The following is a 57180-nucleotide window of genomic DNA, read 5'->3' as shown; positions in this document are numbered from 1 at the left end:
CGATGCAAACCCGTGAGCAACATATCCGCCGCGAAAAGGCCAACTCGAATATTTGTACCTCGCAGGTGCTGCTGGCCAATATCGCCAGCCTGTACGCGGTGTACCACGGCCCGCAGGGCCTGCAGCGCATTGCCGGGCGTATCCATCGCCTGACCGACATTCTGGCCGCCGGGTTGCAGCAGGTCGGTCTGACGCTGCGTCATAAAACCTGGTTCGATACCCTGACGGTGGAAGTAAAAGACAAGGCCGCAGTGCTGGAACGCGCGCTGAGCTTTGGCATCAACCTGCGCACAGATATCCACGGCGCGGTGGGTATCACGCTGGACGAAGCCACCTCGCGTGAAGACGTGCAGACGTTGTTCGCCCTGTTGGCGGGTGACGATCACGGGCTGGACATCGACGCGCTGGACGCGGCGGTGAGCAAAAACGGCCAGTCGATCCCGGCGGCGATGCTGCGCAAGGATCCGATCCTCTCTCATCCGGTATTCAACCGCTACCACAGCGAAACCGAGATGATGCGTTATATGCACCGTCTGGAGCGCAAAGATTTGGCGCTCAACCAGGCGATGATCCCACTCGGCTCCTGCACCATGAAACTGAATGCTGCGGCGGAAATGATCCCGATCACCTGGCCTGAATTCTCCGAACTGCATCCATTCTGCCCGCCAGAGCAGGCGGCAGGCTATCAGCAGATGATCGGCCAGTTGTCGCAGTGGCTGGTGCAACTGACCGGCTACGATGCGGTTTGCATGCAGCCGAACTCCGGCGCGCAGGGCGAGTACGCCGGCCTGCTGGCGATCCGCCGTTACCACGAAAGCCGTAACGAAGCGGGCCGCGATATCTGCCTGATCCCAAGTTCTGCGCACGGTACCAACCCGGCTTCCGCCCAGATGGCGGGTATGAGCGTGGTGGTGGTGGCCTGTGACAAGAACGGCAACATCGATTTGCACGATCTGCGCGTCAAGGCTGAACAGGCGGGCGAAGCGCTGTCCTGCATCATGGTGACCTATCCGTCGACCCATGGCGTGTACGAAGAAACCATCCGCGAAGTGTGCCAGATCGTCCATCAGTTCGGCGGCCAGGTGTACCTCGACGGCGCCAACATGAATGCTCAGGTCGGCATTACGACTCCAGGTTACATCGGCGCGGACGTCTCGCACCTTAACCTGCACAAAACCTTCTGCATTCCGCACGGCGGCGGCGGTCCGGGCATGGGCCCGATCGGCGTGAAAGCGCATCTGGCACCGTTCGTGCCGGGCCACAGCGTGGTACAGATCGACGGCGTAACCACTCAGCAAGGCGCGGTGTCCGCCGCGCCGTTCGGCAGCGCCTCAATTTTGCCAATCAGCTGGATGTACATCCGCATGATGGGCGCGGAAGGGTTAAAACTGGCGAGCCAGGTGGCGATCCTCAATGCCAACTACATTGCGACCCGTCTGAAAGATGCCTATCCGGTGCTGTATACCGGCCGCGACCATCGCGTGGCGCATGAATGCATTCTCGATATTCGTCCGCTGAAAGAAGAGACCGGCATCAGCGAAATGGACATCGCCAAACGCCTGATTGACTACGGTTTCCATGCGCCGACCATGTCGTTCCCGGTCGCGGGCACGCTGATGGTCGAACCCACCGAATCGGAAAGCAAGGTAGAGCTGGATCGCTTTATCGACGCGATGCTGGCCATCCGCAGCGAGATTGACCGGGTGGCGAAAGGTGAATGGCCGCTGGAAGACAACCCGCTGGTGAACGCGCCGCACATTCAGGCGGAGCTGGTCAGCGACTGGCAGCATGCCTACAGCCGCGAGCTGGCGGTGTTCCCTGTCGCCGGTGTGCGTGAGAACAAATACTGGCCGAGCGTGAAGCGTCTGGATGACGTGTACGGCGACCGTAACCTGTTTTGTTCCTGCGTGCCAATGAGCGAATACGAATAACACATTCGGCAAAGTTTGTGAGTAAGGGACACCGCATGATGCGGTGTCCCTTTTTTATTGTTGGGCCGCAGTGATTGCGCTTCACTGCTTAATGGGCAAACTCAATGGCATAAGGAATCGTTATGAAAGCGGCAATCGTAAAAACGTTAGGGCAGCCACCGGTTTTCGGGTCAGTTGGGGAGCCGCAGGTTCAGGCTGGCGAGGTGTTGATTGAGGTAACGTTGGCGGGCATTAAGCAGCTTGACCGCGCGATGGTGGCGGGAACCCATTACTCCAGCCCCAAAACCTTGCCGATTGTGCCCGGCACCGATGGCGTGGGCTACACCCCGGACGGCCAACGGGTTTATTTCGCCTCGTTCCGCCAGCCGCATGGCGCGCTGGCGGAAAGAACCGTCGCGTCATGGACCGTGCCGGTGCCGGAAGGCGTGGATGACGCTACCGCAGCGGCGCTGATTAACCCGGCTTTCGCCGCCTGGCTGCCGCTGCATTGGCGCGCCGAGGTGCAGCCGGGTGAAACTGTGCTGATTATCGGTGCCACGGGCACGTCGGGCAAGCTGGCGGTGGCCGCTGCGCGTCAGGCGGGAGCGGGGCGCATCGTGGCCGCCGGTCGGCGGCAGAGCGTGCTGGATGCGCTGGGCGTTGATGGCACGGTAGATCTCGGGCTGGAAGGCGCAGAGCTGATACGGGCTTTTGCCGACGCAGCCGGCCCGGCAGGTTATAACGTGATCATCGATTATATTTGGGGGGCGGCCACCGAAGCGCTGCTCGCCACTCTGAACAATCACGACCTTTCTTCCTATGCAGGAGGGCGTGGTATCCGGCTGGTTAACGTCGGCTCAATGGCCGGGCCGGATATCCGGCTGCCGGCGGCGGTGCTGCGCAGTAATCAACTGCAGATTATGGGCAGCGGCACCGGTAATTTCCCGCCGGTGGCGGAAATGCAAAGATATGCCCATGAGATCCTGGCCCTGGCGGCGGCAGGCAAAATTGCCGTCGAGACGCAGGAGCATGGCTTGTCCGAGATTGCCGCAGTCTGGGATCTGAACAAGAAAAGCGATGTTCGTTCGGTGATCCGCATTTCTCGTTAGGCGTTAGCCCTGGCGGCCAGTTTGGTCGCCAGGAAAAAACTGGCCAGCGCCGCCACCCCGATGGCCAGCCCGAGCCACAGTACCGCACCCGCCCCAAAATGGGCCAGCATAGCTCCACCGGTTAATGCGCCGCCGCCGATGCCAAGATTAAAGGTGGTGACATACAGTGCCGAGGCAGCCTCGGCATTGTGCGGCGCCAGTTCAATCACCCAGCTTTGCAGCCCGATAATCAACGCGGAGATCGCCGTTCCCCAAATCACCATATCAAGCCAGGCCAGCATGGGCAGCTCAGGGCTGAACAGCATGATGGCCTGACTGACGACGATGCCGGTGGCAGCCGCGATCGCCAGTTGCAGCGACCTTTTCCCCAGCAGCCCGGCCAGCAGCGTGCCTAGAATGCCGGAGGCGCCAAACACCAATAGCAGCAGGCTGTTATCGCTGACCGGCAGGCGTGCCAGCTCAGACAGCAGCGGCAGGATGTAGGTGTAGCCATTGAAATGGCTGCTGACGACCAGCAGGGTAGTGAAAGCCGCTGCATATAATGGCCAATTTCTTCGCGCAGTGCTCGTTGCCTCCGATTGCGGCGCCAGTTTCATTGCCGGCAGCCACAGATACCCCAAGACCAGCGTCAGCGATCCTAACAGGCCAAATAGGGCGAAGCCCGCCTGCCAACCAAGATGCTGGCCGACATACGCCGCCAGCGGGATCCCCCCGACAATGGCGGCGGAAATACCGGCAAACGCCCAGGCCGTGGCTCTGGCCGGCGGCATCTGCGGCGCAATTTTCACCGCATAAGATGCCAGCAGTGCCCAGAAAGCGCCGTGACCCAATGCAGCGAAGCTCCGCAATAGTGCCAGCGTCCAGTAGCCGTGAGCAAAGATAGCCAGCCCGTTGGACAGCGTAATGACGCCGGTCAAAGTAAGAAACAGAGTACGGCGATCGATGTGACGGGTCAGCAGGGTAAAAGGAATGGCGGTCAATACCACGATCCACGCATAGCCGGTGACCAAGGCGCCAACGCGGGTGTGCGAAATTTGCAGATCACCGGCGATCTGCGGCAACAACCCGATAGGCAGGTATTCCGTGGTTTGTGAAACAAAGGCACCCAACATCAAGACGAGTAATGCCCGCATAAATTCTCCTTTTGCTCTGGGGTCAAAGCGCTGTAATCAATGACGTCACAATAAGGAATGCGGGATTAAAGAAAAATAGTGTTTAATTCATTTCTAACATGACAAAAAAGTCATCATGGAGTGAATGTGGAGAGTTTAAACGCCATGGCGCTGTTCGTGCAGGTGGCGACCAGCGGTAGTTTTGTTGCGGCAGCTCGCCAGCGCGGCCTGTCGCCTTCAGCGGTCAGCAAGGGGATTGCCCGGCTTGAAGCCCGTTTGCAGGTAAGGCTCCTCAATCGCAGCACCCGCAGCGTGACCCTGACGGCGGAAGGGGCGCGTTTCTTTGAACGCAGTCAGGCTATCCTGACGCAGGTTCAGGAGGTGGAAGACGAACTGGCGCAAAGCAATATCCTGCCGCGCGGTCGGTTGCGCATCAGCCTGCCGGCAGAAAGTACGATGACGCCTTTGCTGGCGGGCTTCCTGAGCGATTACCCTGAAGTGTCGCTGGAGATGGAATTCACCGACCGCTTTGTCGATGTGGTTGGTGAAGGGTTTGACCTGGTGATCCGCGCCGGCCAGCCTGCCGATTCGCGGCTGATTGCCAGGCGGCTCACGCCGCTGCGTTCCTTGCTGGTCGCGGCCCCCGATTATCTGGAGCGTGCCGGCGTGCCACAGCATCCTGAGGATCTGATGCATCACGCCTGTTTGCATTACCGCTCGTCCAACAGTGGAAAACTGGAGATATGGCAGTTACGGGGATTCGATCCCGCTGACTTCCCACGCCTGCCGGTGACAATGGTATGCAATAACATTGAGGCCCGGGTGTGTTTCGCCCGCCAGGGATTGGGGTTGGCTTGGCTGCCGGACTATTTTGTGCGTGCCGATATTGCCGCCGGCGCGCTGGTCAGCGTGTTGGATGACTATGCCATTCGCGCCGAAGCCCTGTGGTTACTGTGGCCGGCCGGGCCCTATCTGCCGCCGAAAGTCCGCGCGCTGGTTGACTACCTCGGCCTGAAAACGAGGCAGGAGTAAAACATGTCAGATCCCTTTGTCGTTGCGGGAGAAGAATGGGGGACAGCCGTCGATTTATTCCTTTCCCTGTGGGGACGGGTAATGTTCCGGTAGATCGATCACAAATCCGATACCGCGATCGTCAAGCCCTTCGGTGATCCGCAGTTGCGCGCCGATTTTATCGGCCAGGTTTTTGGCGATCGCCAACCCCAGACCGCTGCCGATCTGTTGAGTGCCGGGTACGCGGTAAAAGCGTTCAAACAGGCGTTTGCAGTGTTCTTTATTCACGCCCGGCCCGTTGTCGCGCAGGCTAACATAGCAACCCATCGGCGACAGCGAACGGATGTTGGCTTCGATGCGACCGCCGGCCGGCGCGTATTTAATGGCGTTATCCAGCAGGTTGGTGAATATGGCGATCAGCGAGTGGCGGTCAGTCTCAATCACTACACTTTCACTGCCATCCAGTGAAAGTTCGACGTTTTTCTCCAGCGCATAAGGCACGTGTTGCGCGATGCACTTGCTGATTTCAGCGTAGATATCCACCGCTTCCATCTTCAGCGGAAAGTTTTCCGATTCCAGCTTGGCCAGGTCAATCAGCTGGCGTGACAGCGATGCTGCGCGATCCAGCCCCTGCTGCATGTCTTCAATAATTTCCTGCCGCTCGGTCTTGTCCGCCACCTGGGTCAGCAAGTGCAATTGCGCCAGCACGGCGGCGATAGGGGTGCGCAGTTCGTGCGCGGCATCGGCCATAAAGCGTTTTTCACGCTGATTGGCGGCATCGATACGTGTCATCAACTTATTGATTTCAAGTATTACCGGCCGGATTTCCTGGTATTGCTCGCGGACGTTAATCGGCGCTAAATTGCCGGGTTTGCGGTCGGAGATCATTCTGGCGATTTGCCGCAGGGGGCGCAGGCTGAAATAAGCGGTGATCAGCAGCGTAACAATAATGGCAGCCAGGACCACCAACAGGGGGATTGCGGTGCTTTCCGCCGGGTTGCCAAAAATGGTGGTGCGGTCCTCAAAGGATTCACCGATGATCACCCGAAACTGCCGTTTATCGCTCCAGCTACCGGAGATATGCCACTTCTCGTTGGCATAGCTAATGGTGCCGGACAGCACCGACGGGGGGAGGATCAGCGGTTTTTCCTGCGGTGGCGAAGCGTAGATCACTTGATTATTATGATCGTAAACCACAAATAACGGGTGGTAGTCTATTTCGTCCAGCATGCCGTTATTGATCGAGTCGATATACATTTTTTCGATATCTTTGATGATCTCAGGATAATTAGGATCGGTCGTTTGGGTCCTTTCGAGGATATTGGCGAGGCCTAGTGCGACGATACGCTGCTGGTTATCCAAATACTTTTCCATGTCGGGGAAATAGAGATACTTGGCCCAGCCAATCACGCCACCCCATAGCAATAATATCGCCAGTACCTGAAAAACAATGGTGCGCATAAAAAAGGATTTAAAACTGATCATCCCTGTGTCTCTTTCTTCAATAAATACCCGATGCCGCGTACGGTAATAATCCTTTCCTTGCCGATCTTGCGTCGCAGGTTATGCATATGCACCTCCAGGGAGTTACTTTCCACACTGTCGCCATTGCCGAACAGCCGCTGCTCCAGTGCGGCCTTGCGCACCACCGTGCCAGCGCAGCGCATCAGCTCATGCAGCAGTCGGTACTCTTTTTTTGATAGCAGCAACAGTTCTTCTTCCAGCGTCACCTGATGGTTCATCGGGTCCAGATACAGATTGCCGAGGCTCCAGGTCTGGGAGGCAAAACCGGCCATACGCCGGTTCACCGCCTTCACGCGTGAAATCAGTTCCGGCAGCGCAAAAGGTTTGGCCAGAAAGTCGTCTGCGCCGGAGTCCAGACTATTGACCAGGCTTTCTATGCGATCGCGGGCGGTCAGAATAATGATGGGAATATTTTGTCCGGTGGCGCGCCACTCGACCAGTCTCGTCAATCCGTCGCCGTCGGGCAGCGTCAGATCCAGCAGCATTAAATCGAAACTGCGCTGCGATAATTTATGTTGTGCATCATGGAGCAGCCGCACCCAGCACAGGTCGAACCCTGCCAGTTCCAATGCGCGGCACAGGGCTTTGCCCAATTGCAGATCGTCTTCCACAAGCAATATGTTCACTTGATATCCGGTTTATGTCACTGCGCTGGCGGCTATATAACTACAACCTTCGGAGGAAGACAACGCCGTGTGACTGTTCGCTCATCCCTTCTTAAGCAAACCTTAATCTGGCGTTAATTTCACGTTAAGGGAATGACACTGGGTTTCGGGTAGGCTCTTCTGCACAACAATCACCTCTGGATAAAAAATGCATGCCGACAACGCTTTACATTTAACCCTCCCCGGGGGCGTTATCCGCCTGTGCGTGATTTTATTTGTCGCTCTGGTTCTGCTGATTTTTCACGCTGGCGTCTGGGGCGAAAACAAACCAGCGCCACACCCGACGGGCATACAGCTTAGCTCGCATACGGTGATGTCGGATATTTTTAACAGTGTCAAACCCCGTATAAAAAAACAATTACGGCGCCTGGCGGCGCTATAAGATCCCCATTAAATAATAAGGTAGAGAAGGTGAATAAGACTCTGGGTTATTCCGCAGTGACATTATTGATGCTATTTCCCCTGCAAGGCTTTACGCAGGACGGCGGGGAAGCTTCATTGAAACTCAGCGGCGGCATGGCGGTGGCGCCGGTTTATGAGGGCGCTTCCAGCTATAGCGCCGAGCCGTTGTACGATATCGAGGCTGGCTACGATAAATCGGCCTGGGGTGATTTCAGTCTGGGCTTGCACGAGGGCGCGCGTTGGCAATTGCCGTTGTCAGGGCCGTTTGGCATTGCCTTATTGGCCGGTTATGACGCCGGGCGAGATGAAGAGGTGAAAACGCTGAGCGGCCGCAACAAGCGGCTAAAGGGCATGGGTGATCTCGAGGGGGCTTTTGAGGCGGGCATAGAGCTGAGCTATAAATTTGATGCTTTCCATGCCTATGTAAAAGGCATGCAGGCGACCAAGGCGCGCCGTTATGGGGATGAAGATCTGGGGCATACCGCCTACGTCGATCTGGGCGTGGCGGCGGTTTATCCACTGAGCGATGCGCTGACCCTGACGACCGACTTGAGCACCACCTGGGCCAACAGCGGCTATCAGCGCGGCTATTTCGGCGTAACGCAACGTCAGGCGCAGCAAACCTCTTTCGCCGCCTATCGGCCGGGGAGCGGCTTTAAGCAGGTGGCACTCAATAGCGCGCTGAATTACCAATGGACGCCAGAAATCGCCTTCCAGGCCGGTGTGGGTATCTATACTCTGTTGGGCGACGCGGCCAAAAGCCCGATCGTCGAGAAAAAAGTGGCTGGGGTTGCCTTCCTGAGCGCCAGTTACAGTTTCTGATTTCCCGACCCTAAAAAGGAACAGCATGTCGAAAGTTGCATTGGTCACCGGCGCCAGCCGGGGTATTGGGCGCGCCACGGCGCTGCTGCTGGCCCGTCAGGGGTACGCGGTGGGCGTTAACTATCTGAAAGATGAGACGGCGGCGCAGCAGGTTGTCGCTGAGATTGCGTCGCTGGGGGGGCGGGCGCTGGCATTGCGGGCGGATATCGCTGACGAAAGCCAGGTGGTGGCGATGTTTGCCACACTGGACGCGACCCTTGGCCCGCTCGACGCCCTGGTCAACAATGCCGGCATTCTGTTTCGGCAGGCCAGTATCGAGCAACTTACCGCCGAGCGCATCAACAAGGTATTGACCACCAACGTGACCGGCTATTTTCTCTGCTGCCGCGAGGCGGTGAAGCGGATGGCACAGCGCCATGGCGGGAAGGGCGGAGCCATCGTTAATGTGTCTTCCGCCGCCGCCCGTTTGGGGGCGCCGGGCGAATATGTCGACTATGCCGCATCCAAGGGGGCGGTCGACACGCTGACCACCGGGCTTTCGCTCGAGGTGGCGGCGCAGGGCATTCGGGTCAACTGCGTGCGGCCGGGGTTTATTTATACCGACATGCATGCCAGCGGCGGTGAACCGGGGCGTGTCGACCGGGTAAAAAGCGGGTTGCCGATGCAGCGCGGCGGCTCTCCGGAAGAGGTGGCAGAAGTCATCGCCTTTCTGCTGTCCGATGCCGCGTCTTACGTGACCGGCAGTTTTATCGAGGCTGCCGGCGGGCGATAAGAAAAAAAAGGGAAATAACCTCTGGCGCTATTTCCCTTTTGCCGTTGCCGATTATCCCACTAACTCTAACTCATGGGGTGCCGCTGTGGCGCCGCTGATTTCAACGTTGGGCGGGGTATAATGCGCCAATTTAAGTGTGTCGCTGATGGCCATGTTTCCCAACGAAAAGACGATATCATCACTATCGAAGGAATGGTTATTGTTGCTGTCGATAATGATGAAACTGTTCTTTTCGAGTTTCAGTACGCCAACCTCACTCAGTTGATTTTCACTGGCGCCGTGTGTTGCCACGGACAGTGCTTTACTGAACACATCGAACGCGGTAGCCGTGGGGGCTACATTCAACGAGGCAAACAACGCATTGGATTCGCTTAACGTGTATTCGCCGTAAGAGGTCATTGTGCGCTCACTCTTTGTTGAAAACACCCAAGGATTGGCGCTATCGCCCACGATGATTTTGTCATCTTTACCGAGGGTTGGATCGGTGGAAGGGTACCAGTTTTCAACGGCTTTTAGCGTAACCATGCTGTTAATGGTGCTGTCCTTGAATATGATCGTATCGCCACCGACCTGATGCTTCACGTCGCGCGTGATGGTGGTGTTTCCCCGTACGTTAAGCGTATCGCTTTCCAACGAGTCAGAGAGGTTGAGTTGATGCCCTGCCAGTTCACTGCGTATTGCCGCGTATTTCGCATAAGAATTTGAGAGTAAGTGATATAGAGCCCCGTCGCCGGTCCCCCCTTTCTCGGCAAGCAGGTTCAGCGATCCATGTTTGGTCATATTGGTATTGATCCGTTCCAAATCGGTACTGAAGTCGCTTTTGATAATCAGATTCAGTTTTTTATCCCCAGAAATACTTATCGTATCGATCGCATTTTTATCGCCGGTTAGCCGCAAGGTATTTTCAGACGAGCCGGATGACTCAACGCGAATGCCTTTATTAATTTCGGCATTGGGGTCTGAAGCGTGGGTGATAGCAAAACTTAACGTACCGGCATCAATCTTATCGATATTGTTTCCGTTGAATACTATGGTCATGACGGGGGTAGTACGGAAGTAGCGACCATCGTCGAGATACTCGAAATTAATCCGACTATTGGCCGTGGCGTCACCAAAAACGGTGAGCGTGCGGAAACTGTAATTCATTCCCCATTCGTCTACCGGCATATTAATTACGGTGACATTGTCGGCAAAACCCGTTAGCGCCAACCCTGCGCCGCCAGTCGCTTTTTGGTAGGCACTGCTGGGGGGCGGTGTTGGTTGCGTCAGATGATTAACGTTAGCGTATTGGGTATTGTGGATGCTGGTCACGGCTTTGATGACGCCAAAATCAAAAACGTTTTTCCCTTCGGTTGCGACCAGTTTTCCATCCAGATAGATGGAGCCGGTGCCTTTGTAGTTAGCCAGGTCTATTTTCTGGAAAAAAGTGAAATTATTAATGTTGCTTTCTATTTTACCCTTTACTTTTCCATCCGCTTCCGTTGTCAGGTAGATATTCTTGGTCAGGAAGTTGGCGGAAAGCAGGTTATCAGGAGGATTATCCTGATCGTCAGAAAGTGCGGCCGCGGCCTTGAAGTGGTTGCTGACAATATTAGCGGTGCCTGCAGTGGCGTTACCTTGCCAAATCAGCCAGTCGCTGCCTTCGTCCATTTGGAACTGAGCGTCGGCATTTATCATATCGGCATTAGAGGCGATGAAAATCCTGTCATCACCGTGGGAACCAATAAAGGAGATATGGGTATTTTCCATAATGATTGTTGTCGGGATATGGGTGTAATCTGCTTTTTTACTAAAATCCAACGTGGCTTTTTGATCGCCCGTTATCCTGAGCGTTTCAAGATTAGGTGCGAAGTAAATTGGGATGTTGGCCTCATGGGTGATTTGAATTTCGGCACTTTTTAGCGCGTAAAATTCAACATTGGATAGGCTGTGTTCCGGTTGATGGTTGATGGTTGCGACCAACTTCCCTGAATCATTTATTGTCAGCACGGCTTTTTTTGCATATCCCAACGCATTGGCAATATTTTCATAGCTCTTGGCAGAGTAGACCCAACCCCTGTCATTTTCTCCTTTCCCGACATTCAAAAAGGTATCAATAACCATGCTGGTTGCGATATAAGCATCTTTACCGCTCAGTTCCCAAATTTTTGATTTATCGAAAGAGCTGAGCGTGGTTTTAAAGAGTTGTTGATAGGCTTGTTCCCAGTAGACCGCCTCGGAAAATGCCGGCGTTTTGGCCAGGTCACGCAGCAGGTCCGCGGTGCTCATGCCGGCAGCCAGCTGTTTGCTGTACATGTCCAGAGCTGCGGCATCCATAGTATAACCGGCAACGCCATAGTAAAGTGCGGCCACGGTTTCCAGGTATTTATTCTCCGGTAGCTCACCTGGCTTATAAACATGGGTGGCTAACAGAAATTGTTGTTTTGCGGCGGAATGTTCGCTGGATGTGTCGTTTTGGATTTCATTGATCATGGTGACGACGACATCACCACGAGATGTTGAGTGATTTTGCAGTCCGGCGAGATATTTGTTGATATCACTTTCGTTGGCGGTCTTCTTAAATGTTTCCTCAAAGATTCTCTTTACGAAGTCGTGATCATTTAACGATGTCAAATAGCTCCGGGTATTTACAAATTCATCAGCTATTTTATTTATTTCATTCGGGTTTACATCCAGCTTCTTCCCCCAGAAATTAATGCCCTGCGCTACCATGGCAGAATGCAATACATAATAAATTGCCTGAACGTCGGCCGCGCCTGAATGCCCGGCAGTATTGCCGGCATAGGATGGGAACAGGCTCTGATTGATTGTGGTTTCCAGCGCTTGTTGCTGAGACTGCAGGGTTCTATCATTTCCGTCATAGTCTCGTAATGAACTCACTAACCCCGAAGCAAGTTGGCCCAGGCTTGCACCGCCATCAAGTTGCGCCTGCAGCACGGAAAGTTGCTCTGCAGCTGCATCAACGCCATAGGTGTTATGATAAATATATTGAATTTTATCTGCGTCATTAAGAGCGGCTAAGCGTTTTTGACCGTCTTCGGCATTGATGAAACGATCGGCCATACTGGTGATGGACAGCTCGCCGTTATGCAATTTTTTTGCGAAATATTCGAGGGTTGCTCTGTCGGCCTGCTTGCCTAAGATCCCAAAGTAGATTGCCGCGACATCACGTTGTAATGATATGAAAGTCATATTATTCCCCAGATAAAATAGAATTTTTACATCATTAGTAAAGTGTAAGAAATGGGAATAGCAAGGTGATAGGTATTCATTTTTATGGGGGAGTAATTAGCAATTGATTAATCGATGAGATTAACAGCATGGTAATTATTTTTTATTGAACTTTATCGATTTATTTTACTCGTGGAGCTTGAAGGTACTCGCAAAAATGAAGGCGATACCTTGATATATATGTTGGTAGTCAATACGTAACCGAGTTTATTGCAAACGAAAACTCGGTTGGCCGTTTGCAATGTCACCCTTGTTTTCTTCTACCTACGAATCTTGGCAGTGGGATCAGCCCTCGTGCAGCAGTGCGCTGCGAAACGACAGGATATGTGCCTCTGCGGCATTGGCCGCCGCGTCGCTGTCCTGGGCGGCCAGTGCGGCGATAATTGCCCGATGTTCCTCGATCACCTCCCGCATATGCCCTTCACGCGACAACGTGCTGGCCCAGAAACGCTGCGCTCTGGCGTGCAGTACGCTCAATATGTCCGCCAACATGTTATTGCCGGCGATCAGCGCCAGTTCCTGATGGAACGCGTGATCGAGCGTCATCATCCGTACCCGGTCGCGGCTCTGGCAGGCGGCTTCGATTTGTTGGTTGAGCGCGGTCAGCGCAGCGATCTGTGGCTCGGTAATCCTTTTGCTCGCCAGCCGCATACACAGCATTTCATTGGCGAGCCGCACTTCGATCAGCTCCAGCGCGTCATCCATCGACAACGGCGATACCATCACCCCTTTGCGCGGGATCACCTGCAGCAACCCTTCATTGGCCAAACGGTGAATCGCCTGATTGATCGGCGTTCTGCCCATCTCCAGTTCGCTCATGACCTGTGCGGTATTGAGGTATTCGCCTGGTTTATAGCTCAACGTTACCAGCGCCTGCTTGAAGCGCCGATAGGCCAGTTCATTCAGTGACAGCCCGGCTTCCTCTGCCGTCGGGAGTGCCTGGCTCTCTGCGTCAACGGTCATCACGTTCTGCTCCTGCAAAAGAAAGTTTTTAGACATAGTACACAAAAACATGGCACGGAAATCGCTTATTTGGTTACTAAAGATATAGTGAAATTTCACAGTATTTTAACCAAAGAGGTACAACGCCATGAGATTGACCTTCACTTTACCCGAATCCTGCGGCGCGGAGGCGCTGGATGCCGAGATTGATCATCTGGTGATCGCCGGCTGGACCGGCCGCGATCGCGAGGCGATTTTGCACCATATTCGGGAGTTGGCCGAACTGGGCGTGCCCCAACCCAGTGCAATTCCGCTGTTTTACCGGGTGGCGGCTAACCAGCTAAGCCAGAGCGAACGCATCGAAGTGATCGGCAATGCCACCTCCGGGGAAGCGGAACCGCTGATCTTTGCCTATCGCGGCGAGCTGTTCGTTTCGTTGGCGTCCGACCACACCGATCGTCAACTGGAAGCGCACAGTGTAGCGCTATCCAAACAGATCTGCGTTAAGCCGGTTGCGCGCACTGCCTGGCCGCTGCGAGAGGTGATTGCACATTGGGATTCGCTGATCCTGCGTTCGTGGATCAAGGAAGACGGGGAATTCCGGCTTTACCAGCAGGGGAGCCTTGCCAGCCTGCGCACCCCGGGTGACCTGCTGGAGCGCTATCTGGGCGGCCAGCAGTTGCCGGAAGGTGGGTTGACGGTGCCACAGCCGCACGATGGGCTGGCCATGACCTGCGGTACGGTGGCTGCGATTGGCGGCATCCGGCCGGCGACCGAATTCCGCATGGAACTGGTGGACGAGGTCCTGGGGCGCTCCATCACGCATGGCTATCACAGCATCGAACTGCCGGTGGTGGCGTAATGAAAAAACTGACGTTAGGGCAGGCCGCCGCCGGGCTGGCCTGCGGTGAATTGAGCAGTGTGCAGCTGACCGCCACCGCGCTGGCGCACATTGCCGATGAGCAGGGAGAGGGAGTGCGCGCCTTTACCCGCGTTTATGCGCAGTGGGCGCAACGGCAGGCACTGGCTGCCGATCGGCGGCGTGCGGAGGGGAAGCCTTTGTCAGCGCTGGATGGCGTGCCGGTGTCGGTCAAAGACCTGTTCGACGTGGCCGGTGAAGCCACAGCTGCCGGCTCACGAGTATTGGCCGCAGCACCAGCCGCCGCAAAACATGCCGCCGTGGTGGAACGCTTGTTGCAGGCGGGGGCGGTGGTCATCGGCAAAACCAACATGACCGAGTTCGCCTATTCCGGGCTTGGGATCAACCCTCACTACGGCACACCCGCCAACCCTTGGGATCGCGCGGCACGTCGAATTCCCGGCGGTTCGTCCTCCGGGGCTGCGGTCGCGGTGGCCGACGGCATGTGTTTGGGAGCGATTGGCAGTGACACCGGCGGATCGGTGCGGATCCCGGCGGCCTTCTGCGGCCTGACCGGTTTCAAGCCTACCGCCCGTCGCATCAGCGATGGCGGCCTGCTGCCGCTGTCACCGTCGCTGGATTCGATCGGCGTGATTGCTCACGACGTTGCCGGGTGCATCGCGCTGGATATGGCGATAGCCGAACGGCCTTTGCAACCGCAGTTAAAAAGCTTGAATCAGGCGCGTTTTGCGGTGCCGCAAACCCTGGTGCTGGACGGCCTGGATGAAGAGGTCGCTGCGGCGTTTCACCTCAGCCTGCAGCGGCTGGCGCAGGCCGGTGCGCAGATTGAACAGATTCCCTGCGCTGAATTCGCCGAACTGGCGGCAATCAACGCCGCCGGCGGTTTTACCGCGCTGGAGTCCTGGCGCTGGCACCAAGCGTTGATCGCCGAACATGCCGAAGAATATGACCCACGGGTGCTGTCGCGCATTCGCCGCGGTCAGCCGCTGGGGGAGGGGGATTTGCGGCAGTTGCAGCAGTTGCGGGCCGATTGGCAACGGCGGGTTGCCGCCGCCGCGCAAGCGTTTGACGCGCTGCTGATGCCTACCGTCCCGCTGGTCGCGCCGACCATTGCCGAGCTTGAAGCGGATGAAGCCGCCTATTTCCGTATCAATGGCGCCGCGCTGCGCAATCCTTCGGTGATCAACTTCCTCGACGGCTGCGCGCTGTCGTTACCTTGCCAGCGGCCTGGCGGCGCGCCGGTTGGCCTGATGCTGGCCGGGTTGCCGATGCATGACGAGGCGTTGCTGGGCTGGGCGCTGGCGATCGAACGCTGTCTCGCCGGTGCGTGATGTTCCGGTGGGGCGTGGCCCCGCCATACTTTGAGCTAACAGGAGAGTACCCATGACCGGTTCCCCGAACGGAATGCTGTTTGTCGCAACAGATGTCGCCGCGCAGGACGAGGCGGATTTCAATCAGTGGTATGACCGTGAGCATGTGGAAGAGCGGGTACGCGTTCCCGGTTTTTTGTCGGGCACGCGTTATCAGGCGTTGCAGGGCGGGCGTAAATACCTTGGGTTGTACAAAACCGAATCCTTGGCCAGTTTTACTTCCGCAGCCTACCGCGCGGCCTTTACCCAACAAACCCCCTGGTCGGTGGCAAGTCTCGATAAAATGCGTGATCCGATGCGTCGGGTGTGCGCGGTGGAGGCGGTAACCGGTCAGGGCTGCGGCAGTCATTTGGCCATCATCACCCTTGAACCGGCGGAGCCTGAGAGACTGAAAAACGCTATTACGCATCTGGGGAGCATGCTGGCGGAGCAACCCGGTTTTGTCCGCAGCAGCCTGCTTGCGCCCGACGTAGAACTCAGTTCGCCGTTGCCAAAAGAGTCGCGGGAAAACCGTCGCCTGCTGCCGATGTTGCTGATTGAAAGCAGCAGCGTCGCCGCCGGTCAGCGGCTAAATGAACTGGCCTGTCGCCAGTTAAAAACATCGTCTGAGGCGACCCAGCACTATGTCCTTGGCTGGCAACTGACCAAGCAGGAGCTGACATCATGAGCACATCAACCACTGAAACACCGATCGCGGATTCGACTGCCGCCGCTTCTGTTGCCCATCCGCCAAAAACCGGCAGGTTGGCGGCTGCCAGTTCGATTGGCACCGCATTGGAATGGTATGACTTCACCGTTTACAACATCATGGCGGCGCTGATTTTCAACCACGTATTTTTCCCGTCGTTCGATCCGCTGGTGGGCACCATTCTGGCGTTTTCCACCTATGCGGTCGGCTATATCTCGCGGCCGATCGGCGGCATCGTTTTTGGCCATCTCGGCGACGTATTGGGCCGGCGGTTTGTGCTGGTCACCACGCTGGTGATTATGGGGGTCACCACCGCACTGATGGGGCTGCTACCTGGCTACGCCACTTGGGGCATCTGGAGCCCACTGCTGCTGGTGACGCTGCGCTTTATTCAGGGCATCGCGCTGGGGGGCGAATGGGCGGGCGCGGTACTGCTGTCGATGGAGCACGGTAAACCGCATCAGCGGGGGCGTAATGCTTCGTTTGCTCAGGTTGGCCCTTCCTGCGGCACGCTGATCGGCACCGGTTTGATCACGCTGGTGACGGTGGCGATGTCGGCGGATGATTTCCAGCAGTGGGGCTGGCGGATCCCTTTCCTGCTCAGTCTGGTGCTGGTGGTATTTGGCTTGTGGTTGCGCAGCGGTGTGGGGGAAACGCCGGCATTCCTGAAACTGGAGGCGTCGAAGGATGTGACTCACGCCCCGATCCGCGAAGTATTTACTCAACACAGGCGTCCGTTGCTGATCGCCGGCGGCTCGCGCATCGGTTCCGACGTGCTGTATGCGCTGGTGGTGGTATTTACTCTGACCTACGTCACTACGGTGCTGAATCTGCCGCGTCCGCTGGCGCTGACCGCCACCATGCTGGGGGCGATTGGCAATGCCATTACCGTGCCGATGTTCGGTGCGCTGTCCGATCGCTTTGGCCGTCGGCCGGTGTATATCGGCGGGGCGCTGGCAGCGATGGTTTGGGCGTTCGTATTCTTTGTGTTGCTGGACAGCAGCCAGCCGGTACTGATCTGTCTGGCGGTGGTGATAGGTTTGCTGATCCATGCGGCGATGTACGGTCCGCAGGCGGCATTCATCACCGAACAGTTCCCGACCCGGGTACGTTATGCCGGGTCGTCGCTGGCCTACACGCTGGCCGGCATTCTCGGCGGCGGCTTTGCGCCGCTGATTATCGCTACGCTGTTCAAGTCCTACGATAGCACGCTGGCGATCTCGACCTATGTTGTGGCGGCGTTACTTATCACGCTGTGGGCGGTGATTGCCGCGAAGGAGACGGCGCACAAACCCTTGTGAAAGGAAGGCCGGGTGAGACGTTCACCCGGCTTGCTGCGACAGCGGGATTACTTCAGCCAGCCTTTGCGCTGTGCGTCCTGCAGGTGTTGCAGCAGGTGTTTCCACAGCTCCGGGTGGACTTCAGCGATCATCGCGTTGCGCGATAGCACCTGTTCTAGGCTGATGCCGTTCTCGACCCAGCTTTGGCCTTCGTTATGCAGGTTCATCAGCATCGGCATGGTGCGGTCCAGCACCAGCGCAAAACGCGCGTCGGCGCTTTCGCCATCTTCATACTCCTGCCATAAAGCGGTGAAATACTCGCGTTGTGTCGCCGGTAGCATGCCAAACAGCCTGCGTGCCGCCGCCACTTCCTGATCGTGGATTGCCGCGCGTGCCGCCAGATCGTAAACCAGTACGTCACCGGCATCGATTTCCACGATGTCATGCAGCAGCGCCATCTGGATCACCCGCTGGATATCCACGTCTTCACCGGCGTACTCGGCCAGGCTGAGAGCGGCAATGGCAAAGTGCCAACTGTGCTCGGCGGAGTTTTCCTGGCGTTGGGTGCCGAGAACCTTGGTGCGGCGTTGCACGCTTTTCAACTTGTCGATTTCCATCAGGAACTGGACGACCTGGGTCATGGAGCCGAAATCTAACGCGGGTACAGCGGATGACATGGTGTAAACCTCAAGGTAGATGGGTGAAGCCCGTCGATTGTAGACCAGCGGGCAGGGGATTTCGATGTTTGTGGCGTTACACGCGTTCACAGTTTTATTTTAGCGTACACGTGTACACTGGAATTGTTCTCAGCTAAGCTGGGTTGCGGTAATTTCGAACAATATTGGGCGTTTGAGGGTTTGTGATTTATGGGAAATACGGGCGTAGTGATGAAAGCCGAGGACGACAAAAATACCGCTACGGCGTATCCGTGGGCGGAAGAAATAGCCAATAGCATCAGCCACGGCATCGGGCTGGTTTTCGGCATTGTCGGGCTGGTGTTGCTGCTGGTACAGGCGGTGGATACCGGTGCGGATATGACGGCTATCGCCAGTTACACGCTTTATGGCGGCAGCATGATCCTGCTGTATCTTGCCTCCACCCTGTACCATGCCATTCCGCATCAGAAAGCCAAGCACTGGCTGAAAAAATTTGACCACTGTGCCATCTACCTCTTGATTGCCGGCACCTATACGCCGTTTCTGCTGGTCGGCCTGAACTCACCGCTGGCCAAAGGGTTGATGGCGGTTATCTGGGGGCTGGCGCTGCTGGGGGTATTGTTCAAACTGGCGTTCGCCCATCGCTTTGAGGCGTTGTCGTTGGTGACCTATCTGACTATGGGCTGGCTGTCATTGATCGTGATTTATCAACTGGCGACTCGCCTGGCGATCGGCGGCGTAACGCTGCTGGCGGTGGGCGGCGTGGTCTATACCCTGGGGGTGATTTTTTACGCTTCCAAACGGTTCCGCTTCGGCCATGCTATCTGGCATGGTTTCGTGCTCGGCGGCAGCCTGTGCCACTTTATGGCGATTTATCTGTACGTTTAAGTGTCGACCCCGCATGTGTTAATGCCATATTGAACAAGCGTTCCTTTTAGGTTAAAAAGGAGCGCTTGCTTCTTTCGGGTATCCAGCAAGCCCCTTCCCCATTCCTGAGCCCGCACTCTTGCACTTTCAGTCAGTGCACATATTACTTTTTCAGGAATCATCATCATGATCGTTCGGTTATCTAAAACGCTGCTGGTATGCGCTATGGCGCTGTTTGCTACCCTGGTTGCCTTTGGCAATATTACGGATTACGGCTCCAACCTCGCCTTTGTGCGCCATGTTTTTATGATGGACACTATTTTCCCCGATGCGACCATCGCTTACCGCTCGATACAAACTCCCTGGCTGCATCACGCAGGCTATATTGTCATTATTTTGCTGGAAAGCCTGACTGCGCTGCTGTGTTGGCTCGGTGGCCTGCGTTTGTTAAGGGGCTTGAAGTTGCCGTCGCAAGCGTTTAACGGCCGTAAAACGCTGGCGATAGCCGGCCTGACACTCGGGTTCCTGACGTGGCAAGTTGGATTTATGTCGATCGGCGGAGAGTGGTTCGGTATGTGGATGTCGAAACAGTGGAATGGCGTGCCTGATGCCTTTCGTTTCTTTGTAACCCTTCTTTTAGTCCTGATCTATCTGGTTCAGCGTGACGGAGAGTTGGACGAATAGCGGGAGTTGTAGGGCGCAACAAGTTGCGCCCAGGGATAATCCTTACACTTCCAGCGAATACGGCAAGGGTTTGATTGTCAACTGACTGGCGGCATCGTCACGTACCCGCAGCTTGCTGTCGGCATCCAAATCGTTATTCAACACCGCCTGCACCCAAAGCCGGCCATCAGCCAGCTTGCCGGCGGCCAGCACCGTACCGGTCCGGCGCCAGTTCTCGCCCAACTGCAGTTCGAGATCCTCGGCGGCCAGCGGCACCCGCCCGGCTTTGCCTTCCAGCCAGTACAGCGCACGCTTGTTGGCACCGCGGAACTTGGCACGAGCTACCATCTCCTGGCCGGTATAGCAGCCCTTACTGAAGCTGATGCCCTCCAACGCCTGCAGGTTGGTGGCCTGCGGAATCAACTGCCCGCTGTTGGCGGCGTCAATCACCGGGTAACCGGCTTCGATATCCAGCGTCAGCCATTGTTGGCTGTCGTTCAGCTCTGCCTGCTCGTTCAGTTTGCCCACTAATTGTTCGGCCACGGCGGCAGTGGTCACCAGCAGAAAACGCTCCGTCGGCAGGGAGAAATGCAGCAGGGTGGTTTCACCCTCTTGCACCACCTGATGCTCAGCATCCGGCAGGCTGTCGAATACGCCCGCCAACGCCGCACGCGCCTGGAAACCGGCTACGCCCAGCAGCACCGCTTCGCTATCTACGGCAATGGTGAGTTTGGAAAACACCGCGTATTTCTTGATTTCCGCCAGTTGGCTGTCCAGTACGCTGCGGCGTTCCAGATAGGCAAAGCCTTCACCGCGGTGGAACAGACGCAGATTGCTCCACATTTTGCCTTTGGCGTCGCAGTGGCCGCACAGCACGTGACGATCGTCCGCCAGCGCTTCGATGTCGGCGGTCACCTGGCCCTGGAGGTATTTCACCGTGTCCGGGCCGCTCAGCGTCACCAGCGCCCAATCTTCCAGAGAGATCAGGGTCAGGGGCAAATGGGAGGAGGCGGAAGGCTGACGGGGTGGAAATGGAATTTTATACGCCATAGTAAGATCCTGCTTAACGTTTAGCTTACCTGAAGGTGTGTTGGCCCCATGGTAAAAGAGGCGGCGGGCTTTGCAAACTGTTATTCACGCTTGCATCCCCGGCAGCGCTTTTTTTGACATTTAGCGCTTTATTCCACTTTACGCAGAGAACGTCCTTCCCGGCGAGTATGTCAAATTGTTACTCTATGGGCTTACGGCCAAAGGTAACCCTTGCAGACAGATCTTTGGCCGATGGAATTATATCGCGCAGGCGTTGCCATACAGTGTGTCGGTTGAACCCTGCGATGGCTTTTGCCACGCCGAAAAGAGGTTAGTCATAACAACATGGATATTAACAATAGAGCACGTATTCACTGGGCCTGCCGCCGTGGTATGCGCGAACTGGACATCTCAATCATGCCGTTCTTCGAGTATGAGTACGACCAGTTGAATGACACAGACAAAGCCCTGTTTATCCGCCTGCTTGAGAACGACGATCCCGATCTGTTCAACTGGCTGATGAATCATGGCGCTCCGCAAGACAGTGAACTGCAGAGAATGGTGACACTGATCCAGACGCGAAATAAAGACCGTGGCCCAGTGGCGATGTAATGTCCGCATTTCCTGGCGCACCCAGTTACTCTCGCTGCTGACCCATGGCGTTTTGATCCTGCTGATCCTGATTGCGCCCTGGCCGGAAGGCTACGGCCCGATCTGGCTGGTGTTGCTGACGCTGGTGGTGTTTGAATGCATCCGCAGCCAAAAGCGCATTGCGTCACGGCAGGGCGAATTGCGCCTGCTGGCGAATAAGCGTTTGAGCTGGCACGGACAGGAATGGTTGCTGGTAAAGCAACCCTGGATGCCGCGTTACGGCATTCTTCTGACGCTGCAGCCGACGCAGGGAAAAAAGCGCCGCCGACTGTGGCTGGCCTCCGACAGCATGGGCAAAGCCGAATGGCGGCATCTGCGCCAGCTGTTGCAGTACCCGTCGGCCGATGACGACGAGGAACCCTGATGAAGCCGACGCTTTGGCTGGTGGAAGATGAGCCCAGCATTGCCGATACGCTGATTTATACCCTGGAGAGCGAAGGCTTCCAGGTACGCTGGTTCGAACGCGGCGAACCGGCATTGCAGGCGTTGGCGCAAGGAGCGCCCGCGCTGGTTATCCTCGATGTCGGCTTGCCGGACATCAACGGTTTTGAGCTGTGCCGCCGTTTATTGTCGCAGTCGGCGGATTTGCCCATTTTGTTTCTCACCGCCCGCAGCGACGAAGTCGATCGTTTGATAGGGCTGGAGATCGGCGCCGACGATTACGTCGCCAAACCTTTTTCTCCCCGCGAAGTCAGCGCCCGCGTGCGCACCATTCTGCGTCGCCTGCAAAAACAGCAGCGCCTGCAGCAGCCAGCGTTGTACACCTTTGGCCCTTTTGGCCTGGATGAACCTGCGGCGACCATTTATTACCATCAGCGGCCGCTGCCGCTGACCCGCTACGAATTTCTGCTGTTGAAAACGCTGCTGCTGGCGCCCGGCCGGGTGTTTTCACGCCAGCAACTGATGGACAGCGTTTGGGCGCAAGCGGAAGAGAGCCTGGATCGCACCGTCGACACCCACATCAAAACGCTGCGCGCCAAGCTGCGTGCGATCGATCCCGGTGAACCGCCTATTCACACCCATCGCGGTATGGGGTACAGCGTGAGCCGCCAATCATGAGAATCGGCCTGCGCCTGCTGCTGGGGTATTTCCTGATTGTGGCGGTGGCGGGCTATTTCGTGCTGAGCATTTTCGTACAGGAAGTGAAACCCGGCGTGCGGCGTGCGACCGAAGGCACACTGGTCGATACCGCCAATCTGCTGGCGCAAATAGCGCGTCTGGACATGCAGCGCGACGACGTGGCGCACGGGCAGCTCGCACAGGCATTCACTCAGCTGAATCAACGGCCGATTGGCGCCAATATTGCCGGTATCCGCAAGGATCGCAGCGAATATCACGTATATCTCACCGATGCGCGCGGTACGGTTATCTTTGACTCCGCCGGCCAGGCGGTCGGGCAGAACTACTCACGCTGGAATGACGTTTATCTGACGTTGCGCGGCCAATATGGCGCGCGCAGTACGCGCAGCAATCCGCAGGATGAAAACAGCTCGGTGATGTACGTCGCCGCGCCAGTGCGCGAACAAGGCAATGTTATCGGCGTGCTCAGCGTAGGTAAACCGAACAGCACCATGGCGCCAGTGATCAAGCGCAGCGAGCGGCGGATCCTGTGGGCGGGCGCGTTGCTGCTTGGCATCGCATTGCTGATCGGGCTGGGCTTTGTCTGGTGGATCAACCGCTCGATTGGCCGGCTGGTACGCTATGCCGACGGCGTCTCGCAGGGCGAAAGCGTGCCGTTGCCAACAATGGGCAGCCACGAGCTGACGCAATTGGCGCAAGCGCTGGAAAGCATGAGGATGAAGCTGGAAGGCAAAGCTTATATCGAACAGTACGTGCATACCCTGACCCACGAACTGAAAAGCCCGCTGGCGGCGATCCGCGGTGCGGCCGAGCTGCTGCAGGAAATGCCGCCACCGGCGACTGCCCGGCGATTTTTGACCAATATCGAACAGCAAAGCGCCCGTATTCAGCAATTGGTGGATAAGCTGTTGGTGCAGGCACGCCTCGAGAGCCGGCCCGGTCTGGAATTGGCACCGCTGGCTATGGCGCCGCTGGTGCGCCAAACGGTGGCGGGCAAAGAGGCTCAGGCAGCGCAGCGTGGCGTTGTGTTGCAGGTGGATGCGCTGGAGGCGATCACGCTGACCGTCGATGGGCTGCTGATTAGCCAGGCACTGACCAATCTGCTCGACAACGCGCTGGATTTCACCCCGTCGGGCGGGGCCGTCAGCGTGTGCGGCGAACGCCGGGAGAGTCATTACCTCATCACCGTCAGCGACAACGGTAGCGGTATCCCGCACTACGCGCAGGACAAAGTGTTTGAGCGCTTCTATTCGCTGGCGCGGGCCGATAAACCCAAAAGCAGCGGGCTGGGCCTGAATTTTGTGCAGGAAGTGGCGCGATTGCACCGGGGCAGCATTCAGTTGCACAACCGCCAGCCGCACGGCGTGGTCGCCGTTTTCACTTTATCGCTCTGACTTCACCGTCCCTTCACATAACCACATCCTGTTTTCACCTGCCGGTTTTATCGTGGTGCCATTACCTACAAGGAGCGCGCAGCGATGATGAAATCGGTACTGTTTTGGAAAATAACCACTCTGCTGGGATTGATGATTTTAATGATTATCCCGGTGACGCAGTTGATGAACGTGATTGAGGAGCGCAGTGGCTATCGCCAGAGCGTGGTTGGGCAGGTGAGCGAAAGCACCAGCCGGGCGCAGCGCATTTTGGGGCCGTTGATTGTCATCCCTTATATCGAGCGAGAAGAGAAGAAGGATGACAAGGGGCAACCGACAGTGCAGAGGGTGCGGCATTATCGTTATCTGCTGCCGGAGAGTTTACAGGTCAGCGGCAAGCCGAACGTAGAGGTGCGCAAGTTGGGCATTTATCAGACCCAGGTGTATCAGGGGCCGTTAAAGTTTCAGGTGAAGTTCGGTCAGCCGGATTTGGCTGATTTGCAGCGCAGCAACGTGACCCTTGAGCAGCCCTACTTGCTGGTCGCCCTCAGCGACTCACGTGGCATCAAGAGCATTTCGCCGCTTGCCAGCGCCCAGCCGCCAATCACCTTTGAACCGGGCACGCGAGTGGATGCACTGCCGCAGGGCATTCATGCGCCGCTACAGCTTGCCGCGTTGCAAAAAGAGGGGCTGGATGCCGCTTTTACCCTGACGTTGGCGGGCACCAGCAGCTTGTCATTGGTGCCGCTTGGTCGCAGCAGCGAATTGACGCTGCAAAGCAACTGGCCGCACCCTAATTTCCTCGGTAACTTCCTGCCGGATGAACGCAAGGTGACTGAAAAAGGCTTTAGCGCCCGCTGGCGCAGCACCTGGTTCGCCAATAACATCAACAGCGCGTTTCACTATGACGATGGGATCATTGACGAAGACAAACTGCCGGCCTTCAGCACCAGCCTGATTGAGCCCGTGGATCACTACCAACTGACCGAGCGTGCGGTGAAATATGCGGTGCTGTTTATCGGGTTGACGTTTATGGCGTTCTTCCTGTTCGAAACCCTGACCGGCTTGCGGGTACACCCGATTCAGTATCTGCTGGTCGGTGCCGCACTGGTGTTGTTCTACCTGATACTGCTGGCGTTCTCCGAACATTTCGGCTTTGCGACTGCGTACCTGTTGGCCAGCGTGGCCTGCAGTGGCCTGATCGCCTTTTATCTCAGCGCAGTGCTACGCGGTAAGCGGCGCGGGGCGGTGTTCGCCGGCAGCCTGCTGATGCTTTATGGCGTGTTGTACCTGTTGTTGCAGTCTGAAGATAATGCGCTGGTGCTGGGGGCAGGGCTGTTGTTCGCTATTCTGGCGGGGATAATGCTGTTGACGCGTAAGCTGGACTGGTATCAGGTGGCCGACCCGGCGCGGTTGAGCGGCGAAACGCCGACCGGTGACGGCGAAAACCGCTTCCGGTTGTGGAAATAAGCAGAGGCGTTGGGCGCGGCAATCGCGCCCATTGGCATTACAGCAGCGGTTCCATCTCCAGCAGGATCTGTTCGCACCATTGTTGCAGGCGGTCTTCGCTCATGTCGTATTGGTTCACCTCATCCAGCGCCAGACCGACGAAGTGTTTGCCATCGGCACTCAGCGGTTTCGGGCTGGTGAATTCAAAGCCTTCAATGGGCCAGAAGCCGATAAACTGCACGCCGAGCGGGGCAATGTGATCGTGCAGCATACCGAGCGCATCGAGGAACCATTCGCCGTAGCCGAGCTGATCGCCCATGCCGTACATGGCGACAATTTTCCCTTTCAGATCCAGCGTCGCCAGTTGCGGCCAGACGGCTTCCCAGTCCTCCTGCAGTTCACCGAAATCCCAGGTAGGAATGCCGAGGATCAGGATGGAATACTCCTCCATCAACTGCGGGGACACGTCTTTCAGGTTGTGCAGGTCGACCAGGTCTTCGCCCAGAATCTCACGGATTTTTTCTGCCGCCATCTCGGTGTAGCAGGTGCTGGAGCCGTAAAACAGACCAATCTTCATTTTTAAACCGTTATGTTACCGTTCGTGGAATGGCATCGAGTGTACCAGATTTGCGCCGGCTTAAGGCATAATGGCGCAGGTGGAAAGCTAACAAAGAGAGGACCGCGTGCAACAGCAAGAGAGTGCGCTGATTGAGCAATTCCTGGATGCGCTGTGGCTCGAACGCAATCTGGCAGAAAATACGCTGGCCTCTTACCGGCTGGATCTGCAGGCGCTGAACGCCTGGCTGAACCATCAAAATACTTCGCTGTTACAGGCACAAGCGCTGGATCTGCAGGCGTTTCTCGCCGAACGGGTGGAGGGCGGATACAAAGCGACCAGTTCCGCGCGTTTGCTGAGTGCCATGCGCCGCCTGTTCCAGTATCTGTACCGCGAAAAGCTGCGGGAAGACGATCCGACCGCGCTGCTCGCCTCGCCGAAGTTGCCGCAGCGGCTGCCGAAAGATCTGAGCGAAGCGCAGGTCGATGCCTTGTTGCAGGCGCCATGCGTCGATCAGCCGCTGGAACTGCGAGACAAGGCGATGCTGGAAGTGCTGTACGCCACCGGCCTGCGAGTATCCGAACTGGTCGGGTTGACCCTCAGCGACGTCAGCCTGCGCCAGGGCGTGGTGCGGGTGATCGGTAAAGGCAACAAGGAACGGCTGGTGCCGCTGGGCGAGGAGGCGGTGTACTGGATCGAAAATTATCTGGAGCACGGTCGCCCGTGGATGGTCAACGGGCAGGCGCTGGATGTGCTGTTCCCAAGCAACCGCTGTCAGCAGATGACCCGACAGACGTTCTGGCATCGCATCAAACACTATGCGATCCTAGCGGGTATTGATAGCGAGAGGCTGTCACCGCACGTGTTGCGCCACGCGTTTGCCACCCATCTGCTGAACCATGGAGCCGATCTTCGTGTCGTACAGATGTTATTGGGGCACAGCGACCTCTCTACCACACAAATTTACACGCATGTAGCGACCGAACGACTTAAACAGCTACATCAACAGCATCACCCGCGTGCCTGATACGCCGGGTTCAAAAGGATTGAAAGAATGAAGAAAGGTTTAATGCTGCTCTCTCTGCTGGTGGCTTCAGTGACCGGTGCGGCCCATGCCGATGATGCGGCAATCAAAAAAGCGCTCGGTAGCCTGGGCATTCAGCAGGCGGACGTACAGCCCTCCCCGGTTAGCGGCCTGAAAACCGTGCTGACCGACAACGGCGCGTTGTATGTGACCGAAGACGGCAAACACATTCTGCAAGGCCCGTTGTACGACGTCAGCGGCAAAGAACCGGTTAACGTCACCAACCAACTGCTGAACACCAAACTCGAAGCGCTGAAAGATCAGATGATCGTCTACAAAGCGCCAAAAGAAAAACACGTGATTACGGTGTTTACCGACATCACCTGCGGCTATTGCCACAAGCTGCACCAGCAGATGAAAGAGTATAACGATCTGGGCATTACCGTCCGTTATTTGGCGTTCCCGCGCCAGGGCTTGAATTCCCAGGCCGAGAAAGACATGCAGTCAATCTGGTGTACCGCCGATAAAGCCAAGGCATTCGATTCCGCGTTGAAAGGCGATGCGGTTTCCCCGGCGACCTGTAAAACCGACATCAGCAAACACTATGCGCTCGGCGTGCAGTTCGGTATTCAGGGCACTCCGGCCATCATTCTGCAAAACGGTATGATGATCCCGGGTTATCAGGGGCCGAAAGAGATGGCCGCCATGCTGGATGCGCATCAGACCGCAACCAAAACCGGTGGTTAATCGCCGGTGAGCATCAAAACGCAACTACGCCGCCGAGCGGCGACGGACGACAGCCATCTGCCCGCCAGCCTGCATCCGCTGCTGCGCCGTTTATACGCGCTGCGCGGCGTTAAGGCCGAGAGGGAACTGGAGCGCAGCGTCAAAGGTTTGCTGCCCTGGCAGCAGTTGGATGGCATCGATACTGCGGTGGACATTCTGCAACAGGCGCTGGCCGCGAGTCGCCGTATCATGGTGGTGGGGGACTTTGACGCCGACGGTGCCACCAGTACCGCGTTGACGGTGCTGGCGCTGCGCAGCATGGGTGGCAGCGCAGTCGATTATCTGGTGCCGAACCGCTTTGAGGACGGCTACGGCCTGAGCCCGGAAGTGGTCGAGCAGGCGGCGGCGCGCGGTGCAGAGTTGATTCTGACCGTGGATAACGGCATCTCTTCTCATGCGGGCGTTGACGTGGCGCACGCCAAGGGCATGCAGGTCCTGGTTACCGACCACCATCTGCCGGGGGAAACCTTGCCGGCGGCGGAGGCGATCGTCAACCCGAACCTGCGCGGCTGCGAGTTCCCTTCAAAATCCCTGGCCGGTGTTGGCGTGGCTTTCTATCTGATGCTGGCGTTGCGTGCCCGGCTGCGTGACGGCGGCTGGTTTGAACAACGTGCGCTGGCGATGCCGAATCTGGCTGAACTGTTGGATCTGGTGGCTCTGGGTACGGTTGCCGATGTGGTGCCGCTCGACGCCAACAACCGCATTATGGTGTATCAGGGCCTGAATCGCATTCGCGCCGGCAAGTGTCGGCCGGGCATCAGGGCGTTGCTGGAAGTGGCCAACCGTGATGCGCGCCAACTGGCGGCTAACGATCTTGGCTTTGCTTTGGGGCCACGGCTCAATGCCGCCGGGCGGCTGGACGACATGTCGATTGGCGTGGCGCTGTTGCTGAGCGATGACATTGCGCAGGCGCGCATGCTGGCTAACGATCTCGATGCGCTTAACCTGACACGGCGTGAAATTGAGCAGGGTATGCAGGTTGAAGCCCTGCAGCTGTGCGAGCAGCTCGAACGCAGCAGCACCGCTTTGCCGTATGGGCTGGCGATGTATCATCCGGAATGGCATCAGGGCGTGGTGGGCATTCTGGCTTCGCGCATCAAAGAACGTTTCCACCGCCCGGTAATTGCATTTGCGCCGGCGGGCGAGGGCATTCTGAAAGGCTCCGGCCGTTCGGTGGCCGGTTTGCACATGCGCGACGCGCTGGAGCGGCTGGATACGCTGAATCCGGGCTTGATGATGAAGTTTGGCGGCCATGCGATGGCGGCCGGGTTGTCGCTGGAAGAAGCCAAATTCGACGAATTCCGCCAGCGTTTTGGCGATTTGGTGGGGGAATGGCTCGATCCGGCGATGCTGGAAGGGGTGATCTGGTCCGACGGTGAACTGGCGATGCAGGAGCTCTCGCTGGAAACGGCGGAGCTGCTGCGCGAGGGCGGGCCGTGGGGGCAGGCGTTCCCGGAGCCGACTTTCGACGGTAGATTCCGTATCCTGCAACAGCGGCTGGTGGGCGAGAAACACCTGAAGCTGATGGTGGAGCCGCTTGGCGGCGGCCCGTTGCTCGACGGTATTGCCTTCAACGTGGACACCACTCTGTGGCCCGACAGCAGCGTGCGTGAAGTGGAACTGGCTTATAAGCTCGACGTCAATGAGTTCCGTGGTAACCGCAACGTACAGTTATTGATCCAGCATCTCTGGCCGCGTTGATTTTTCCTGAACGGGCGCGGTGATGCCGCGCCCGATTCAGATACACATCCCTCCCCCCACAAAAACTGACCAACTCGCTATAAACTGACGCGCGGATCCGATAGAATTGCCGGTTCTAATGGCATTTCGCCATCGACGACATCAACGTAAAAGAACGCTAAAAACCATGTTTGAAATTAATCCGGTAAAAAACCGAATTCAGGACCTGTCCGAGCGGACTGCCGTTCTTAGGGGGTATCTTTGACTATGATGCCAAGAAAGAACGCCTAGAAGAAGTCAACGCCGAGCTGGAACAGCCTGATGTTTGGAACGAACCCGAGCGCGCACAGGCGCTGGGTAAAGAGCGCGCGGCGCTTGAAGCTATCGTGGAAACCATCGATCAGCTGGAACAGGGCGGCGAAGACGTCACCGGCCTGCTGGAACTGGCGGTTGAAGCCGACGATGAAGAAACCTTTAACGAAGCGGTAGCCGAACTCGATCAACTGTCTGCCAAGCTGGAACAATTAGAGTTCCGCCGTATGTTCTCCGGTGAATATGACAGCGCGGATTGCTACCTGGACATCCAGGCCGGCTCCGGCGGCACCGAAGCACAGGACTGGGCCAGCATGCTGTTGCGCATGTACTTGCGCTGGGCTGAATCCAAGGGCTTCAAAACAGAAGTGATCGAAGAGTCCGACGGCGACGTCGCGGGGCTGAAATCCGCCACCATCAAGATTATCGGCGACTACGCGTTCGGCTGGTTGCGTACTGAAACCGGCGTGCATCGCCTGGTGCGCAAGAGCCCGTTCGACTCCGGCGGCCGCCGTCATACCTCGTTTAGCTCGGTGTTTATCTACCCTGAAGTGGATGACGATATCGATATCGACATCAACCCGGCAGATCTGCGTATTGACGTTTACCGCGCCTCCGGTGCGGGCGGCCAGCACGTAAACAAAACCGAGTCGGCGGTACGTATTACCCACTTGCCGACCAACATTGTGGTGCAGTGCCAGAACGACCGTTCTCAGCATAAAAACAAGGATCAAGCGTTTAAACAGCTGCGAGCCAAGCTGTACGAGTTTGAGATGCAAAAGAAAAATGCTGATAAACAGCAGATGGAAGACAACAAGTCCGACATCGGCTGGGGCAGCCAAATCCGTTCTTACGTGCTGGATGATTCCCGCATTAAGGATTTGCGCACCAACGTTGAGACGCGTAACACGCAGGCCGTATTAGATGGCGACCTGGATAAATTCATTGAGGCAAGTTTGAAAGCCGGGTTATAAGGAACAGAAATGTCTGAGCAACAACCACAGGGCGCCGATCAGGCGTTGGAACTCAATAATGAGTTGCAGTCACGCCGTGAGAAATTGGCCGGGCTGCGCGAGAACGGCATTGCGTTCCCGAATGATTTCCGTCGCGACACCACGTCCGACAAGCTGCACGCTGCGTACGGCGAAAAAGATAACGAAGAGCTGGAAGCGCTGGGCGTAGAAGTTACCGTTGCCGGCCGCATGATGACCCGCCGTATCATGGGTAAAGCGTCATTCGTGACGCTGCAGGACGTCGGCGGCCGTATCCAGCTGTACGTCGCGCGCGACGATCTGGCGGAAGGCATTTATAACGAGCAGTTCAAGAAGTGGGACCTGGGCGATATCCTTGGCGCTCGCGGCAAGCTGTTCAAAACCAAGACCGGCGAACTGTCTATCCACTGTACCGAACTGCGCTTGCTGACCAAGGCCCTGCGCCCGTTGCCTGACAAGTTCCACGGCCTGGCCGATCAGGAAACCCGTTACCGCCAGCGTTATCTGGACCTGATCGCCAACGATGAATCGCGCAACACTTTCAAGGTGCGTTCTCAGGTGATGGCGGGGATCCGCAACTTCATGGTGGAACGCGGCTTCATGGAAGTCGAAACCCCAATGATGCAGGTGATCCCGGGCGGCGCTTCTGCGCGTCCATTCGTGACTCACCACAATGCGCTGGACATCGATATGTACCTGCGTATTGCCCCTGAGCTGTACCTGAAGCGTCTGGTGGTAGGCGGCTTTGAGCGGGTGTTCGAAATCAACCGTAACTTCCGTAACGAAGGCGTTTCTCCGCGCCATAACCCAGAGTTCACCATGATGGAACTCTATATGGCCTATGCGGATTACAAAGACCTCATCGAGCTGACCGAATCGCTGTTCCGCACCCTGACTCAGGATGTGCTGGGCAAAACTCAGGTGCAGTACGGTGACGAAGTGTTCGACTTCGGCAAGCCGTTTGAAAAACTGACCATGACCGAGGCGATCAAAAAATACCGTCCGGAAACCGATCTGGCCGATCTGGCCGATATGGGCAAAGCGGTGGCTATCGCCGAATCTATCGGTATCAAGATTGAGAAGAGCTGGGGCCTGGGTCGCGTTGTGACCGAGATCTTCGAAGAAGTGGCGGAAAGCCATCTGATTCAGCCGACCTTCATTACCGAATACCCGGCGGAAGTGTCCCCGCTGGCGCGTCGTAATGATGAGAACCCGGAAATCACCGACCGTTTCGAGTTCTTCATTGGTGGCCGTGAGATCGGTAACGGCTTCTCTGAGCTGAACGATGCGGAAGATCAGGCGCAGCGCTTTGCTGACCAGGTGAATGCGAAAGACGCAGGCGATGACGAAGCGATGTTCTACGACGAAGACTACGTCACCGCGCTGGAGCACGGCCTGCCGCCGACGGCTGGCTTGGGTATCGGTATCGATCGCATGGTCATGCTGTTCACCAACAGCCACACCATTCGCGATGTGATTTTGTTCCCGGCAATGCGCCCGCAGAAATAATCTTTTGCTGAATGAACATCAACCGGTGCAGGCAACTGCGCCGGTTTTTTTTCGCCTGTGGGGAGGAAATTACGGGCTGTTGCGGCTAACTGCTTAAAACATCGGCAGTTACGCGCTATCTCCGCTTGCCCGGCGTAGATAACCGGTTATAATGCCAGTCGCACATCGATGCGGGTGTAGTTCAATGGTAGAACGGCAGCTTCCCAAGCTGCATACGAGGGTTCGATTCCCTTCACCCGCTCCAATCTCAAGCCTTTTGAACGCCATCCCAATCAATAAAATCCTTATGTGACCTTCTATTCCTTCTGATTCAATTCAGTCGTCGCCAGCAATAGTGCAGTTCGTTTGACCATGACACAAATGATGATGATCTTTTCATATTTAAAAAGGTTAATTAGTGGGGAGATTAGGTGATTGGCTGATGGGAGGCTTGTGCTTTTGGCTTCTTGGGCAGTCCTTCGCAGCTGGTGTGAAACAGCGAATTCCGTATTGTTGGCTTCGAATTATTTTCTGCATTTAAGAAATGCAAAAACCCGCCATAAGCGGGTTTTTGATCACTAATACTTAACTGCTCAGGCCGTTGCCTTCATCGCTATTGTAAATTTTAGTGAGATTATCGGCGCTTAAAGCGCGATAACGTTTACAGCAGACGGGCCTTTAGCGCCGCTCTCGACAGAGAACTCCACTTTCTGACCTTCGTCTAAGGTTTTAAAATCGCTGCTCTGGATAGCGGAGAAATGTACGAATACATCTTTGCTGCCATCTTGTGGAGTGATAAAACCGAAGCCTTTATCTGCGTTAAACCATTTTACTAAACCAGTCATTTTAGTAGACATAGATACATCCTTTTTCATTTTTGAGCCACTCATCGTGGCGAACATGGCCTGTTTTGCAGAATTTTACTTATGGGGCACTTAGGAGGAGGCTCATGAAGAAGGGGTATCTAGAGATAACGCTTGAACTGAGGACTGCTTTACTAAAACTGCTTTCATAAGGTCTGTGTTCCAAACCGATGACGTCATAGTAGGCTTGGTTTGATTTATTAAGCAAGGATTAAATTTATTAATGTCATTGGCAGGCCAACATATCCCTGACGCGGTGTGATGATTTTAGTGCGATTGGCTGGGAAGGCGTTTTTCATCGCAATGTGGTTGATGCATAAAAGATAAAAGCCCTGACCGTTGCAGCCAGGGCTTTTATGGTACTACTGACTTCAAATTTAACATTAATGAACTTAATAATTTCTTACTGCTAAGGTACTACATTTTAAATGTACACGTTTATCACAGATAATATTGGGTACTAATACTAACTAGAACCTCCCCTCTATTTACCAGTTCACATTACCCGCCGCCCTGAAGTAATTCTCCAAGGTATGGCGTCTTAAACAAGTACATCTCCCCTCGCGATATAGACTCTTGATGCGTAGCCTCACTTCCATTGCGATCTTGTTGCACTATTTTCCCGCATTAGCTTGAAAATCAATCGCAAACAAAAAACAATTGAATCATGGCCTTACATCATCGCGTTTTGGTTCACACCCTGCGATTGTAGATACTGACTACGTGGCCTTAAAGCGTCATCAAGCGAGGTTGTCACTTTTTCTCAGCATTGATGCCCATACAAAAAATACTTCGTGGCCTTTATCGCAAAATAACTTTAAATCAACTTGTTTAACACTTTTGCTAATAACAGTCAGCTACCATTTCGCTGCTGCTGGTTACTAATCTACGGGGTTTTAAACGAGTGTCAATACTGTTTTTAATAACATGTTTTTAATAACATGTTTTTATTAACAGTGTTCATATACGCTCTCTTTGAAAATTAGCTGAGCGCCTATTTTCATAGGCTTGCATTTTTTTGGGGATTTATTATGTCGGCGTTTTTTCTGGAGTGGCAGGGCAGAAGGTTGAGTAATATTACCGTTGCATTAGCCAACCCAAAAACATGACCTTGTCTGTAGAAGGCCCGGCTGTCGATTCATGGTGTCTTAGAAACGATGACCCTGTGGGAATGGTAGCCCGCTGCTGCCGCAACGGGCCGTTTTCAAGGTATCAGGGCCTGGTGACGAATCGTGCAAGCTGTTGGTGCAATTGGCTGTTTTCTTTACGCAGCTGCTCAATTTCCTCCAACAGCGTCAAGGTGACTGCGATACCGGGCCAGTCCAGAGCCAATTCGCGATGCAACTGTTGAGCTCGGTGAAAAATGGTCAGCGCCTGATCGTCGAATATCCAGTCCTCGGCTGCCGGGTTACGTGGTTCAATCACCCCAAGCCCGACGATTTCTGTTAACTCGTCTTCTGAAACGCCGGTATGCAGGCAAAATTCGGTAATGGTTAAAGTTACTTTTACGTTAGCCATTTTGCTTACTCCACTCTTTGCGTGGGTCGAAAGCGGGTTGAGCCTCCGCCAGTTGTTGCCACAGTGCCGCATTTTTTTCGTCCGGCTTCGGTGGCATCACGACCTTGATCACTGCATATAAATCCCCGGTTTCTTTCTTGCCGACCAGGCCTTTCCCCTTGATACGCAGCCGCTGGCCGGTCTGGCTACCGGCTGGGATGGTCAGCAAAATAGCGTCTTTCAGGGTCGGAACCGGTACCTTGGCGCCGAGCGCCGCTTCCCATGGGGCTACCGGCAGGACGATCTCCAGATTATGGCCGACGATGTCGAACAACGGGTGCGGCGCGATGCGGATGATCAGATAGAGGTCGCCATTCGCGCCGCCGTCAGTGCCCGGCGCACCCTGGCCTTTCAGGCGAATGCGTTCGCCATCGCCCACGCCGACGGGGATCTTCACATTAAGGGTTTTGGGTATTTCCTGCTCCACCATGCCGAAAGCGTTATAAACCGGCAGGCTATAGCGAATGGTTCGGGTTTGCTCGGCCAGCGTTTCCTCAAGGAATACCGCCACTTCCATCTCGATGTCTTGCCCGCGCATGGCGCGGCTTTGGCGGCGGTGTTGCGAACGCGCGCGTTCGCCAAACATTGAGGAAAAGATATCGGAAAAGTCTTCGGCGTTATTGGCGTTGCCGTGTTGCGTCTGGCGGCCATAATTGGGGTCGTTGCGGTGTTGCACCAATTGATCGTATTCGGCGCGGCGTTCATCGTCTTTTAACACCTCATAGGCTTCCGCGACTTCCTTGAACTGTGCTTCGGCATTCGATTCGGTGCTGACGTCGGGGTGGTATTTTCGCGCCAGACGACGATAGGCCGTTTTGATAGCCTTGAGATCGTCCGATGGCTTAACCCCTAAAATGGCATAATAGTCCTTGAATTCCATAGCGTAATCATCTCATTTCAATCTTTCATCTGAGGGAATGGCTGAGTCTGTATTGCATGAAACCTTACTCATGGTAGGGCACTTGCCACTGAGACATCGACATAATTGTGCGGTCGGGCGGTTAATGAGCGAAAAGGCGGGTCGGCAGACCCCCTTTATGTATGAGCTTAACTGCGCTTTAGCTGCCTGGCGACCCTAAATAGGCTGAAAGCGCTGAACAACATTTCAATACCGATAAGGGTGGTCACCAGTATGACCGATGTCATCGGATCGGCGCTAAACAGCATCCAGGCAATCACCAGATCCAAAAAGCCAATGACGAACTGCAGCCAACTGCCGCTGACTTCACGCAGCTTATAACCGGCAACTAACCGCACAATACCGCCGAGCACAAATAATATGGCGAGGTATATCGCCAGCGTCAGAATGCCGGCTAATGGACTGGTGATGAACAGGTAGCCGATAATCAAATAAGCCACGCCCAGTAATATGCCGCCGATCATCGGCCAGGTGTTTTGCGCCCGATTGGCTATCATGCCCGCCACCAACGCCGCGCCGCTCAGCAACAGTAATACGCCGACCAGAATGCTCAGCGCTGTGCCGGATGCCAGGGGGTTAATCAGGCACAGAATACCGCCGACCAAGAGCAGGAAGGCAATAATCAGCAGGGCAGTGCGTTGCTTTTTGAGACTTTCTTCACTCAGAAGGGGCAGATTTTTATGGTCAAAATTTAACATGACAGTTCTCCGTTTGTCGTATGGTACTCAGTAATCCCTACTTGCCTAGCATAGTCCTTTTGGCGCTTTTTGACTGCCCCGATGCAAATGTTACTATTGACGCCTGACGCGTATCAGCGCCCCGGAAATATGATTGAGGACAGGATTTGAGCACAGGAAGCAAACTTGCGTGGTGGCGCCGCGCCGCGGTGTGTCTGACATTGAGCCTGCTGTTGGCCGGCTGTTCGGGCAAAAACAGCTATAACCGCGACTACGACAAATTGCCGAAGGGCAGTTACAGCGGCAAATCCTATACCGTCAAACGTGGCGATACGCTGTATTACATCGCCTGGATCACTGACAGCGAAGTCAGCGAACTGGCCCGAATCAACAAGATACGCCCGCCTTACGGGCTGGAAGTCGGGCAAAAGCTGCGGCTGAGCGGCAGCGCCCCGACCAAAACGGCGTCAAACCGGCGTAAAAATACCTCTTCCGGCGCGGTGTTGGCTAAATCGACGCCGCCGCCTGGGGCTTCACGCTGCTGGCGCTGGCCGGCCAGCGGCAAGATAGCGCAGAAATACTCCAACGCAGACGGCGGCAATAAGGGCATCGATATCGCCGGTGCGCGTGGCCAGCCGATCTTCGCTTCCGCCAAAGGCAAGGTGGTGTACGTCGGCAATCAACTGCGCGGCTACGGCAACCTGATCATGATTAAGCACGGCGAAGACTTCATTACCGCCTATGCGCATAACGACACCACGCTGGTGCGCAACGGCCAGGACGTCAAGGCGGGGCAAAAAATTGGCACCATGGGCAGCACCGGTACCGATTCGGTGTACCTGCACTTCCAGATCCGTTATCGCGCCACCGCGCTCGATCCGCAGCGCTATCTGCCGCCGCAAGGTGCTTCGCCATCTTGTTAAGCGTGGAGATAACGGCCCGTTCTGTCAGGGAGCGGGCCCCTATCGCGGGCTATTTCCGTTTCCTTCCACATAGCCAGATCAACGCCAACAGCACCACCACCGCAACTCCGATGGCCGGAGCCATATAAGGCTGCAGCTTCGCCAGCAGCGGTACCGGGCCGCCGGTGCGCAGCATCGCCACGTCCTCCTCGCTTACCGTCACCGCCGGGTTGCCGTAGTTTTTCAGCACATAATTGCTGATGGCGGCGATTTGCCGATCGGTTAATGGATTGACGTAGGATTGCGGGCCAAAGTTCGGCATCAGCACGTCCTCGCTGCCTGCTTTGCGCTGCACGCCGAACAAAATGGCGGAGATCAGGTTGGCCGGGTTGCCGGAACCGGTGGCGGTATTGTTGAACAGCGAAGGATAGGCCTGGTTTTTGCTGCCGCTGCCGTCCGGTTGGTGGCAACTGGCGCAGTTGCCGCTGAATAAGGCCGCACCGTCGCTGACGGTATTATTGGCATTGGACGGATGCAGGCCGCGTAGCGTCGGTTCGACGTTCAGCGGTTGGCCAAAGCGGTCCGCCGCCTGCTTATCCTGAGCATCGCGGATCGGTACGGTACTTTTCAGGTAGACGGCAATGGCCATCAGATCCTGTTCAGGCAGGTATTGCAGGCTGTTTTCCACCGCCTCTGCCATGCCGCCAGCGGCCTGGTTTTTCCCGGCGACCCGCCCGGTTTTGAGATATTGCACCAGTTCTTCATTGCTCCAGCCGCCGATGCCGCTGACGGTGTCCGACGTAATGTTCGGTGCATACCAACTTCCCACCATGCCCCCCGCCAGCGGCTTATCGGCGCTTTCCGCCATCAGCAGGTTGCGTGGCGTATGGCAGGTATCGCAATGCCCAGGGCCGTTGACCAGATAGGCGCCGCGGTTCCACTGCTCGCTTTTCTCGGCATTGGGCTGAAGGCGGTTCTTATCCAGAAACAGCAAATTCCAGCCGGCCATACTGAAGCGCATATTGAACGGGAAGGGCAGTGCGGTCGGCGTATTCTTCTGCTCTACCGGCTTCACCCCCTGCATAAAGTAGGTGTAGAGCGCGTGGATGTCCGCATCACTCAATTTGCTGTATGAGGTATAGGGCATTGCCGGGTAGAGATAGCTGCCATCGGCGCGCACCCCATCGCGCAGTGCACGAGCGAACTGTTGTTCCGTGTAGCCACCTATGCCGTCATGCGCCGAAGGGGTGATATTGGTGGAGTAAATTACGCCCATCGGCGAGTTGATGCCGTAACCGCCGGCAAAGGGCTTGCCGCCGCCCGGTTGGGTGTGGCAGGCCTGGCAGTCCGAAGCTACGGCAAGCTGCTCACCCTGTTTAAGTAACGCCGCGCCATCGTCGGTCGCCAGGGCGGCACCGCTCAGCCCCAGCAACAGGGCAAATCCAAGTTGTATCTTCATGATTTTACCGCCAGCGATTGGGCGATGTCGTCGGCGGCCTTGATGCCCAACGCCGCCATGGTTAGCGTGCTGTTGACTACGCTGGCTGAAGGAATGGCACCGCCACCCGGCAGCCAGAGGTTGGCATGGTCGTGGGTGCGGCAGTTACCGTCCACCACCGAGTCATGCGGTTCGCTGCCCATAATGGTGCCGCCCATGATGTGATTATTGGCGTTCAGGCTGGTGGTGATTTTGAATTCATCGGCATCGAACAGGCGTCCAATATGCTCCAACTGTTTATGTGCGGCTTCGGCGCCCTTGCGCACGTAATCGCCGACGTCGTAATGAATATCGGGACACGGCAGGCCGTGAGCGTCCTTGCGGTTGGCGCTCAGCGTCAGGCGGTTGTTCGGGTCTGGTAACGGTTCCAGGCTAATCGACAAATCAACGCCATAGGCCGCGCGCCGGCGGATCTCTTCATCCAGCACTTTACCTACCAGGCCCTGCGCCAGCGCTTTTTGCGTTGCTGGAACTATCTGATTGATATTATTAAGTATCATCTTGTTGGCAGAATAGTCCTTACGGAACTCGCCGTCGCGCGGTCCCACCAGGCAGCTGCTCTGCGCCGGGCCGCGGCCGAGCCACAGTGGCTCTTTAGCCAGGAAGGTGCAGTGAAAGCCGGAGTGATCCATCATATTGCGCCCAACCTGATCGGAAGAGTTGGCGATGCCGTTGGGGTTCTGTTTATTGGCGGCAAGCAGCAGCAAACGCGGCGTTTCGATACCGTTACAGGCCAGCGCGAAGGCGTTGGCGCTGGCTTTATGCGAGCGTTTTTGATTATCCAACCAGTGTACGGCGGTCACGCGATTCTGGTCGTCGGTATCAATTTTGTAGACCACCGACTCTGCCAGCACCACTGCGCCTTTCATTTCCGCGCGTTCGACATGATGGATGCCGTTATACATGGCGCCAATGGGGCAAATTGGCTGGCAGTTGTTGTTGCCGCAGCAGGTCGGGCGGCCTTTCCACGGGCGGATGCTGCGTCCCTGCGGGATTGGCACCGATCGGTAGCCGTGCGGGTTGACCACTTCGGCGAAGCGGGTGTCGCCATAGGCCCAGGGCACCATGTCCATCGGATAAGGTTTGCTGCGCTCTACCGGCGATTGCTGCGCCGGATCGTTGGGGCCTGCGACACCGATTTCCTCTTCCGCACGGCAGTAGTAGGGTTCGAGATCGTTATACGAAATTGGCCAGTCGCGACCGACGCCGTACAGCGTTTTCATCTGGAAATCGCTCGGCAAATGGCGCCAGCAAGATGCTGCCCAGTGCCAGGTGGTACCGCCGACGGTGCGCAGATAGCCCTGTTTGAAGCTGCCGGCACTGGGGCCACTAAGGGCTACGTAGTTGTTTTCCGGGAAATAGAGCGGTGCGGTGGCGTATTCAGATTGCGGATACAGCCCCTGGAAATCTGAGCCCGCCCGGTTATCGAACGGCATGTTGCGCCAGTTTTCCACCGCTTGGGCGCGATCGATGCGCAGGCCGGCCTCCAACACCAGGACGGAATAGCCGAGGCTGACCAGTTGGTCGGCCATGATACCGCCGACAATGCCGGAGCCGACGATCACGATGTCGGCCGATGCGTCGCCATTGGCGGTAAATTCAGGTTTTTTCATCAGGATAATCTCAGCGAACGGGTGTCATGGTCATCGGCGGAGCGGCGGTCCACCACAGCGGGCCGTTGCCGCAATAGGTCGGTACGATCAGCGCATCGCTGGCGGGGCGGTACATCAGCGCATCCTTGTAGGCGATCAGCACAGCTTGCTGGCCATGCCCGACGGTGCCGGTATACCAGGCGCTGATAATGGCGGTGAGCAGATCCTGCAGGCCGGCCTGGATTGCCAGCGTTTGCAGCTGTTTGGCACTTTGCTCCGGCTGCAGCAAGGCGCTTAGCTGCTTAATCTGAGCAGAGAAATTGGGGATGCTGCCGCTCAAGGCGGTGAATATTCGCGCCGACATGCCCTGGTCGATGTCCTGATGTTCGGTAATAGTCCGGGACAGAGTGAAGAAACGTGCAAAGACAAGCGGGTTGGCTGCTGCGGTTTGCTGCTCAGCCTGGGTCAGAAATGGATAGCCAAGCAGGGAGGTGGCGACAAGGACGGAAGCCATGCCGAACAACACATCTCTTCTTCTGAAACCGGTTCCATTGTTGTCCGAACGTAAATTTTCGCTGGGTAATACAGTGCTCATGGTGAATTTCTCGCAACGGGTGTTAAAGCCTGGGTAGGCGAAGGTAGGGCAGATGCTGAATACAAGATGATGAAATAAAGATACTTTTGATTATTGTTCGATAGCCAATAATTCATTTTATAATAATTTTTTCGGATATTAACTTGGCGGTAACTTCTCAACAACAAGTTTTAACGGAGAGCCTGAAAGATCGCACTTTAAGAATAAATGGGGCGAAGGAAAGCGGCAAAGTTGCTGAGCTATGGAGGCTTGCTCCAGCGATCAAAAAAGGCGGCGATAGCAGATTGCATAAGGATTTCGCCGCCATACGTGCCAAAATAGATCACTAGCCGACGCCACTGCTTTGACTGAGAAGATAAATATTACCCTATGGATCGCTCCCGTTTATTAACCTTCCTGCTGCCTTACCTATGGCCGAAAAATAACCCCAAACTGCGGTGGTATCTGGTTATCGCCTGTATTTTCATGGTGGTCGCCAAGGTGAGTACTTCGCTGGTGCCGTTGGCATATAAGGAGATGGTCGACGCACTGAGCGCGGATACTGCGAAAATGCTGGCCATTCCGCTGGGGCTGATCGTCGCCTACGGTGTTGCGCGGGTCGGCGCCACGTTGTTTGAAGAACTGCGCAACGTGATGTTCATTCATCTCAGCCAGAATGCCACTCGTCTGCTGGGGCTGCGGGTGTTCAGGCAATTGCATGCGCTGAGCCTGCGCTTTCACCTGGAACGTCAGACTGGCGGGCTGTCGTTGTCGATTGAGCGTGGTACTCAGGCAGTGGCTACCGTGTTGTCGCGGCTGTTGTTTTCGATCGTGCCTATCTTGTTCGAACTCACCCTGGTCGCGGTGATCATGTGGCATATGCTGAACGGTTGGTTTGCGCTGGCGATCCTGACCACCGTCGGCAGTTATATCCTGTTTACCGTGATCGCGGTCAGTTGGCGCACCCGTTTCCGGCGCGAGCTCAACAAGGCCAATGCCGATGCCAACAGCAAGTCCATCGACAGCCTGCTGAACTATGAAACCGTAAAGTACTTCGGCAATGAAGAGTTCGAGGCCGAGCGTTTCAATATGTCGCGCCGGTTGTACGAATATGCCGCCATTAAAAACCAGTTCAGTTTTACCGCCATCAACCTCGGGCAAACCGCCATTATTTCCATCGGATTGATAGTGATGATGGCGATGGCGGCACAGGGCATTGTGCAGGGTCGGATGACGGTCGGTGACTTTGTGTTGGTGAATGCTTATCTGCTTCAGCTGTATCAGCCGCTGAATTTCTTCGGTTTTATTTATGCCGAAGTCAGACAAGCGCTGATCGATATGGAGAACCTGTTCGATTTGCTGCAGGAAAAGCAGGAGATTGTCGATAGTCCAGATGCGGCAGCCCTGGTATTGAGCCATGGCGAAGTGCGTTTTGACTCGGTCAGTTTTGGCTATGATGCACGTCGGCCGATTTTGAAAGACGTCAGCTTCATCATCCCGGCCGGTAACACCGTGGCGGTGGTCGGCGCTTCCGGTGCGGGCAAATCCACGCTGTCCCGCCTGCTGTTCCGTTTCTACGATGTGAATGGCGGCTCGGTGTCTATAGACGGCCAGGACATTCGCCAACTGACTCAGGCTAGCCTACGGCAGGCGATCGGCATTGTGCCGCAGGATACGGTGCTGTTTAACGATACCCTGCGCTACAACATCGGCTACGGCAAAACCGGATCCAGCAATGAAGAGATCGAACGGGCGGCGAAGCTGGCGCATATCCACGAGTTTATCGTCGGCCTGCCTGACGGCTACGAAACCCGGGTTGGCGAGCGTGGCCTCAAACTGTCCGGGGGCGAGAAGCAGCGGGTGGCGATCGCCCGTACCATCCTGAAAAATCCGGCGATCCTGGTGTTCGACGAAGCCACCAGCGCATTGGATACTCAAACCGAACGCGAGATCCAGGCGCATTTACGTGAGGTAAGCCGTAACCACACCACATTGGTGATTGCCCATCGCCTGTCGACGGTGGTGGACGCCGACGAAATCATCGTGCTGGAGGCGGGGGAAATCGTTGAGCGAGGGCGCCATGAGGAACTGTTGCAAAGCGATGGCCGTTACGCCGCGATGTGGCAAAACCAGTACAGTGAGGAGTCATAATCTTGCCGGCTAACGTCCGGGCACTAATGAACAGGACGTTAGCCGCGGGCATTACAATTCACCGGTCAGATACTGCGCTACACCGTTGCCAAAACTCCAGTCGCCCTTGCTGTTGGTGGTGATAGACACCATCAGATCGCTGCTTTCAATTCCACAGCTTTCTTTCAGCTCGCGGCTGAGATCGGCATAAAACCGTTGTTTCTGTTCTTCGGCGCGTGGGCTGGTGATCACCCGCACCACCACCAGATCTCGGGTGCGCGTCAGGTTAAGGCCAGTGTCTTCGATCACCATATGATGAGCCTTATTTTCATGAACAATCTGGTAGCGATCTCGCTGTGGCACTTCAAAGGCGCTGAGCACGGCACGGTGAGCGGCATCGAGCAGGATTTTCAGTTCGGCTTCGCTGCGGCCCTCGATGACGTCGAAGATAAGTAATGGCATTTGTATAGTCCTGTCAGTGGGTTAATGGGATTTTCAGGTGCGTAGGGCAGCATTTTTTTATCGCTTTTGAGATGCCATCTTAGACAGTTCACGGCGCGGGAAGAAGCGCTATACTTGAACTCATTGTTTATATAAATGAACAGTTGACGATGAAAAACCCAAAAATCGATACCCTGTGGACCCATTTACACTGGCTCACCGTGCTGGCCGAACAGGGCAGTTTTACCCGTGCGGCGGAGCGGCTGGACGTGAGTAAAGCTGCCATGAGCCAGAAAATAAAAGAGATCGAAATGCTGGCCGGGGTACCGCTGGTACAGCGTACAACCCGCAGTGTCCGGCTGACCGATGCCGGGTTGAGACTGGTGGAGGAATTGCGTCAGCCTTTCGCGCAGATTAAACAGAGCTTCTCCGGCATCTGCGATTCCACCGGGCCGTTGCGCGGTTCGGTGCGGGTGACGGCGCCGGTGGCCTTTGCCCGCCAGCAATTGGTGCCACGGATCACCGGCTTTCTGCGCGCCAACCCGGAAGTGCGGGTACAGCTCGAGGTATCGGACCGGTTGGTGTCGTTAACCACCGAGGGGTTCGATCTGGCGATCCGCCATAGCGATAACCTGCCGGATACCCATGTCGCCTGGCGGCTGTGCCCGACCGAAACGCTGGCGGTGGCATCGGCAGACTATGTTAAACGGCACGGCATGCCGGCATCCCCCGTCGATCTGCAACGGCATCGGTGCCTTTACTATCCCCGTGGGAGTGAAGCGCCGGGCTGGAGCTTTGTCGCCAGGCACTCGTCGGAGGGTAAGGCGGACAAAATCCGCGTGCCGGTCAGCGGCCCCTTTGCCACCAACAACAGTGAATCGATACGTGATGCGGCGGCGGAAGGGCTGGGCATTGCCCTGCTGCCGGATTTCAGCGCGCAGCAGGCGCTGGCGGACGGGCGGTTGATTGAGGTGCTGCCGGCCTGGCGCCCGATTGGCGCTTTTGCCGACAGCCTTTATGTGGTGCGGCCCTATGCGCCGCAGGTGTCGCGTGCGGTGACGGAATTCAGCAACTATTTACGCGGCGTCTTTGCCGAAGGGTTTACCTCCGGTTGAGTGGCACTCAGGATTTGCGCCACATAGTCACAGGCGATACGGCAGTCTTGCCTGAGATCCGCCTCACCGCCGGACAGGCTGCCGCGCAGCCACAATCCATCGATCATTGCGGCCAGTCCGCGTGCGGCATCGCGAGCCTGCTGTTGCGGTAACTCACGGCGGAACTGGCTGCAGATATTGGAATAGAGCCGGCGATCGTTGGCTCGCTGCAAGCGGCGCAGCGCCGGCTGGTGCATACTGGCGGCCCAGAAATCAAGCCAGGCACGCATCGAGACCGCATTGGTTTGGCTGGGATGAAAGTTGCCCTGAATAATGGCAAATAGCTGTGATTGGCTGTCGGCCGCCGCCTGGCTGCGGCATTCGGCGACCGCGTCGCGCAGATCGCGCAAGATCTTGCGCATGGTGGCGCTCAGCAATCCTTCTTTATCGCCAAAGTAGTGGCTGACGATACCGGTCGACAGCCCCGCTTCTTTTGCCACCTGTGACAGAGTGACGCCAGCCAGGCCGACGACGTTAATGGCCTCGAAGGCCGCGTTAATCAGCTGTTCCTTGCGGTGCTCCGGAATGTCTTTGCGGTACATTTTTTCCCCGACTGATAGGCAAATCACACTTTGAATTTGATTGATTGAACGGTCAATCAATACTCTATATGCTGCAAAAATGTCAAATAAATGGCGATGAAATGTTAACTAAATGTTTCATTTAAATCGTCTGTCTTTTGCATCATGGAACCCTGCCAATGACAGTGAAAAGTCTCCCATCGCACGGTGAACAACCGATTAGATTAAATGCACCGGTATTTTTCAGCTCGGCGGCGGTGATCCTGCTGCTGGGCGTTTTGATCGTGCTGTTCCCGGCCGGCAGCAAGCAGTGGCTTAACCAGGCCCAAAGCTGGGTAGCCGACGTGTTCGGCTGGTACTACATGTTATTGATGGTCGTCTGTATGGCGTTTGTTTTTTGGCTGGCGCTATCGCGCTTCGGCCATATCCGCCTTGGGCTGGACGATGAACCGCCGCAGTTCAGTTATCCCTCCTGGGTGGCGATGTTGTTCTCGTCGGGTATCGGCATTGCGCTGGTTTATTACGGTGCCTACGAGCCGTTGGATCACTTCCTGTCACCACCAGAAGGCAGCGGCGGCAGCGTGCAGGCCGCGCGTCAGGCGATGGCGCTTACCTTCCTGCATTGGGGGCTGCACGGCTGGGCGCTGTATGCGCTGATCGCTACCGCGCTGGCGTATTTCGCCTACTGTCGCGGCCAGCCGCTGGCATTGCGCTCGGCTCTGTACCCGATCTTCGGCGAACGCATTCACGGCGGCATCGGCCATCTGGTGGACAGCTTCGGCATTTTGGTCACGGTGATCTCGATGGTGACCAATCTGGGGATCGGCGCCTTGCTGGTTAACTCCGGGCTGTTTTATCTGTTCGATATTCCGCAAAGCACCGGCGTGCTGTTGGCTTTGATCGTGGTGATGATGGTGGTGGCCACGCTGGCGGCGGTGACCGGCGTAGAGAAGGGTATCGCGATGCTGTCCAATATCAACGTCGGCTTCCTGTGCCTGCTGCTGTTGTTCGTGTTTCTGGCTGGCCCGACGCTGAATCTGGTCAATGGCCTGTTGCAGAACGTTGGGGACTATCTGACCTCTATAGTCAGCAGAAGCTTTGACATGTATTTGTATGGCAAGGCGCGCCAGTGGCAGGGGGCCTGGACGCTGTTCTATTGGGCCTGGTGGGTGGCTTGGGCACCCTTCGTCGGTCTGTTTATCGCGCGCATCTCGAAAGGGCGTACCATTCGTGAACTGATCTTCGGCGTACTGCTGATCCCACTGGGCTTCACCCTGGCGTGGCTGTCGATCTTCGGCAACACCGCCATCAGCCTGGTATTGGAAGGGGGGCAGGCGATCCTCGGTCAGGTGGCGGTGAGCGATCCGCCGATGGCGGTGTTCAAGCTGTTCGAATACCTGCCCTATACCCAACTCACCGCCGGTTTCACCGTAGTGATCAGCTTTGTGTTGTTCCTGACGCCGGTCGATTCCGGCACGTTGATGATCGCCAACCTGTCCTGTCAGGGCGGCTCGGCGCAGGATGACGCCCCGGCCTGGCTGCGTATTTTCTGGGCCGCGGTGACCACCGTGGTGTGCATCGGCCTGTTGTATGCCGGCAGTTTCAGCGCGATGCAGACCGCCGTAGTGCTGTGTGGCCTGCCATTCTCTGCGGTGATCGTGCTGTATATGGTCAGCCTGCATAAGGATTTGCATCGCTACGCCATGAAGCCGGCGACAACATGATAATTCGGTGTCTTCATCCGCAAGATAGGCGGCATCACTTATCTTGCGGAGTACAACCACGATGAGTCAGCGTCCGCCCACCAGCGATCCGGCACCGATCTCCGCGATGGTTTTCGCGCCGGTGAGCGTCATGGCGACGCGCATTTCCTTGTCGATCAGTGTCAGAAGATTACTGACACCGGTACCGCCGGCGGCGGCCAGCGCATAGACGAAGGCACGCCCCAGCAGCACGCTGTCGGCACCCAGCGCGATCATACGCACGACGTCCAGACCGCTGCGGATCCCGGAATCGGCCAGCAGGGTGATCTCCCCTTTCACCGCATCGGCGATCGCCGGCAGGGCGCGGGCGGTCGACAGCACGCCGTCCAACTGGCGGCCGCCGTGGTTGGAAACGACAATGCCGTCGGCTCCGAAGCGCACCGCATCTTTGGCGTCTTCAGGATCGAGAATGCCTTTGATGATCATCGGCCCCTCCCAGAATTCGCGGATCCATTCCAAATCCTTCCAGGAGATGGAGGGATCGAAGTTCGTCCCCAACCAGCCGATGTAATCCTCCAGGCTGGTGGGCTGGCCGCGATAGGCCGATACGTTGCCCAGATCGTGCGGTTTGCCGCGCAGACCGACATCCCAGGCCCATTGCGGATGAGTCAATGCCTGCAGCATACGGCGCAGGGCGGCGTTAGGGCCGCTCATGCCGGAATGGGCGTCACGGTAGCGCGCGCCTGGCACCGGCATGTCGACGGTGAACACCAGCGTTTTCACGCCGGCCGCTTTGGCGCGCTCCAGCGCGTTGCGCATAAAACCCCGGTCTTTCAACACATATAGCTGGAACCACATCGGCCGATCGATCGCCGGTGCCACTTCTTCGATCGGGCAAACCGAGACGGTGGAAAGGGTAAAAGGAATGCCTTTCTGCGCCGCAGCGCGGGCGGCCTGTACCTCACCGCGACGGGCATACATACCGGTTAACCCGACGGGCCCCAGTATTACCGGCATCGCCAGCTTTTCGCCGAACAGACTGGTTTCCAGGCTAAGATCCGACATATTGCGCAGCACGCGCTGGCGCAGGGCGATGTCGGCCAGGTCCGCGGTATTACGCCGCAACGTATGTTCGGCGTAGGCCCCGCCGTCAATATAGTGGAACAGAAAAGGCGGGAGCTTGGCCTGTGCTGCGGCCCGGTAATCGGTTGACGCGGAAATAATCATTTTTTGCTCTCTATAATGGTCGCCGGGGATCAAGGCGCAATGGGCGCCGATACCGATTATAAATGTAGCGAAAAGGTGAATAACCAGAGTGGGGCATTCTAGGCATAATAGGCGACGCTATACCACGCTGCTTTTTTATGGTTTTTATCGACATGGCTGTTTAATATTTGCTTGTTATAAGCGTTTTTTATTTTTTATTTATTTAAATCAATTAATTATGGTTTTTATCGCCGGTAGGGAACAGGAGAAAACTCATTAGGTGAAAACAGGCCATGGATTATTTCCGAATATGACTTAATCGCTGTCGTGGCCCGTCAAAATAATGTGATCGGGTTCAAAAGTAATGACTGATATTTTGGTAGGAGCCGATGATATGTTCGATCAGCAGTCGGGTTTTCAAGGGTAAATTGCGGGTATAAGGGTAGACGGCGTAAACCCCCAATATCTTGCCGCAGTGGCCGGCCAGAATTTCCGTCAGCTTACCCTCCTGCAAATCCTCGTACACCATACAGCGCGGTACCATGGCAATGCCATGGCCGCCGATGACCGCTTTGCGGATCGCACGGGCGTTATTGGCGGACAGGTTGCCGTTGACCTGCAGTTCATAGATCTCGCCGCTATCCGGTTGTTTCAGTAGCCAGTTATCGGTACCGCTTTCCTGATAGGTATAGGTCAGGCAATTATGATTGAGCAACGCTGCGGCGGTATCGGGTTCCGAATGTCGCTCAAGATAACCTGGCGAGCAGACGATCACCCAGCGAGAATCGAGGATCGGCCGGGCTATCAGACTGGAGTTCGGCAGAGTACCGGTACGGATTGCCAGATCCACGCCTTCCTCGACCAAATCGACAAAGCGGTTTTCCAACCGCATTTCCACCTTCAAGCCTGGGTGCCGCGCACAGAACTCCGCCACGCTCTCGCTCAATAACAGTTCGCCCGAAATGGTCGGCACCGACATGCGGATGGTGCCGGTGAGCTCTTCACTTTTTTCACTGACGGCGTATAGCGCATCCTGCACTTTGGCGCTGATGTCCTTGGCTTGCAGGTAGAGTGCCTGGCCACTTTCCGTGAGCGTCAAACTTCGGGTGGTGCGGTACAGCAAGCGTGCACCGAGGGACTTTTCCAAACGCCCGATGCGTTTGCTGACCACTGAGCTGGTCACGCCGGCGGTTTCGGCGGCTTTGCTGAATGAGCCGCAGTCAACAATCAGGGCAAAGAGCAGCAGGTCATTGGCGTATTCATGTGTGGCTAGCATCAGCGTCCTGTATTGCAAAGGCCGGTTAAGCCCTTCAGTGTAAATCCAGTTGGCCAGGAAGCAATCTTTTCATCCGTTGGCACCAAAGTGGCAACTGGTCAGATCTGATTTTTTCTGACTTTTGAAGCGATGCAACTGAGATATTTCCTTTCGCATAAGGCGAGTATTTACTGGGGTTATATTTTAATTCTTAATTTTAATTGAGTATTTAATGGAATAATCTTACCTTTTCGATTGACTGGACTAACTAACGTCATGGCTTAATGTAAATAATTGTATTGATCTATTTTTTTAAGATGGCTATTATTTTTAGGCGTTCTCATTGTTATTAATATTTACTGTCATAACTTCCGCTTTTAGAGTTGCTCTGTTTTTAATGCAGAGCGCGTACTGTGATTTTAATTTTAATGTATATAAGGATATTGTAATGAAAAAGATCAATCTGTCTGAAGCAGGAAAAATTGTCGGTGGTACTTTTGCTTGTTCCAATAATTTTGAGTGGGTGGGCACTGGCAGCAGCAAAGCCTGTAATCTGGTCACAGTCTGTGCAGATAAATTCGGTCATGTGAAAAAAACCTACCGTTCAGCACCTGTCGGCAGCTGCAGTGCATTAACTGTGACCCCTAACTGATATGGGCTAAACACCCGCTTTTAGGTTAACAGTTATCAAGCGGGGCGGTGCCTGTCGCCACCCCGTCTTGAATCCGATGGAACTTCACCGCCCCTACACCCTTGTCGTTCCTCCCGATATTAACTCCCCGGTAATCGTGTTCGCCTGACAGGTGAGAATGTTGGTCCGTTCGCAGGATGCGCTCATGTATAAACGCCCATTATTATTTATCAGCTATACGATTTTTATTATCGTTGCGGCTTGTTTTTGTACCTCGGTATATTTTTATCATTACGTTATTCCTCAGTCCGAAGGGAAAGTTCTGAGCTTTATCTCGCCTGAAAAAGTAGCCGGTAGCCCCTTGAAGGACGACAATGTCATTGTCGAAATCTTTTCTTATGGTTGCCATTATTGCGAGATGAATGAGGCGAATATTGCCGGGTTGGGAAAAGTGCTGCCCGCCGGTGCCAGGCTGATACAGTTGCATATTAATAATGAGGAGCAAGCCGGTCTGGCGGCATTTGCCCCTTTGTTTGCCACTCTGACGGTCATGGGGATTGAGGCGCAGCACCGCTCCGCCGCCTATCAGGCAATCATCGAAGAAAACAATAATCTGGCGGATAAAAACCACCTTAACCGCTGGCTGAAGGCCAATGGCATCGATCAGGCCGAATATGATAAAGCCCATGATTCAGAACAGGTAAAGGCGCTGTTGGCGTACCTGACCTCGGTAAGCCGCTATTACCAGGTTAACGCTACCCCCAGCTTTATTGTTAACAGGAAGTGGCTGGCGGTGCAGGATCGTGAGTTCCCGGCTTTTAACAAGCAACTGCTGTCCCTGTTGCAGCACGACAAGCCACTGGAGCCCTGATGCGCCTGTTTTCGGTCTGGGTGTATCTGGCGTGGAAAAACGCTCTCGACGGTATGGCCCGCTTTACCCTGGCCATTACCGGGCTGGGCGACAGACTGTCGTGCTTCCTGCTGCGACATACCGACTACCGTCTCTGGTTAGGCTTTCGGCGTCGGCTGCATTGCCGTTGGCTATTGCCGCGCGGTTTACGCAACCGGAGCGCAGTGGCCGCAGCGAATCGCTACAGCTTGCTGGGAAGCCGCAACCCACAGGATTTTACCTGGCTGATGCAACGACGACGGTTACTGGATCTGGCCGCGGTTTATGCGCATAACGCCCAACTTTTGGGCCAGCTCGCTCGGTGCTCCGCACAGCTCAATCGGGTAGTGGAGCCACTGCATCGGGCCGGCGAACCGGTACTGTTGGCACCTATGCATACGGTTTCCGACGTGCTTGCCACGCTGGTCGGCGCTGGCGTCTATCCGGGACGGGCCACGGTGATTGTGTCGGGGAATGCGCAAGAATATGTGCGGCAGGCACCGGCGCATCAATGGCAACAGCACCTCGACTATTGCTCGATTCATGACGATCGGCGGCTGATTGCCGCCAACCTGGCGCAGGCCATGTTGGAGGCGGCGGATCACGGGCGCAATATCATTCTGTTCCCGGATATCACGCCGGATTACACCCTGAACAGCAATAAGGATCCGTCGGCCAAACAGGCGTGCCGTTTGTTCAATCGTCCGGCGCATTTGCACAGTGGCATTGTCCGTCTGTCGCGTGCGTTACGGGCTAAGGTGGTGTTTTATTCGCTTTATTACGACCACGGGGTCCGCATTCATATCGATGAACCGGTCTCTGCGGAAAATGTCAGTCACGCTTTGCCAGGGATAGTTGAACGCGCAATGGTTCGTCACGCGGACGACTGGTTGTTATGGCATTCACATTCATTGTTTTTTATTAATGAATAAGTCAGGGATGTAGAAAAAACATGGGAAATATTATTCCAACGCCGGTCTTTCAGAGTGAAATCAACGAGTGCGGACTGGCCTGCATCGCTATGTTGGCGGAAACCCAAGGGATCAGCGCGCCACTGACGGAGTTGCGGGATCGTTATCCGGCTTCTCAGCACGGTACTTCGCTGGCGGCGTTGTGCGAAATTCTGTCGGAGCTGGCCGTGCCTACCTATCCGGTAGCGTTTGAGCATCGGGATCTGGCGGCATTGCCTCTGCCGGCGATCCTGCATTACGGTGCCGGTCATTATGTGCTGCTGGCTTATCGGCAGGGTGACTATGTTTGCGTAATGAATCCGGCGCTGGGCCAGCAACTTTTGCCGTTCGATGCCTTGAAAGCGGAAATCAGCGGATACGCGCTGGTGTTGGATCGCGATGGCGCGTCGGTTGCCACTGCCAACGTCAAGCGGAGTGGGCGTTGGCACGCATTTTCCAGCCTGAGCATGAAAGATACTGCCGCTATTGCCGGCATTTATCGCCTGGCGGCAATGACATTCTTTATCTCTCTGACGTTATTCATCATGCCGGTGATGGTTGGGAATGCGATTAATCAGGTATTTTCCACGGCGGGAGAAACGGACTTCCCCTATTTCTATTATCTGTTGGCGTTCCTGGTTTCTACCGTTCTCGCGCTGGCGGCCCGTATGGTTATCGAGCGCTTCATCAAGAATTTCGTGCTGTTGAACAGCGCGGCCGGCTTCTCCCGTTTACTTGATAATTCATTGAATTTCTTTAATAAACGTGCGCCAGGTGAAATTTTTAGCCGTTTTATCAGTTGGCAAATGGCCGCCGGGCAAAAGATAGAATTGGATAACAGTCTGCGCACCGACTGGATTATCGGCGCGATCGCGCTGGCGGTGATGTGTTATCTGAGCCCGATGCTGGCACTGGTGCCGGTGGCCGGTATGTTGCTAATGGGCATGGTCAGCATCTGGGCCATTTATCGCGATCGTCACTATACCCAGCAGTTACAGGGGAAAGGCGCTGCACAAAATGACTTTATTCTGGAGACCATCCAGGGGTTTTCAACCATCAAATCCGCCGGGCTTGCCGGCCAGCGGCAAGAAGGATTCGCCGCTCATGCCCTTTCACTGTTTACCTGTCTGCAGCAGCAAAAGGTTTATGAACAGGTGAAAGGCAGTATTTACCAACTGATCGGCAGCCTGGAGATGGTGTTTTTCATGCTGTTGGCACTGCCGCTGCTGAAAAACGGTGCACTTAGCCTGGGGGCGTTTTTTGCCTACAGCTTTATCCGTGAGATTTTCACTTCTTATACCAGCAAGATCTTTTTTTCCGTCCTGCACAAAAACCAACTGCATGTGATCGATGAGCGTGCGCGCGATCTGTTCCCCGCGCCGCCCACCGGCACAGGGCGCAGTACCTGCCAGGCAAAGGATTTTAACGCCCGGCTGCGCTACAGCTCGCTGACCTTCGCCTACGATGCCGGCCAGCCGGTGCTGCGCGATATGTCGTTGGCGTTGACGCGGGGAGAGTGTATCGCCATCACCGGCGGTTCCGGTGCCGGCAAGAGCACTTTGCTGAAAGTCATCTCCTGCCTGCTGACACCGCAGCAGGGTAGGCTGGAGTTGGATGGTCAGCCGATAGAGGGCAGTGCGGCGCAGGGATTGTTTTTCCTGCAGAGCCAGGAGGATATTTTATTCAACGCCTCGGTGCTGCAGAACGTTACGTTGTTTGCGCCATCGGTGCCGGGCCAGTTGGCGCGAGTAGAGCAGGTGCTGCGCGGGTTGGGTTTGGCTGCGGCGATAGCGAAGCTGCCGGGAGGCGTGAATGCGTTGGTACGCGAGAGCCATGCCGGTCTGTCGCTGGGGCAGCGGCAGCGTCTGTTGCTGGCGCGGGCGATGTACAGCAATAACCCGGTACTGGTGCTGGACGAACCGACGGCGAATCTGGACGAAGATACTGCTGGCCTGGTGGTGGCGGCCCTGCTGGCGCATTGTCGGGAGCATTGCAAGACACTGATCACCGTGACCCATAATCAGCGGTTGCTCCCTTTGTTTGATCGGGTTTTACACATGGCGGATGGTCGGTTGGAAAACGTTACTTTTGCTGAAGCGGCGTTGAAACATCATGCGGCGGTTGAGTAAGGTGCCGGGGAAAAAAACGGTTGTACGCCTGGTTCTTGCGATTGCCATTCTGGTGCTGATTGCCGGAAGTTTGGCGTTGTTCAGCCGGCCGGCCGCGGTCGAATTGCCGGCTGTGGCACGTATCGATCGCGGTGACATAGAGAAAAGCGTACTGGCCACCGGCATTCTGAAACCGGCTCAGCAAGTCAACGTTGGTGCACAGGTTAACGGGCAGTTGAGAAAACTGTATGTAAAACAAGGCGATCGCGTTGTTCAGGGGCAACTGCTGGCTGAAATAGATCCGACCTTGCAGCATAACGAACTGCGTAAATCGCAAGCTGAGCTGCAAAGCGCGCAGGCGCAGAAACTGGCGAGCGAGGCGCAACTGACGCAGTATCGGCTGGAACTGACACGCCAGACCGCGCTGCAGCGCGATCGCGCCGGGGTGCCCAGCGATTTGGAAAAGGCCAGAGCGCAGCGGGATGCTCAATTGGCTCAACTCAAGGTGAATGAGGCGCAAATCATTCAGGCGGAAATGGCGCTGGAAACCGCCAAGGCCAACCTGGCCTTCACGCGCATCGTGGCACCGATTGACGGAGAAGTGCTGGGCATCGTTACCCAGGAAGGGCAAACCATCGTGTCCTCGCAGAGTGCACCGACCATTTTGGTACTGGCCAACGTAGATACCATGATGGTGCATACGCGGATATCGGAAACCGACATCCTTAAGGTACGTACCGGGCAGCCGCTGTGGTTCTACGTTGCGGCCGATCCCAAAAGACGCTTTGACAGCGCCATGGGTGTTATACAACAGGCGCCGGCCGAAGCGCTGGAGGCGGATCCTATGGGCAGAAACCTGAGCCAACAGGCGTCGGCAGTGTATTACAACGGCGTTTTCGCCATCGCCAACGCTGAGCGTCGGTTACGTACGGCCATGACTGCGCAGGTGTTTATCATTACCGACCGTGCATCGGGCGTTGTGCGTGTGCCGATGGCGGCGCTTGGCGAACCGCAGGGAACCGATCGGTATTTGGTGATGGTACGGCAGGGGAAACAGGTTCTGGCGCGCCGGGTGCACATCGGTATTCACGATCGCCGCTACGCTGAAGTTGTGCAGGGCCTCAGCGAAGGGGAGTGGGTGCTGCTGGCACCGCAGGCAGATGCGGGGGAGAGCCATGAGCGCTAACGCAGCCGCAGTCATTGTTCTGGAGAATGTTTCCCGTGATTTTATTGCCGGCGAGCAAAGGATAAGGGTATTGAATCAGGTTTCGCTGCGCATCGATCGCGGCGAAATGGTGGCGATCGTCGGCGCCTCAGGTTCCGGCAAATCGACGCTGATGAACATTATCGGCTGCCTGGACAAGCCCACGCAGGGTTCGGTGCGTATCAACGATGTGGCGATTCAGCAGGCCGACGGCGATCGGTTGGCGCAGTTACGCAGCCGCCATGTCGGCTTTATTTTCCAGCGTTACCATTTGGTCCCCTATCTGACGGCCAGCGAAAACGTGGCGATCCCTGCGCTGTATACCGCCATGCCGGCTGCTGAGCGTCGGCGGCGGGCCAGGCATCTGCTGGCCCGTTTGGGGCTGTCTGCGCGAACTGAACATCGTCCGACCCAGCTTTCCGGCGGGCAGCAGCAGCGGGTGAGCATTGCCCGCGCACTGATGAACGGCGCGGAGATCATCCTGGCGGATGAGCCCACCGGCGCTTTGGACAGCGCCAGCGGCCAGGAGTTGATGAGTATCCTGCATGAGTTGCACGCCGGCGGACATACCGTTGTCGTGGTGACGCACGATCGTCAGATTGCCGAACAGGCGCAACGGATCATTGAGATTGGCGACGGGGAGATCGTCGGCGATCATCGAAAGGGCGTGTGGCCGGTCTTGGCCGGTAAATCGCCGCAGAGTCTGCTTACACCGCCTGGCAGGGCGCATTTGGGGCCGGCATTGAGCGGGGCGATCCGCATGGCGTGGCGCTCCTTGCTGGGGCATCGGGTGCGGGCGCTACTGTCGATACTGGGTATTATCATCGGTATCGCTGCGGTAGTTTCTTCGATCGCCATCGGCGAGGGGGCCCGGCGAAATATTCTTGATGAAATCAGCCAGCTTGGCACCAGTACCCTGGAAATTCGGCCTGGCCTCGGATGGGATAAACCCCGGCCGGATTTCGAGCGTTCACTGAGCCTGCGGGATGTCACTCTGTTGTCGACATTGCCTTATGTTGACAGCGTATCTCCCGTTGCCAGCGCTCAGGTGTTGGCCGTTCGGGAGGGGAAGCAGGTGCAGCTTCCCGTGATGGGCGTAGGCAGCGATTATTTCCGTACGCAAGGTATCCGTCTGATTTCCGGCAGCTTCTTTACCCCGCAGGATCTGGATGAGCGCGAGCCGGTAGTGGTTATCGATACGCAGCTCAGACAGGCACTGTTTTCCTCCCAACAGGATCCCGCAGGCGAGGTTGTTCAACTAGCGGGTATCCCCCATCGGGTGATCGGCGTGGCTGAGCGCAAGGGCGCCAACTATGCCGGCGCCCAGCCGCTTGCCTGGCTGCCTTACACCTCCCTGACAGGCCGTATTGCGGGCGATATGCCGCTGGAGTCGATCGTGCTGCGGGTGAGTGACGGGGGTTCATTGACAAATGCTCAGCGCGACGTGACGCAACGTCTGATGTTGGAACACGGCCGACGGGATTTCTTCACGCTTACCGACGACCAGATGACAAAGGCTATACAGAGCGCTTCTGACTCCATGACCTGGTTGATTACCGCCATTGCCGGCATTTCACTGCTGGTGGGGGGCGTAGGCGTGATGAACATTATGCTGGTATCGGTTACCGAACGAACCCATGAAATAGGCATCAGACTGGCGGTCGGTGCCAGAGAAAAGGACATCCAGCGGCAGTTTCTGGTTGAAGCTGTCGTGATCTGCAGCCTGGGTGGCGCGCTGGGCATTGCCTGTTCTGCATTGGTCGGCCTGGCGCTCGCCTGGCTGGCACCCCAAATGGTCATGGTATTCACCTGGCCGCCATTGCTGCTCGCCTGCGGTTTTTCAGCGCTGATCGGCGTTGGGTTTGGCTTCTTCCCTGCGCGTACCGCAGCGCGCTTGCAGCCTGTAGAGGCGCTGGCGCGCGAATGAACAGATTTTTAATTTTGGCACTGGTTATGTTGTTGATCGGTGGTTGTGGCCAGCGATCGCCGGGTTCGGGAACACAACAACAGATTGTGCTACCACAACAATGGCGTGTTGACGACGACGGTGCCGGCGCGGTGCGTGGAGAGGCGACATGGTGG

General features: G+C 56.1%; 52 protein-coding genes and 1 tRNA gene (2 of these 53 running past the window's edge). 34 read left to right on the top strand and 19 right to left on the bottom strand.

Going from position 1 to position 57180, the window contains the following annotated elements:
• Both gcvP and QZQ97_RS22610 read left to right on the top strand, forming a co-directional pair.
• Nucleotides 1-1931, top strand: partial view of an aminomethyl-transferring glycine dehydrogenase gene (gcvP, locus tag QZQ97_RS22615; protein WP_311995261.1) — the 3' portion only. Its footprint begins 949 nt before the window's first position; the window shows 1931 of its 2880 coding nt (coding positions 950-2880); its start codon lies beyond the left edge, outside the window; it ends in the stop codon at nucleotides 1929-1931.
• 122 nt (nucleotides 1932-2053) lie between these two features.
• Entirely contained in the window at nucleotides 2054-3019 is a 966-nt protein-coding gene (locus tag QZQ97_RS22610; protein WP_311995260.1) for a quinone oxidoreductase family protein, read from the top strand.
• On the opposite strand, the gene QZQ97_RS22605 is transcribed toward QZQ97_RS22610, so the two are convergent.
• Nucleotides 3016-4152, bottom strand: a complete 1137-nt coding sequence (locus QZQ97_RS22605) for an MFS transporter (RefSeq protein ID WP_311995259.1) — start codon at nucleotides 4150-4152, stop codon at nucleotides 3016-3018. The genes QZQ97_RS22610 and QZQ97_RS22605 overlap by 4 nt on opposite strands.
• Before the next feature lie 126 nt (nucleotides 4153-4278).
• Here QZQ97_RS22605 and QZQ97_RS22600 point away from each other — a divergent pair, with 126 nt between their 5' ends.
• Nucleotides 4279-5163 (top strand): LysR family transcriptional regulator, encoded by an 885-nt coding sequence (locus QZQ97_RS22600; protein ID WP_311995258.1) that lies wholly within the window; start codon nucleotides 4279-4281, stop codon nucleotides 5161-5163.
• Between the two features lie 54 nt (nucleotides 5164-5217).
• Here the strand turns inward: QZQ97_RS22600 and QZQ97_RS22595 are convergent, their stop codons facing one another.
• The gene (locus QZQ97_RS22595; RefSeq protein ID WP_311995257.1) at nucleotides 5218-6627 is read right to left on the bottom strand and encodes a sensor histidine kinase; all 1410 of its coding nucleotides are present in this window, start codon (nucleotides 6625-6627) and stop codon (nucleotides 5218-5220) included.
• Entirely contained in the window at nucleotides 6624-7292 is a 669-nt protein-coding gene (locus tag QZQ97_RS22590) for a response regulator (RefSeq protein ID WP_311995256.1), read from the bottom strand. Before QZQ97_RS22590 ends, QZQ97_RS22595 begins: the two co-directional genes overlap by 4 nt.
• Before the next feature lie 187 nt (nucleotides 7293-7479).
• Here QZQ97_RS22590 and QZQ97_RS22585 point away from each other — a divergent pair, with 187 nt between their 5' ends.
• The 3 genes from QZQ97_RS22585 to QZQ97_RS22575 are packed head-to-tail and all read left to right on the top strand — an operon-like array spanning nucleotide 7480 to nucleotide 9327.
• A complete protein-coding gene (locus QZQ97_RS22585) occupies nucleotides 7480-7713 on the top strand; it encodes a hypothetical protein (RefSeq protein WP_311995255.1) in 234 nt (77 codons plus the stop codon).
• A gap of 29 nt (nucleotides 7714-7742) precedes the next feature.
• On the top strand, nucleotides 7743-8555 hold the full coding sequence (locus QZQ97_RS22580) for a MipA/OmpV family protein (protein ID WP_311995254.1): 813 nt from the start codon (nucleotides 7743-7745) through the stop codon (nucleotides 8553-8555).
• 25 nt (nucleotides 8556-8580) lie between these two features.
• Nucleotides 8581-9327: an SDR family oxidoreductase gene (locus QZQ97_RS22575; RefSeq protein WP_311995253.1), complete on the top strand. Its 747-nt coding sequence runs from the start codon at nucleotides 8581-8583 to the stop codon at nucleotides 9325-9327.
• A gap of 51 nt (nucleotides 9328-9378) precedes the next feature.
• On the opposite strand, the gene QZQ97_RS22570 is transcribed toward QZQ97_RS22575, so the two are convergent.
• Together QZQ97_RS22570 and QZQ97_RS22565 are read right to left on the bottom strand one after the other, a co-directional pair.
• The gene (locus QZQ97_RS22570; protein WP_311995252.1) at nucleotides 9379-12519 is read right to left on the bottom strand and encodes a hypothetical protein; all 3141 of its coding nucleotides are present in this window, start codon (nucleotides 12517-12519) and stop codon (nucleotides 9379-9381) included.
• Between the two features lie 324 nt (nucleotides 12520-12843).
• Entirely contained in the window at nucleotides 12844-13521 is a 678-nt protein-coding gene (locus QZQ97_RS22565) for a GntR family transcriptional regulator (RefSeq protein ID WP_311995281.1), read from the bottom strand.
• Nucleotides 13522-13648: 127 nt separating this feature from the next.
• On the opposite strand from QZQ97_RS22565, the gene QZQ97_RS22560 reads away from it, so the two are divergent.
• Genes QZQ97_RS22560 through QZQ97_RS22545 form a run of 4 tightly spaced genes read left to right on the top strand, consistent with a single transcriptional unit; the run spans nucleotide 13649 to nucleotide 17739 of the window.
• On the top strand, nucleotides 13649-14362 hold the full coding sequence (locus QZQ97_RS22560; RefSeq protein ID WP_311995251.1) for a DUF2848 domain-containing protein: 714 nt from the start codon (nucleotides 13649-13651) through the stop codon (nucleotides 14360-14362).
• Entirely contained in the window at nucleotides 14362-15711 is a 1350-nt protein-coding gene (locus QZQ97_RS22555; RefSeq protein ID WP_311995250.1) for an amidase, read from the top strand. Before QZQ97_RS22560 ends, QZQ97_RS22555 begins: the two co-directional genes overlap by 1 nt.
• Before the next feature lie 52 nt (nucleotides 15712-15763).
• Nucleotides 15764-16417: a DUF4286 family protein gene (locus QZQ97_RS22550; protein WP_311995249.1), complete on the top strand. Its 654-nt coding sequence runs from the start codon at nucleotides 15764-15766 to the stop codon at nucleotides 16415-16417.
• The gene (locus QZQ97_RS22545) at nucleotides 16414-17739 is read left to right on the top strand and encodes an MFS transporter (RefSeq protein WP_311995248.1); all 1326 of its coding nucleotides are present in this window, start codon (nucleotides 16414-16416) and stop codon (nucleotides 17737-17739) included. Before QZQ97_RS22550 ends, QZQ97_RS22545 begins: the two co-directional genes overlap by 4 nt.
• 47 nt (nucleotides 17740-17786) lie before the next feature.
• Here the strand turns inward: QZQ97_RS22545 and QZQ97_RS22540 are convergent, their stop codons facing one another.
• Entirely contained in the window at nucleotides 17787-18395 is a 609-nt protein-coding gene (locus QZQ97_RS22540) for an HD domain-containing protein (RefSeq protein WP_311995247.1), read from the bottom strand.
• A gap of 189 nt (nucleotides 18396-18584) precedes the next feature.
• On the opposite strand from QZQ97_RS22540, the gene trhA reads away from it, so the two are divergent.
• Complete coding sequence (gene trhA, locus QZQ97_RS22535; RefSeq protein ID WP_311995246.1) at nucleotides 18585-19262, top strand: PAQR family membrane homeostasis protein TrhA; 678 nt, start codon at nucleotides 18585-18587, stop codon at nucleotides 19260-19262.
• A gap of 165 nt (nucleotides 19263-19427) precedes the next feature.
• A complete protein-coding gene (locus tag QZQ97_RS22530; protein ID WP_311995245.1) occupies nucleotides 19428-19925 on the top strand; it encodes a DUF2165 family protein in 498 nt (165 codons plus the stop codon).
• 42 nt (nucleotides 19926-19967) lie between these two features.
• Here QZQ97_RS22530 and ygfZ read toward each other — a convergent pair whose 3' ends face one another.
• Nucleotides 19968-20954 (bottom strand): tRNA-modifying protein YgfZ, encoded by a 987-nt coding sequence (ygfZ, locus tag QZQ97_RS22525; RefSeq protein ID WP_311995244.1) that lies wholly within the window; start codon nucleotides 20952-20954, stop codon nucleotides 19968-19970.
• A 324-nt stretch (nucleotides 20955-21278) separates the two neighbouring features.
• Here ygfZ and sdhE point away from each other — a divergent pair, with 324 nt between their 5' ends.
• The 5 genes from sdhE to creD all read left to right on the top strand — a co-directional run bounded on the left by sdhE (nucleotide 21279) and on the right by creD (nucleotide 25507).
• Nucleotides 21279-21545: an FAD assembly factor SdhE gene (sdhE, locus tag QZQ97_RS22520; RefSeq protein WP_212557451.1), complete on the top strand. Its 267-nt coding sequence runs from the start codon at nucleotides 21279-21281 to the stop codon at nucleotides 21543-21545.
• Nucleotides 21526-21948: a protein YgfX gene (locus QZQ97_RS22515; RefSeq protein ID WP_311995243.1), complete on the top strand. Its 423-nt coding sequence runs from the start codon at nucleotides 21526-21528 to the stop codon at nucleotides 21946-21948. The genes sdhE and QZQ97_RS22515 overlap by 20 nt, the downstream gene beginning before the upstream one ends.
• Nucleotides 21948-22643, top strand: a complete 696-nt coding sequence (gene creB, locus QZQ97_RS22510) for a two-component system response regulator CreB (protein WP_311995242.1) — start codon at nucleotides 21948-21950, stop codon at nucleotides 22641-22643. Before QZQ97_RS22515 ends, creB begins: the two co-directional genes overlap by 1 nt.
• Nucleotides 22640-24058, top strand: coding sequence for a two-component system sensor histidine kinase CreC (creC, locus tag QZQ97_RS22505; protein ID WP_311995241.1), 1419 nt, complete (start codon nucleotides 22640-22642; stop codon nucleotides 24056-24058). Before creB ends, creC begins: the two co-directional genes overlap by 4 nt.
• 84 nt (nucleotides 24059-24142) lie before the next feature.
• The gene (gene creD, locus QZQ97_RS22500; protein ID WP_311995240.1) at nucleotides 24143-25507 is read left to right on the top strand and encodes a cell envelope integrity protein CreD; all 1365 of its coding nucleotides are present in this window, start codon (nucleotides 24143-24145) and stop codon (nucleotides 25505-25507) included.
• A gap of 37 nt (nucleotides 25508-25544) precedes the next feature.
• Here the strand turns inward: creD and fldB are convergent, their stop codons facing one another.
• Nucleotides 25545-26063, bottom strand: a complete 519-nt coding sequence (gene fldB, locus QZQ97_RS22495; RefSeq protein WP_006319414.1) for a flavodoxin FldB — start codon at nucleotides 26061-26063, stop codon at nucleotides 25545-25547.
• A 106-nt stretch (nucleotides 26064-26169) separates the two neighbouring features.
• Here fldB and xerD point away from each other — a divergent pair, with 106 nt between their 5' ends.
• The 6 genes from xerD to QZQ97_RS22465 all read left to right on the top strand — a co-directional run bounded on the left by xerD (nucleotide 26170) and on the right by QZQ97_RS22465 (nucleotide 32589).
• Nucleotides 26170-27069 carry a site-specific tyrosine recombinase XerD gene (gene xerD, locus QZQ97_RS22490; RefSeq protein ID WP_311995239.1) on the top strand — a complete coding sequence of 300 codons (900 nt, stop codon included), beginning with the start codon at nucleotides 26170-26172 and terminating at the stop codon, nucleotides 27067-27069.
• Between the two features lie 27 nt (nucleotides 27070-27096).
• A complete protein-coding gene (dsbC, locus tag QZQ97_RS22485; protein WP_311995238.1) occupies nucleotides 27097-27813 on the top strand; it encodes a bifunctional protein-disulfide isomerase/oxidoreductase DsbC in 717 nt (238 codons plus the stop codon).
• A 6-nt stretch (nucleotides 27814-27819) separates the two neighbouring features.
• Nucleotides 27820-29553: a single-stranded-DNA-specific exonuclease RecJ gene (gene recJ / locus QZQ97_RS22480; RefSeq protein ID WP_311995237.1), complete on the top strand. Its 1734-nt coding sequence runs from the start codon at nucleotides 27820-27822 to the stop codon at nucleotides 29551-29553.
• A 166-nt stretch (nucleotides 29554-29719) separates the two neighbouring features.
• Nucleotides 29720-30818, top strand: a protein-coding gene (gene prfB, locus QZQ97_RS22475) for a peptide chain release factor 2 (protein ID WP_311995236.1) whose coding sequence is annotated in 2 segments (ribosomal slippage) — nucleotides 29720-29794 and nucleotides 29796-30818 — 1098 coding nt in all. Because the reading frame shifts where the segments join, the coding sequence is not laid out codon by codon here.
• 9 nt (nucleotides 30819-30827) lie between these two features.
• Nucleotides 30828-32345 (top strand): lysine--tRNA ligase, encoded by a 1518-nt coding sequence (lysS, locus tag QZQ97_RS22470; RefSeq protein WP_311995235.1) that lies wholly within the window; start codon nucleotides 30828-30830, stop codon nucleotides 32343-32345.
• Between the two features lie 170 nt (nucleotides 32346-32515).
• Nucleotides 32516-32589, top strand: a tRNA-Gly gene (locus tag QZQ97_RS22465).
• A 379-nt stretch (nucleotides 32590-32968) separates the two neighbouring features.
• Here QZQ97_RS22465 and cspE read toward each other — a convergent pair.
• From cspE to QZQ97_RS22445, 4 genes are all read right to left on the bottom strand, one after another.
• Nucleotides 32969-33181 carry a transcription antiterminator/RNA stability regulator CspE gene (gene cspE / locus QZQ97_RS22460; RefSeq protein WP_004952373.1) on the bottom strand — a complete coding sequence of 71 codons (213 nt, stop codon included), beginning with the start codon at nucleotides 33179-33181 and terminating at the stop codon, nucleotides 32969-32971.
• A 1218-nt stretch (nucleotides 33182-34399) separates the two neighbouring features.
• Nucleotides 34400-34705, bottom strand: coding sequence for a chaperone modulator CbpM (gene cbpM / locus QZQ97_RS22455; protein ID WP_311995234.1), 306 nt, complete (start codon nucleotides 34703-34705; stop codon nucleotides 34400-34402).
• On the bottom strand, nucleotides 34698-35624 hold the full coding sequence (gene cbpA, locus QZQ97_RS22450; RefSeq protein WP_311995233.1) for a curved DNA-binding protein: 927 nt from the start codon (nucleotides 35622-35624) through the stop codon (nucleotides 34698-34700). The genes cbpM and cbpA overlap by 8 nt, the downstream gene beginning before the upstream one ends.
• Nucleotides 35625-35791: 167 nt before the next feature.
• Entirely contained in the window at nucleotides 35792-36361 is a 570-nt protein-coding gene (locus tag QZQ97_RS22445) for an HdeD family acid-resistance protein (RefSeq protein ID WP_311995232.1), read from the bottom strand.
• Nucleotides 36362-36507: 146 nt separating this feature from the next.
• On the opposite strand from QZQ97_RS22445, the gene actS reads away from it, so the two are divergent.
• Nucleotides 36508-37263, top strand: coding sequence for an amidase activator ActS (gene actS, locus QZQ97_RS22440; RefSeq protein WP_311995231.1), 756 nt, complete (start codon nucleotides 36508-36510; stop codon nucleotides 37261-37263).
• A gap of 49 nt (nucleotides 37264-37312) precedes the next feature.
• On the opposite strand, the gene QZQ97_RS22435 is transcribed toward actS, so the two are convergent.
• Genes QZQ97_RS22435 through QZQ97_RS22425 form a run of 3 tightly spaced genes read right to left on the bottom strand, consistent with a single transcriptional unit; the run spans nucleotide 37313 to nucleotide 40927 of the window.
• The gene (locus tag QZQ97_RS22435; protein WP_311995230.1) at nucleotides 37313-38701 is read right to left on the bottom strand and encodes a c-type cytochrome; all 1389 of its coding nucleotides are present in this window, start codon (nucleotides 38699-38701) and stop codon (nucleotides 37313-37315) included.
• Entirely contained in the window at nucleotides 38698-40353 is a 1656-nt protein-coding gene (locus QZQ97_RS22430) for a GMC family oxidoreductase (RefSeq protein ID WP_311995229.1), read from the bottom strand. The genes QZQ97_RS22435 and QZQ97_RS22430 overlap by 4 nt, the downstream gene beginning before the upstream one ends.
• Nucleotides 40354-40363: 10 nt before the next feature.
• Nucleotides 40364-40927, bottom strand: coding sequence for a sorbitol dehydrogenase family protein (locus QZQ97_RS22425; protein ID WP_311995228.1), 564 nt, complete (start codon nucleotides 40925-40927; stop codon nucleotides 40364-40366).
• A gap of 369 nt (nucleotides 40928-41296) precedes the next feature.
• On the opposite strand from QZQ97_RS22425, the gene QZQ97_RS22420 reads away from it, so the two are divergent.
• Nucleotides 41297-43057, top strand: coding sequence for an ABCB family ABC transporter ATP-binding protein/permease (locus QZQ97_RS22420; protein WP_311995227.1), 1761 nt, complete (start codon nucleotides 41297-41299; stop codon nucleotides 43055-43057).
• 51 nt (nucleotides 43058-43108) lie between these two features.
• Here QZQ97_RS22420 and QZQ97_RS22415 read toward each other — a convergent pair whose 3' ends face one another.
• Nucleotides 43109-43498, bottom strand: a complete 390-nt coding sequence (locus QZQ97_RS22415) for a tautomerase family protein (RefSeq protein ID WP_311995226.1) — start codon at nucleotides 43496-43498, stop codon at nucleotides 43109-43111.
• 149 nt (nucleotides 43499-43647) lie between these two features.
• On the opposite strand from QZQ97_RS22415, the gene QZQ97_RS22410 reads away from it, so the two are divergent.
• Nucleotides 43648-44592: a LysR family transcriptional regulator gene (locus tag QZQ97_RS22410; RefSeq protein ID WP_311995225.1), complete on the top strand. Its 945-nt coding sequence runs from the start codon at nucleotides 43648-43650 to the stop codon at nucleotides 44590-44592.
• Here the strand turns inward: QZQ97_RS22410 and betI are convergent.
• Entirely contained in the window at nucleotides 44550-45173 is a 624-nt protein-coding gene (gene betI, locus QZQ97_RS22405) for a transcriptional regulator BetI (protein WP_311995224.1), read from the bottom strand. The genes QZQ97_RS22410 and betI overlap by 43 nt on opposite strands.
• A 158-nt stretch (nucleotides 45174-45331) precedes the next feature.
• On the opposite strand from betI, the gene QZQ97_RS22400 reads away from it, so the two are divergent.
• Entirely contained in the window at nucleotides 45332-46876 is a 1545-nt protein-coding gene (locus QZQ97_RS22400; protein ID WP_311995223.1) for a BCCT family transporter, read from the top strand.
• 66 nt (nucleotides 46877-46942) lie between these two features.
• Here QZQ97_RS22400 and lldD read toward each other — a convergent pair whose 3' ends face one another.
• Entirely contained in the window at nucleotides 46943-48082 is a 1140-nt protein-coding gene (gene lldD, locus QZQ97_RS22395; protein WP_311995222.1) for an FMN-dependent L-lactate dehydrogenase LldD, read from the bottom strand.
• Between the two features lie 334 nt (nucleotides 48083-48416).
• Nucleotides 48417-49337, bottom strand: a complete 921-nt coding sequence (locus QZQ97_RS22390; RefSeq protein ID WP_311995221.1) for a LysR family transcriptional regulator — start codon at nucleotides 49335-49337, stop codon at nucleotides 48417-48419.
• 427 nt (nucleotides 49338-49764) lie between these two features.
• On the opposite strand from QZQ97_RS22390, the gene QZQ97_RS22385 reads away from it, so the two are divergent.
• The 7 genes from QZQ97_RS22385 to QZQ97_RS22355 all read left to right on the top strand — a co-directional run.
• Nucleotides 49765-49968, top strand: coding sequence for a DUF4762 family protein (locus tag QZQ97_RS22385; RefSeq protein WP_311995220.1), 204 nt, complete (start codon nucleotides 49765-49767; stop codon nucleotides 49966-49968).
• A gap of 184 nt (nucleotides 49969-50152) precedes the next feature.
• Nucleotides 50153-50818: a DsbA family protein gene (locus tag QZQ97_RS22380; RefSeq protein WP_311995219.1), complete on the top strand. Its 666-nt coding sequence runs from the start codon at nucleotides 50153-50155 to the stop codon at nucleotides 50816-50818.
• Nucleotides 50818-51768, top strand: coding sequence for an ABC transporter (locus tag QZQ97_RS22375; protein WP_311995218.1), 951 nt, complete (start codon nucleotides 50818-50820; stop codon nucleotides 51766-51768). Before QZQ97_RS22380 ends, QZQ97_RS22375 begins: the two co-directional genes overlap by 1 nt.
• Nucleotides 51769-51788: 20 nt before the next feature.
• Nucleotides 51789-53915: a peptidase domain-containing ABC transporter gene (locus tag QZQ97_RS22370; RefSeq protein WP_311995217.1), complete on the top strand. Its 2127-nt coding sequence runs from the start codon at nucleotides 51789-51791 to the stop codon at nucleotides 53913-53915.
• Nucleotides 53899-55080 (top strand): efflux RND transporter periplasmic adaptor subunit, encoded by a 1182-nt coding sequence (locus tag QZQ97_RS22365; protein WP_311995216.1) that lies wholly within the window; start codon nucleotides 53899-53901, stop codon nucleotides 55078-55080. Before QZQ97_RS22370 ends, QZQ97_RS22365 begins: the two co-directional genes overlap by 17 nt.
• Entirely contained in the window at nucleotides 55070-57025 is a 1956-nt protein-coding gene (locus tag QZQ97_RS22360; protein ID WP_311995215.1) for an ABC transporter permease, read from the top strand. The genes QZQ97_RS22365 and QZQ97_RS22360 overlap by 11 nt, the downstream gene beginning before the upstream one ends.
• Nucleotides 57022-57180 carry the beginning of an efflux transporter outer membrane subunit gene (locus QZQ97_RS22355; protein ID WP_311995214.1) on the top strand. 1236 nt of this gene lie beyond the right edge of the window, so the window shows 159 of its 1395 coding nt (coding positions 1-159); it begins with the start codon at nucleotides 57022-57024; its stop codon lies beyond the right edge, outside the window. Before QZQ97_RS22360 ends, QZQ97_RS22355 begins: the two co-directional genes overlap by 4 nt.

Source organism: Serratia sp. root2, assembly GCF_031931805.1.
GTDB lineage: Bacteria > Pseudomonadota > Gammaproteobacteria > Enterobacterales > Enterobacteriaceae > Serratia > Serratia inhibens.
The sequence above is the reverse complement of the archived record's forward strand: the minus strand, read 5'-3'. Positions and strand labels throughout refer to the sequence as shown.

What these genes read in the sequence shown, in the direction of transcription:
- cbpA (WP_311995233.1), bottom strand. Translation starts at nt 35,624, where the DNA reads ATGGAATTCAAGGACTATTATGCCATTTTAGGGGTTAAGCCATCGGAC.
- lldD (WP_311995222.1), bottom strand. Translation starts at nt 48,082, where the DNA reads ATGATTATTTCCGCGTCAACCGATTACCGGGCCGCAGCACAGGCCAAG.
- QZQ97_RS22445 (WP_311995232.1), bottom strand. Translation starts at nt 36,361, where the DNA reads ATGTTAAATTTTGACCATAAAAATCTGCCCCTTCTGAGTGAAGAAAGT.
- QZQ97_RS22390 (WP_311995221.1), bottom strand. Translation starts at nt 49,337, where the DNA reads ATGCTAGCCACACATGAATACGCCAATGACCTGCTGCTCTTTGCCCTG.
- QZQ97_RS22430 (WP_311995229.1), bottom strand. Translation starts at nt 40,353, where the DNA reads ATGAAAAAACCTGAATTTACCGCCAATGGCGACGCATCGGCCGACATC.
- sdhE (WP_212557451.1), top strand. Translation starts at nt 21,279, where the DNA reads ATGGATATTAACAATAGAGCACGTATTCACTGGGCCTGCCGCCGTGGT.
- creB (WP_311995242.1), top strand. Translation starts at nt 21,948, where the DNA reads ATGAAGCCGACGCTTTGGCTGGTGGAAGATGAGCCCAGCATTGCCGAT.
- QZQ97_RS22425 (WP_311995228.1), bottom strand. Translation starts at nt 40,927, where the DNA reads ATGAGCACTGTATTACCCAGCGAAAATTTACGTTCGGACAACAATGGA.
- dsbC (WP_311995238.1), top strand. Translation starts at nt 27,097, where the DNA reads ATGAAGAAAGGTTTAATGCTGCTCTCTCTGCTGGTGGCTTCAGTGACC.
- QZQ97_RS22570 (WP_311995252.1), bottom strand. Translation starts at nt 12,519, where the DNA reads ATGACTTTCATATCATTACAACGTGATGTCGCGGCAATCTACTTTGGG.
- QZQ97_RS22400 (WP_311995223.1), top strand. Translation starts at nt 45,332, where the DNA reads ATGACAGTGAAAAGTCTCCCATCGCACGGTGAACAACCGATTAGATTA.
- QZQ97_RS22410 (WP_311995225.1), top strand. Translation starts at nt 43,648, where the DNA reads ATGAAAAACCCAAAAATCGATACCCTGTGGACCCATTTACACTGGCTC.
- QZQ97_RS22360 (WP_311995215.1), top strand. Translation starts at nt 55,070, where the DNA reads ATGAGCGCTAACGCAGCCGCAGTCATTGTTCTGGAGAATGTTTCCCGT.
- QZQ97_RS22420 (WP_311995227.1), top strand. Translation starts at nt 41,297, where the DNA reads ATGGATCGCTCCCGTTTATTAACCTTCCTGCTGCCTTACCTATGGCCG.
- QZQ97_RS22560 (WP_311995251.1), top strand. Translation starts at nt 13,649, where the DNA reads ATGAGATTGACCTTCACTTTACCCGAATCCTGCGGCGCGGAGGCGCTG.
- QZQ97_RS22385 (WP_311995220.1), top strand. Translation starts at nt 49,765, where the DNA reads ATGAAAAAGATCAATCTGTCTGAAGCAGGAAAAATTGTCGGTGGTACT.
- cspE (WP_004952373.1), bottom strand. Translation starts at nt 33,181, where the DNA reads ATGTCTACTAAAATGACTGGTTTAGTAAAATGGTTTAACGCAGATAAA.
- QZQ97_RS22375 (WP_311995218.1), top strand. Translation starts at nt 50,818, where the DNA reads ATGCGCCTGTTTTCGGTCTGGGTGTATCTGGCGTGGAAAAACGCTCTC.
- fldB (WP_006319414.1), bottom strand. Translation starts at nt 26,063, where the DNA reads ATGAAGATTGGTCTGTTTTACGGCTCCAGCACCTGCTACACCGAGATG.
- creC (WP_311995241.1), top strand. Translation starts at nt 22,640, where the DNA reads ATGAGAATCGGCCTGCGCCTGCTGCTGGGGTATTTCCTGATTGTGGCG.
- trhA (WP_311995246.1), top strand. Translation starts at nt 18,585, where the DNA reads ATGGGAAATACGGGCGTAGTGATGAAAGCCGAGGACGACAAAAATACC.
- QZQ97_RS22585 (WP_311995255.1), top strand. Translation starts at nt 7,480, where the DNA reads ATGCATGCCGACAACGCTTTACATTTAACCCTCCCCGGGGGCGTTATC.
- QZQ97_RS22415 (WP_311995226.1), bottom strand. Translation starts at nt 43,498, where the DNA reads ATGCCATTACTTATCTTCGACGTCATCGAGGGCCGCAGCGAAGCCGAA.
- QZQ97_RS22565 (WP_311995281.1), bottom strand. Translation starts at nt 13,521, where the DNA reads ATGACCGTTGACGCAGAGAGCCAGGCACTCCCGACGGCAGAGGAAGCC.
- QZQ97_RS22575 (WP_311995253.1), top strand. Translation starts at nt 8,581, where the DNA reads ATGTCGAAAGTTGCATTGGTCACCGGCGCCAGCCGGGGTATTGGGCGC.
- betI (WP_311995224.1), bottom strand. Translation starts at nt 45,173, where the DNA reads ATGTACCGCAAAGACATTCCGGAGCACCGCAAGGAACAGCTGATTAAC.
- QZQ97_RS22555 (WP_311995250.1), top strand. Translation starts at nt 14,362, where the DNA reads ATGAAAAAACTGACGTTAGGGCAGGCCGCCGCCGGGCTGGCCTGCGGT.
- QZQ97_RS22595 (WP_311995257.1), bottom strand. Translation starts at nt 6,627, where the DNA reads ATGATCAGTTTTAAATCCTTTTTTATGCGCACCATTGTTTTTCAGGTA.
- QZQ97_RS22540 (WP_311995247.1), bottom strand. Translation starts at nt 18,395, where the DNA reads ATGTCATCCGCTGTACCCGCGTTAGATTTCGGCTCCATGACCCAGGTC.
- QZQ97_RS22605 (WP_311995259.1), bottom strand. Translation starts at nt 4,152, where the DNA reads ATGCGGGCATTACTCGTCTTGATGTTGGGTGCCTTTGTTTCACAAACC.
- cbpM (WP_311995234.1), bottom strand. Translation starts at nt 34,705, where the DNA reads ATGGCTAACGTAAAAGTAACTTTAACCATTACCGAATTTTGCCTGCAT.
- QZQ97_RS22545 (WP_311995248.1), top strand. Translation starts at nt 16,414, where the DNA reads ATGAGCACATCAACCACTGAAACACCGATCGCGGATTCGACTGCCGCC.
- QZQ97_RS22370 (WP_311995217.1), top strand. Translation starts at nt 51,789, where the DNA reads ATGGGAAATATTATTCCAACGCCGGTCTTTCAGAGTGAAATCAACGAG.
- ygfZ (WP_311995244.1), bottom strand. Translation starts at nt 20,954, where the DNA reads ATGGCGTATAAAATTCCATTTCCACCCCGTCAGCCTTCCGCCTCCTCC.
- lysS (WP_311995235.1), top strand. Translation starts at nt 30,828, where the DNA reads ATGTCTGAGCAACAACCACAGGGCGCCGATCAGGCGTTGGAACTCAAT.
- QZQ97_RS22435 (WP_311995230.1), bottom strand. Translation starts at nt 38,701, where the DNA reads ATGAAGATACAACTTGGATTTGCCCTGTTGCTGGGGCTGAGCGGTGCC.
- QZQ97_RS22550 (WP_311995249.1), top strand. Translation starts at nt 15,764, where the DNA reads ATGACCGGTTCCCCGAACGGAATGCTGTTTGTCGCAACAGATGTCGCC.
- creD (WP_311995240.1), top strand. Translation starts at nt 24,143, where the DNA reads ATGATGAAATCGGTACTGTTTTGGAAAATAACCACTCTGCTGGGATTG.
- QZQ97_RS22365 (WP_311995216.1), top strand. Translation starts at nt 53,899, where the DNA reads ATGCGGCGGTTGAGTAAGGTGCCGGGGAAAAAAACGGTTGTACGCCTG.
- QZQ97_RS22610 (WP_311995260.1), top strand. Translation starts at nt 2,054, where the DNA reads ATGAAAGCGGCAATCGTAAAAACGTTAGGGCAGCCACCGGTTTTCGGG.
- QZQ97_RS22380 (WP_311995219.1), top strand. Translation starts at nt 50,153, where the DNA reads ATGTATAAACGCCCATTATTATTTATCAGCTATACGATTTTTATTATC.
- QZQ97_RS22530 (WP_311995245.1), top strand. Translation starts at nt 19,428, where the DNA reads ATGATCGTTCGGTTATCTAAAACGCTGCTGGTATGCGCTATGGCGCTG.